Below are 42,935 nucleotides of genomic sequence, written 5' to 3' on the forward strand. Positions count from 1 at the left end.
GCTGCGCTCCGGACCACGCGCCGGCACCTCCGCAAGCTCCGGCACCAGCACGACAAAACTGTGCCTCTGGTGAGCGGCCCCTCCGCTGCGCTCCGGACCGCTCACGGCATCCGCTCCAAGGTCTGGCGCAGCGCGGCCATGCCGCGGGACGCGTGGCTCTTGACGGCGCCGCGGCTGACCCCCATGGCGTCGGCGATCTCGGCCTCGGACAGCTCGGCGTAGTACCGCAGCACGATCGCCTCCCGCTGCCGGGTGGGCAGCCGGCGTACCGCGTCCAGGACCTCCCGGTGCGCGAGCAGGCTCAGCGCGCCCGTCTCGGCGCTGGCCACGACCTGCGGGCCGTCGGGGCCCCGGGCGACGTGCCGCTCGGCCACGCCCCGCCGGCGCAGCGCCGACCGGGCCCCGTTGAGCACGCTCGTGCGCAGGTACGCCAGCGCCTTGTCCGCGTCCCGCAGGCGCCACCAGCGGCGGTGCAGCGCGACGTACGCGTCCTGGACCACGTCCTCTGCGACCCCCTCGTCGTGCAGCAGCAGGACCGCGAGGCGCACGAGGCCGCGGTAGTGCGCGGCGAAGAGGGCCCCGATCGCCTCGTCGGCGCTCCAGCCGCGCGCGCCCTCCTCCGGCGTGTCGCGCAGCAACTCGCGGCCCGGGTCGCGCGCCGGGTTGCCGGGGGTCGCTGCCTGCACCGGCCTACGGTCCCACGCCGCGGCCGCGGCTTCCGCCATCACACCCAGACGACGCGCGGGTCCGCCCATCGGTTTACCGGCCTGATCACCTGGTTACCCTGTGCCTCGTGGATACGGAGCCGAAGTACACCGACGAAGAGTGGGGCCTGCTCGTCGGCCTCCCGCAGTCCGTCCTGATCGCCGCGTCCCAGGCCGAGGCCGACGGCGCCCGGCGCACCCGCGAGGAGTGGACGGCGGGGATGACCGCCATCGCCGACGGCCGCGGCTCGTCCAGCGAGCTCGTGAAGACCGTCGCCGCCGAGGTGGTCAGCCGCCAGGGTGACATCACCGACGGCGACGAGCCCCCGGTCATCGAGTTTCCCGACCGCGAGGCCGGGCTGGCCGACGTGATCTCCCGGGCCCGGGCCGCGCACGAGCTGCTGGCGGCGAAGGCCGAGACGGCCGACGCCGAGGCGTACCGCTACTGGGTCGTCACGCTGGCCGACGTGGTCGTGGGCGCGGCGAGCACCGGCGGGGTGCTGGGCATCGGCGGCGAGCAGGTCACCCCGGCCGAGCGCGGCTTCCGCGACGAGCTGGCCGCGGCCCTCGAGGTCTGAGCGCGGGTGGGGGGCCCATGCGGCCTCCCACCCACGTGACGGCTCAGGACTTGGCGACCAGCCGCAGCGCCACGGCCGCGTCCAGGGCGGCCAGCGCGGCCGAGTAGCCCTTGTCCTCCGCGGAGTCGGGGAAGCCCGCCCGGGCCCGCGCCTGCTCGTAGTTGTCGACGGTGAGCACCCCGTGGGCGACCGGCGTCGAGTTGTCCAGGGCGACCCGGGTGAGGCCGTCGGTGACGGACTGGCAGACGTACTCGAAGTGCGCCGTGTCGCCCCGGATGACCACGCCGAGCGCGACCACCGCGTCGAAGCGGTGGGCCAGGCCCTGCGCCAGCACCGGCAGCTCGACCGCGCCCTCGACCCGGGCCACCGTGATGTGGTCGACGTTTGACGCCTCCGCGGCCTCGATCGCCCGGTTGAGCATGTGGTCCACGAGGTCGGCGTGCCACCGCGTGGCCACGATCCCGAACGTCAGCCCGGTGCCGTCCACCCGTTGCAGGACGGGTGCCCCACTACCAGCCATTACGCAAGTCCCTCCGCAACCTCGTCGAGCTCGTCCAGCAGATGCCCCATGCGGTCCCGCTTGGTGCGCAGGTAGCGCACGTTCTCGGGGTGCGGCCGGGTCGGCAGGGGCACGCGACCCAGTACGGACAGACCGTACCCTTCCAGGCCCGCCCGCTTTGCCGGATTGTTCGTGAGCAGCCGCATCGTTTTGATGCCGAGATCCACCAGGATCTGCGCGCCGGTGCCGTAGTCGCGCGCGTCCGCGGGCAGGCCCAGGTCCAGGTTCGCGTCGACGGTGTCGCGGCCGAGGTCCTGCAGCTGGTACGCCTGCAGCTTGTGCATGAGCCCGATGCCCCGGCCCTCGTGCCCGCGCATGTAGAGCACCACGCCGCGGCCCTCGGCGGCGACCATGTTCATCGACGCCTCCAACTGGGGGCCGCAGTCGCAGCGCACCGAGCTGAACACGTCGCCGGTCAGGCACTCGGAGTGCACGCGCACGAGCACGTCCTCGCCGTCGCCGAGGTCGCCGTAGACCAGGGCGATGTGCTCGCCGTTGCCGTACCGCTGGGTGTACCCGACCGCCCGGAACACCCCGTGCTCGGTCGGCAGCCGCGTCTCGGCGACCCGCTCGATCTGCTGCTCGGTGTGGCGGCGGTACGCGATCAGGTCCGCGATGCTGATCAGCGCCAGGTCGTGCTCGGCGGCGAACGCGCGCAGGTCGGGCAGGCGCATCATGGTGCCGTCGTCGTTGACCATCTCGCAGAGCACGCCGGCCGGGCGCAGGCCGGCCATGGTGGCCAGGTCCACGGCCGCCTCGGTGTGCCCGGCCCGGCGCAGCACCCCGCCGTCCTTGGCCCGCAGCGGCACGATGTGCCCGGGCCGGGTCAGGTCGTGCGGCTGGGTCTCGGGCGAGGAGAGCAGGTTGATCGTGCGGGCCCGGTCGGCGGCGGAGATGCCGGTGGTGCCGCCGAAGCGGGCGTCGACCGTGACGGTGTAGGCGGTGCCGCGGCGGTCCTGGTTGGTGCGGTACATCGGCGGCAGGTCGAGGCGGTCGGCCTCGGCCTCGGTGATCGGCACGCAGATGTAGCCCGACGTGTAGCGCACCATGAACGCGACCAGCTCCGGCGTGGCGAACTCGGCCGCGAAGATCAGGTCGCCCTCGTTCTCGCGGTCCTCGTCGTCCACCACGATCACCGCGCGCCCGGCCGCGATCTCCTTGACCGCCCGCTCGATCGTGTCCAGGCTCGAAGCCGGCTCGCTCATGACTGGGCCGCCTTGCCGAGCAGCTTCTCCACGTACTTGGCCATGATGTCGACCTCCAGGTTGACCCGCTCGCCGGCGCCCTTGGCGCCGAGCGTCGTGAGCTTGAGCGTGGTCGGGATGAGCCCGACCGAGAATGTGTCGTCGGTGACGGCCATGACGGTCAGCGAGATCCCGTCGACGGTGATGGAGCCCTTCTCCACGACGTAGCGCCCCAGCCCCTCGGGCAGCGCGAACGTCACCGTCTCCCACTGGTCGCCGGCCTCCCGCGACAGGACCTGCCCGACCCCGTCGACGTGGCCCTGCACGATGTGCCCGCCGAGGCGGGTGGCGACCGTCGCGGCGCGCTCGAGGTTCACGGCCGAGCCCGGGCGCAGCGCGCCGAGCGTCGAGCGCCGCAGCGACTCCCCCATCACGTCGGCGGTGAACACCCCGTCGGCGTTGTCCACGACGGTGAGACAGACCCCGTTGACCGAGATCGAGTCGCCGTGGGCGGCGTCGGAGGTGACGGTCGTCCCGCGGATCGCCAGCCGGGCGGAGTCGCCCAGCTCGTCGATCGCGACGACGGTCCCGAGCTCTTCGATGATGCCGGTGAACACTGCTCACGCACCTTTCACTGTTGCCGTCAGGCGCACGTCGGGCCCGATCCTGGCAAGGTCGACAACGTCGAGCGTCAATGCCTCGGCGATGCTGGAGATTCCGGCGAAGCCCAGGGCGGCCGGGCCGGCCCCGAGCAGCTTGGGGGCGAGGTAGGCCACCACCCGGTCCACGAGCCCCGCGGCGAGGAAGGCGCCCGCGAGGGTCGGCCCGCCCTCGAGCAGCGCCACCCGTACGCCGCGGGCGTACAGCTCGCGCAGCAGGGCCGGGAGGTCCGAGCCCTCCGCGCGCCAGGTGGGGGCCGAGCGGTCCGTGATCCGGAAGCTGCCGTCGTCGAGCTCGGCGCCGCGCGCGCCGGTGACGACGACCCGCAGCGGCTGGCGCGGGGCGAGGACGCCCTGGCGCGAGCGGACCGTGAGCTGGGGATCGTCGGCGAGCACGGTGCCGATGCCGGCGATGATCGCGTCGACCCCGGCCCGCAGCCGGTGCACGTCCGCCCGGGCGTCCGGGGACGTGATCCACTTGCTGGTCCCGTCGGCCGCGGCCGAGCGCCCGTCGAGCGTGGCCGCGAACTTCCAGATGACGTAAGGGGTGCCCCGGGAAACGGCGGTGAGCCAGCCCTCCATGGCCTCGTGGGCGGGCTCGTGCAGTACCGAACCCATTTCCACGACGACCCCGGCGGCGCGCAACGTCTCGGCGCCCCCCGCGGCGACCGGGTTGGGGTCGGCGACCCCGACCACGACCCGGGCCACCCCCGCCGCGACGAGCGCGCGCGAGCACGGCCCGGTGCGACCGGTGTGGTCGCAGGGCTCGAGGGTGACGTAGGCGGTGGCGCCGCGGGCCCGCTCGCCCGCCGCCAGCAGCGCCCGGACCTCGGCGTGCGGCCCGCCGGCCGGGGCCGTGCGCCCCTCGCCGACGATCTCGCCGCCGGGCGCGACGAGCACGCAGCCGACGTTGGGGTTGGGGCTGGTCTCGCCGAGGCTCAGGCGCGCCAGTTCGATGGCGCGTCGCATGAACGTCTCGTCGTCTGCCATGGCCCTCTCCCGCGTGGTCAAGTGATCACACGCGGGGGGACGCCTATGGCACCCCGATGTTTCGACCAGGGAGCGCGCGGCGACCCACCGGAATCGCCCCAAATGGGTCGACACCGGATCCCGCGCGCTGAACTCCCATCCGGACTTTGACCGTCGGCCCTGGACTCACACCAGGTCCACCGGCCGATGGCTTCGACCGGGTCGCGGGCTCCCGCTCCCCGTGGAGGAGCGATTACCGCCGGTTCGGAATTTCACCGAGCCCCGCCAGCGCGTGGTGGGTACGTAACCTGAGTCTGACACACAACCGCCGGTCCTTACCTTCCAGGTTGCGGGATGTGCGTCACAGCAACCGGGTCAGCTCAGGTCCACCACGCTGCGGCGGTCGACGGCGACGTAGTTGCCGTTGTGCTTCTTGGCCACCTTCTTCATCTCGGTGGCGATGGAGATGACCTCGCGCGGGTCGGTGAACTTGCCGCTCTCGGGCGTCGCGACGGCCACCCCGATCGACAGGGTGACCAGGTTGGGCTGCTGGACCTCGCCGGTGCGGGAGACGACCTCGATGTAGCCGCGCTCGGCGTCGACCGGGTCGTACAGCGCGTCGGCGGCGCCCTGGAACGCCAGGATCGCGTTTGTCGTGAGGTCCTTGAGCTGGTCGGGGGTGCAGACGATCAGGAAGTCGTCGCCGCCGATGTGGCCGAGGAACGCGGGCGGCAGGCCGACGTCGACGACGGCCCGGTGCAGCGCGCGGGCGAGGGCGATGATGAACTCGTCGCCGCGCTGGAAGCCGTACACGTCGTTGACCGGCTTGAACCGGTCGATGTCCACGTGCGAGACCGCGAAGTCGGTGCCGGCCCGCGCCCGGTCGGTGATCTCGCGCAGGATGCGCGTGTTGCCGGGCAGGCCGGTCAGCGGCGACACCTCGCGGTTCTCCTGGTTGCGCCGCAGCGTGGAGCGCACCCGGGCGACGAGCTCCATGGTGTCGAACGGCTTGACCAGGTAGTCGTCGGCCCCGGCCTGCAGGCCGATGACCTTGTCGGCGGTCTGCCCGCGCGCGGTCAGCAGGATCACCGGCATCGAGGCGGTCATCGGGTCGGCCCGCAGCCGGCGGGTCAGCTCGAGCCCGTCGAGCTGCGGCATCATCCAGTCGACCACGGCCAGCGCGGGCTTGTGCTCCTGGATGAGGTTGAGCGCGGTGGACCCGTCGTGGGCCATCAGCACCTCGAACCCCTCCAGGTCGAGGTTCACCTTGATGAACCGGGCGATGTCGACGTCGTCGTCGACCACGAGGATCAGGTCGCGTTCGCCCACTGTCGTCCCGTCTGTTCGTTTCCGGCCGGCGCCGGTCTCAGTTGTCCGCGGCGATGCCGCGCAGCTTGCGCACGGCCGCGGCCGGGTCCTGCGCGCCGTAGACGGCGGTCCCGGCCACGAAGGTGTCGGCCCCGGCCGCCGCACACGCCGCGATCGTATCTTCGGCCACGCCGCCGTCGACTTCAATGCGCAACTCGAGATGACCAGTGTCAATGTGGCGACGCGCCGTGCGGACCTTGTCCAGCAGCTCGGGGAGGAAGGCCTGGCCGCCGAAGCCGGCCTTGATGGTCATGATGAGCAGCAGGTCGAAGTGGGGCAGCAGGTCGAGGTACCCGTCGACGGGCGTGTCCCGGTCGATGGCGAGCCCGGCCCGGCTCCCCGCCGCGTGCAGGTCCTTCGCGATGGCCACCGGGTCGGTGGCCGCCTCGGCGTGGAAGGTCACGTTGTACGCCCCGGCCTCGGCGTAGTCAGTAGCCCAGCGCGCCGGGTCGGCGATCATGAGGTGGCAGTCGAACGGCAGGGTCGTCGCCCGGCGCAGGCTCTGCACCACCGGCAGCCCGATCGTGAGGTTGGGCACGAAGTGGTAGTCCATGACGTCCACGTGCAGCCAGTCCGCGGCCCCTTCGACGGCCCGCGCCGAGTCGGCGAGGCGGGAGAAGTCCGCGGCGAGAATCGAGGGCGCGATCACCAGGTTGTCCGACACAGCGTGATGCTATCCGCGATCCCGGGCGGCGCTCACCCCAACGCATGACCCGCCGCGACGCATCGCGACGACGCGCGTTCGATGCGTGATCTGCCGTGGGCGGCTGCGAGAATGGCACCCATGGATGTCGTCGAGGCGATCGTCAGCGATCACGTGCGGTTCGAGTACCTGCTGCGCGTCCTGCGGACCCGCGACACCGACCCCGACACCCTGCGGGCCCGGCGCACGAGCGCGCGGGCCGAGCTCGCCGACCTGCTCATCGCGCACGCCACGGCCGAGGAGACCGAGGTGTACCCGAAGCTGCGCCAGCTGGCCGACGGCGGCGCCCACGTCGAGCACGGCGCCGACGAGCACATCGACGGGCACCGCAAGCTCCTGGCGCTGCTCGAGGTGCGCGACGTGCTCGCGCCCGACTTCGACCGGGCCGTGGGCCGGCTCGCCAACTCCCTCGCGCACCACCTCGACGAGGAGGAGCGCACGCTGCTCAACGACGCCCGCCTCCAGCTCGACGCCGCGGCCCGCGAGGCGCTCGGCATCGCCTGGGCGGCCGAGCGCGACCGGCTCATCAACGCCGGGTGCGGGGCCTGGGACGCGGTCGCGGCGCTCATTCCGGAGGTACCGCAGCAGCGCGACCCGATGGCCCACGACTCGATCAGTTAGCCCGTCGCAGCAGCGCCACGAACATCGCGTCGGTGCCGTGCCGGTGCGGCCACAGCTGCACCGTCGGGCCCGTGCCCACCTCGGGCAGGGCCGCGGGCAGGTACGGCCGCGCGTCCACCAGCTCCACCTCGATCGACGAGCGCCGTGCCGCCTCCGTCACCGAGACTTCCGTCTCGGCCTGGTGCGGCGAGCACGTGACGTACGCCACGATGCCGCCCGGCCGGACCGCCCGGAAGGCCGCCTGGAGCAGCTCCCGCTGCAGCCGGGTGAGCGGCGGCAGGTCCGACGGCTGACGGCGCCAGCGCGCCTCGGGCCGGCGGCGCAGGGCGCCCAGGCCGGTGCAGGGCGCGTCGACCAGCACGCGGTCGAAGGCGCCCTCGGGCAGGTCCGGGTCCTTGCCGATGTCGCGGCCGTCGGCGTTGATGGTGTACACCGGCAGCCCCGGCGTCGCCTTGGCCACGAGCTCCGCGCGGTGGTGGGTGATCTCGACCGCCGTCACGTGCGCGTCGCGCTGCGCGGCGAGCGCGCCGAGCAGGCCCGCCTTGCCGCCCGGGCCGGCGCACAGGTCGAGCCAGCGCTCGTCCGGGCCCTCCACCGGGGCGTCGGCGAGCACGGCCGCGACCAGCTGGCTGCCCTCGTCCTGCACGTGGGCGCGCCCGTCGCGCACCGCCGCGATCGCGGCCGGGTCGCCGCCGCCGGCGAGCACGACCGCGTAGGGCGAGTACCGCCCGACGGTCGCCCCGCGCAGCCCGGCCGCCAGGTCCGCCGCCGTGACCAGGCCCGGGCGGGCGCACAGGTGCACGGCCGGCGGCAGGTTGTCGGCGTCCAGGGCGAGCTCGGCCTCGTCGAGGGAGCCCAGCGCGTCGGCGAACGCGTTGACGATCCACGCCGGGTGGGCGTGGGCCAGCGCGGCGCGGGCGATCGGGTCCTCGGGCGCGAGGCGCTCGACCCAGGCCGCGCGGTCGGCCTCGGCGACACGGCGCAGCACGGCGTTGGCGAAGCCGGCGGCCCCCGGCACCAGCGAGCGCACGAGGTCCACGGTGGTGGCCACGGCGGCGTGGGCGCCGACGCGCATGTGCAGCAGCTGGTACGCCCCGATCCGCAGCGCGTCGCGCACCGGCGGGTCGATGCGCTCCATCGCCCGGTCGGCCGCGGCGGCGACGATCGCGTCGAGGGTGCCGGTCTGGCGCAGCGTGCCGTACGTCACCTCGGTCGCGAAGGCCGCGTCGCGCCCCGACACGCCCATCTCGCGCAGGATGCCGGGCAGCACCAGGTTGGCGTAGGCGTCGTCGCGGTGCACGGCCGCCACGGCCTCGTAGGCCGCCTCGCGGGCCGGGTCGATCGCCGGCCGGCCGCCGCGCGGGGGCCGGGCCAGCCGGTCGTCGCGCCCACCGGCGGGCCGCTGGCCCGGGCCGCGACGAGGAACCGGGCGCGTCAAGATACGAGCTCCCCGGACTCGACCCGGGCGCCGCGGGCCCACGCGTCGGCGGGCATCGCCTTCTTGCCGGGCGCGGTCACGGTGCCCAGCACGACGGGCACGGTGCCGGTGCCGACGAGCACGCGGTTGCGCTCGACGGCGATCTGGCCGGGGCCGGGCGAGGCCGGGCCGCCCGCGATCACGGTCGCCGCCGTGAGCGGGGTGACCGGGCCGAGCTTGAGCCGCTCGCCGCGGAACGTGGTCCACGCGCCCGGGGCCGGGGTGCAGGCCCGGACCCGCCGGTCGACCGCGAAGGCGGGGTCGCCCCAGCGCACCTGAGCATCCTCCACGGTCAGCTTCGGAGCGGTCGTCACCCCTTCGTGCGGCTGCGGTACCGCCGAAAGGGCCCCCGCCCCGATGCCGTCCAGGACCTGCACGAGCAGCTCGGCGCCGGATTTGGCCAGCCGCTCGAGCAGGTCGCCCGAGGTGTCGCGCGGTCCGACGGGCTCCGTGAGCGTGCCGTAGACCGGCCCGGTGTCGAGGCCCTCCTCCAGCAGGAACACGCTCGCGCCGGTGACCTCGTCGCCGTGCAGCACCGCGTGCTGCACGGGCGCGGCGCCGCGCCAGGCGGGCAGCAGCGAGAAGTGCAGGTTGACCCAGCCGTGCCGCGGGATGTCCAGGGCGCTGCGCGGCACCAGGGCACCGTAGGCGACCACGGGCGCGCAGTCGGGCTCCAGGGCGCGCAGCTGTTCCTGGAACTCCGGGTCGCGCGGCTTGGCCGGCGTCAGCACCGGAATGCCGCGCTCGCTCGCCCACGCGCTGACCGGCGACGGGACGAGCTGCCGCCCACGCCCGGCGGGCGCGTCCGGCCGGGTGACGACCGCCACGAGCTCGTGCTGCGACGCGGCGATGGCGTCGAGGGCGGGCAGCGCCACGACCGGGGTGCCCGCGAAAACCAGCCTCACCGGAGCCTCACCGAATCCCGAAGAGCCCGTGCGGGCTCGCCTTGACGACCGGGGGCGCAGCGGGGCTGTACCACTCGGCCGCCCGGATCTCCTTCATCGCCTGCTTGCGCCGCTCGGGGTCGAGCCGGTCGACGAACAGGACGCCGTCGAGGTGGTCGGTCTCGTGCTGCGCGCAGCGGGCCATCAGCCCGGTGCCGACGATCTGGATCGGGTCGCCGTGCTCGTTGAAGCCCTTGGCGATCACGTTCTGGCGCCGCTTGGTGTCGACGTACACCCCGGGGATCGACAGGCAGCCCTCGGGCCCGTCCTGTTCCTCCTCGTCGGGGAACTCCAGCACCGGGTTGACCAGGTGCCCGACGACCTCGTCGACGTCGAAGGAGAACACCCGCAGCCCGACCCCGATCTGCGGGGCGGCCAGGCCGGTGCCGTTCTGCTGGTGCATCGTGTCCAGCAGGTCGCTCACCAGCTTGCGCAGCTCCTTGTCGAAGTCGACGACCGGGTCGGCTGCGGTGCGCAGCACCGGGTCGCCGAACAGGCGGACGGACTGGACGGTCAAGCGGCACCTCATCTGGCTTCGGCTGAATTCGGGCTCGTCAAGTCTAAGCTAGCTTTGATTCGTGTCCGACTCGCCTCGCGTCTCGCTGCGGTCGCTGCTGCCTTACCTCCGTGATCATCGGGCCACCCTCGTCGTCGTCGGGGTCCTCTCCCTCCTCGGTTCCGTCACCACGCTCGCCCAGCCCCTGCTCACCCGCCGAGTGCTCGACGGGCTTCAGGCCTCGCGCACGGTGTGGGGCACGGTCGCCCTGCTCGTCGTGGTGCTCGCGGCGGTCGCCGTCATCACCGCGGTCCGTGACTACCTGCTGCAGCGCACGGCCGAGGGGCTGGTGCTCACCTCGCGCCGCCGGCTCACGCGGCACCTGCTGCGGCTGCCCATCAGCGAGTACGACTCGCGGCGCACCGGTGACCTGCTCTCCCGCGTCGGCGCGGACTCGACGCTACTGCGCGCGGTGGTCACGTCGGGGCTGTTCGAGACCGTCACCGGCGCGGTGATGGTGGTCGGGGCGGCGGTGGCGATGCTGCTGCTCGACCCGATCCTGTTCCTGACCGCCGGGCTCGGGCTCGCGCTGGGGCTGTCGATCGCGCTGGTCTTCTCGCGCCGGGTGCGGCCCGCGTCGGAGGCGGCCCAGGAGCGCATCGGCGAGATGACCAGCGCCGTGGAGCGGGCGCTGTCGGCCGCGCGCACGATCCGGGCCAGCAACGCCGAGGACCGGGAGATCGCGGCCGTCGAGGTCAGCGCCGAGGGGGCGTACCACGCGGGCGTGCGCATCGCCCGCCTGCAGGCGCTCGTCGGGCCGGCGAGCATCGCCGCGATCCAGGGCGCCTTCCTGCTCCTGCTCGGGGTCGGGGGCGCGCGGGTCGCGGCCGGCACGATCTCCGTCGGGGACCTGGTGGCGTTCGTACTGTACCTGTTCTTCCTGGTCATGCCGCTGGGGCAGGCGTTGCACGCGTACACCCAGCTGCAGACCGGCCTCGGCGCACTGCAGCGCATGGAGGACATCCTCGCCGTGCCGCTGGAGGCCGACACCGGCACCACGCGCCCGGCGATCGGGCCCTCGGCGGTCGTCTTCGAGCGCGTCACGTTCGGCTACGCGGCCGCGCCCGAGCCCGTTGTGCGCGACGTGTCGTTCACGGTGCCGTACGGCACGCGCACCGCCCTCGTCGGGCCGTCCGGCGCCGGCAAGTCGACGCTGCTGCAGCTCGTCGAGCGCTTCTACGACGTCACCGGCGGCACGGTCCGCGTGGCCGGGGCGGACGTGCGCGACCTGCCGCGCCGGGCCTTGCGCGCGCAGCTCGGGTACGTCGAGCAGGAGGCCCCGGTGCTGGCCGGCACGCTGCGGGAGAACCTGCGCCTGACCGTGCCGGGCGCGACCGAGGCGCAGATGCTGGAGGTACTCGCGGCGGTCAACCTCACCGAGATCGTCGGACGGACCGCGAACGGGCTCGACGCCCAGGTCGGCGAGGGCGGCGTGCTGCTGTCCGGAGGCGAGCGGCAGCGGCTGGCGATCGCCCGTACCCTGCTCGCCGCGCCCCCGATCCTGCTGCTGGACGAGCCGACCTCGAACCTGGACGCGCGCAACGAGGTCGCGCTGCGCGAGGCGATCGACACCGTCGCCCGCAACCGCACCATGATCGTGGTGGCGCACCGGCTGTCCACCGTGGTCGACGCCGACCAGATCGTGGTGCTGGAGGCCGGGCGGGTCGCGGCGGTCGGGCGCCACGAGGAGCTGCTGGAGATCAGCCCGCTGTACCGGGAGCTGGCCACGAACCAGCTGCTGGTGGCATGACGGCGCCGGCCTGGGTGGTGGCCGGCCCGCCGGGGGCGGGCAAGTCCACGGTCGCCAACCTGCTGCTGCGGCTGCTCTCCCCCACGCCCGCACTGCTCGACAAGGACACCCTCTACGGCGACTTCGTGGCCGCGACCCTGGAGGCGGCCGGGCGCCCCCCGGGCGAGCGCGAGGGTCCCTGGTACGACACGAACATCAAGATCCACGAGTACGCGGGCCTGGCCGCGACCGCGCGCGAGATCCGTGCCCACGGCTGCCCGGTGCTGCTGTCGGGCCCGTTCACCGGCCAGATCTCGGACCCGGCCCGCTGGCACGCGTTCGTCGCCGCACTGGGCGGCGACCCGGTGTCGCTGGTCTGGGTCCGCTCCGACGAGCAGACCCTGCGGCAGCGGCTGCTGGCGCGCGGCTCACACCGCGACGGCCAGAAGCTGGCGCGCTGGCCGGAGTTCCTGGCCGCGATACCCCCGGACCGCCCACCGGCCGTGCCGCACCTGGAGATCGACAACCGGGCCGGCGCCCCGCCGCTGCTGCAGGCCCTCGAATCCGTGCTGCAGCGCTAGGCCGGCCGGTCACCGGGATGTCATCGGGCCGGCCGCTCGTCGCCGCAGGGCAACGCTCGTGATGCCGAGGGCAAGCGCGATGAGCGCGCCGAGGAACATGAGCGCGACGTAGGGGTCCTGCAGTTCGGAGCGGCTCTGGGCAAGATCGTCGGCCGGCGTCAGCGCGGCCGGCGCGAGGTCGGGGATCATGCGGGCGGGCGCGTAGCTGGACAGCAGCACCACCTCGATCAGCACCAGCAGGGTCAGGCCCGCGCCGGCGGTGAGGGCGCCGACGACTCGGCGGGACGGCTGCCCGCGGGTGAGGAACGCGGCGATGCCCATGGCGCAGACGAGAAGCGCCGCCGCGAACCCGGCCGACGCGGGAATCGGCGGGGCCAGCACCGCGCGGGCCAGCCACAACAGCGCCCCGCCGACCGCGGCGCCGCCGGCTGCCCACAGTGTCCTCGCGGTCGCGGGTGACCGGTCGGCGGTGACCGCGACGAAGCCGGCGAGGTAGCCGACCAGAATCGCGCCGAGCACCGGGACCACCTGCTCGGCCTCCTGATTCTGCCCGATCTGGTTCATGCCGGCGACGACGCCGAGTGCGGCCACCGCCACCGCCAGGGAACCGAATCCGCGCACGGTGCGGGCGGATCCGGCGGCGCCGACCGGACCGAGCGGGCCGGCGACCCGGCCGAGCCAGGAGACCGCGACCAGCCCGGCCACCAGCATGACGGCGTCCCACCGCAGCGCCGGGTTGACGATGCCCGCGCTCCACACCACGACACCGGCGAGGGCGCCCACCATCACGATCGAATACACCAGGGACCGCAGCACGACCGGCTGGCGCAGCACGGCGCCCGTGCAGCCGGCGGCGAACGTCCAGCGGTCGCGGCGGGCCGTCACCGCGACCAGCTCGGCCCGCATCGCGCGGCCCCAGTCGCGCCGCGCGGGCGGCAGCAGCCAGACCGCCGCCGACAGCAGCCGGGCCGCGCCGTCCCGGGCGCTCACCAGGCCCCTCGCAGTTCGGTGGCGGGGCCGGCCTTGCGCGGGGTGGCCCGCGTCTCGGCGGCGACCTCGGCCGCGAGCGTGGCCCCGGCGCCGGTCAGCCGGTACAGGTGCCGGGGCGGCCGGCCGGTCGGTGGATCGGTCTCCCAGGTCGCCTCGAGCAGCCCGCGATCGGCGAGACGGATGAGGATGGGGTAGAGGGAACCGGCCTTGAGGCCGACCTCCTGCCCGAGCTCGTAGCCGTGCCGCCAGGTGCCGGGCTGCTCGGCGAGGGCGGTCAGGACGGCCGCGGTCTGCGGCGACGGACGTCGGGTGCGGGCCATGCGCTAATTCTATCTAGATAGACAATGCCCGGACCAGAGGCCGCCCGGCCCGGCTCTACAGCAGGTCGAGCGGGTCGACCTGGATCTTCACCGGATCGGCGGCCTTGCGCACCGACCGTGCGCCCGCCGCCGCCTTGAGCGACAGCGCCAGCGCCTTCCCCGCCGCCCGCGAGGTGCGCACCAGCATCCGCTCCTGCCCCTCCGCGGCCGGCACCGGCCCGAGCACCTCCGCGCCCGGCGGGAGCTCGGCCAGCGCCAGCAGCTCCGCGACCGCCGCGGGCGTCCCGGTCAGCGCCGCGATCCGCGCCGCCGGCGGGAAGCCGAGCTCGCGCCGGTCGGCCAGCTCGCGGGCGGCGAGCCAGGCCGGGTCGAAGCGCAGCAGCGCCTGCACGGCCGCGAGCCCGCCGTCGGCGACGACGACCACCGGCGCGCCGGGCCGGGCCAGGGCCGCCGCCGTGAACCAGCGCCGCAGCGCCTCCTCGGTGCCGCGCAGGTCGGCGCGGGTGAGGAAGGCCCAGGTGTCGAGCAGGAGCACCGCGCCGTAGCCGCCGTCGGCGAGCGGCTCGGCGCCGGGGGTGGAGACGACGAGCGTGGCCTCGTGCGGCACGGTGGTCAGGATCCCGTCGCGGCCCGAGGTGCGCACCGGGGCGCCGGGAAAGGCCCGGGCCAGTTCTTCGGCGGTACGGCGGGCGCCGACGACGGCGGCGCGCAGGCGCCGGCCGCCGCACTCGGGGCAGGCGTGGCCGGCGGCGGGGCGGCCGCACCAGCGGCAGGCGGGCACGCCGTCGGCGGCCGGGAGGGCGAGCGGGCCGGAGCAGTGGCTGCAGCGGGCCGGGGTGTAGCAGTCGGCGCAGGCGACGGCGGGCAGGTACCCGCGGCGCGGCACCTGGATGAGCACCGGCCGGCCGCCGGTGAGGGCCTCGCGGGCGGCGCGCCAGGCGACCGAGGGCAGGCGCGCGGCCGCGGCCTCCGGGTCGCGGGCGCGCTCGTGCTCGCCGACGGTGAGCACGCGCGGCATGGCGCGGCGCAGCTCCTCGCGGGTGGCGCCGACCTCGATCGCCCAGCCGGTCTCGACGAGCTGCTGGGCCTCGGCGGTGCGCCCGAAGCCGCCGACGATCGCGGCGCAGTGCTCCTGCTCGGCGCGGGCCAGCAGCACCTGGCGGGCGTGCGGGTAGGGGGCGCGCTGCTCGGCGTGCAGGTCATCGCCGTCGTCCCAGATGGCCACCAGGCCGAGGCCGGCGACCGGGGCGAACGCGGCGGCGCGGGTGCCGATGACGATGCGGGCGGTGCCGCGGGCGGCGGCGAGGAAGCGGCGGTACCGCTCGGCGGGCCCGATCGCGGCGGAGAGCGCGACGTGGTGGCCCGGGCCGCCCAGGACCCGCAGCAGCGCGGCGTCGAGGCGTTCGAGGTCGCGGGCGTCGGCCACGACGACGAGCGCGCCCCGGCCGGCGGCGAGGCTTGCCGCGGCGGCCTCGGCCAGGCGGGCCGGCCAGTCCTCGCCGGGCAGGGCCGTCCAGACCGCGCGGGGCGCCCGGTCGTCGGCGAGGGCTCGCAGCAGCGCGGCGCCGGCGGTGTACCGCTCCCAGGCCGCCCCGGCAGTCGAGCCGGACGGCGGCGGCGGGTCGGCCGGGGGCGGGTCGGCCTCGGCCCGGGCGTGCCGGGGCGGGATGGCCAGGCGGAGCACGTCGGAGAGGGTGCCCGCGTACCGGTCCGCGATCTCCCGGGCCAGCCGCGCGACCTCGGGCGTGAGCACCCGCTCGGGCGAGACGACCTTGTCCAGGAACGAAAGCCGCCCGTCGTGGTCGCTCTGCGCGGCGCGTTCGAGCACGAAGCCGTCCACGACCTGGCCGCCGAAGCGGACCTTCACGCGCGTGCCGGGGCGAGCGGTCTCGGCGGCCTCGGCCGGCACCAGGTAGTCGAAGGGGCGGTCGAGATGCGGCAGCGGGCTGTCTACGCAGACGCGCGCGATCGGCGAATCGTCGGTCGCGCGTTTCGGCGGGGCGGCCTTGCGGGCGGCGCGCGCCTTCCCGCCGGCGTTTCCGGCAATGCGCTCGGCGGCGGCCCGCGGCTTCAGTTCCGACTCGGGGAACAACGCCGGCTCAATAGGCTCCGATCGATCGGTTGAGCGCGCCGCAATGCGAGATGAAGCTGAATGAATAGACTCCGGCGGATTTTCGCCAGGTGGCGAAAATGACGTTGGCCGATCAATCCGGGGTTCGGGCTGATCGGCCAACGTCGGAGCGGAGCGAATCGCGTCAGGCGCCGGCGGCGGACTTCAGCTCGGCCGTGCGGGAGGCCTGCTCCCACGTGAAGCCGGGAAGCTCGCGGCCGAAGTGCCCGTAGGCGGCGGTCTGCTGGTAGACCGGCTTGAGCAGGTCCAGGTCGCGGATGATGGCGGCCGGGCGCAGGTCGAAGACCTCGTTGATGGCCTTCTCGATCCGCTCGACCGGCACGACCTCGGTGCCGAAGGTCTCCACGAACAGCGAGACCGGGTGCGCCTTGCCGATGGCGTAGGCGATCTGCACCTCGCAGCGCTCGGCCAGGCCCGCGGCCACGACGTTCTTGGCCACCCAGCGCATCGCGTAGGCGGCGGAGCGGTCGACCTTGGACGGGTCCTTGCCGGAGAAGGCGCCGCCGCCGTGGCGGGCGTAGCCGCCGTAGGTGTCGACGATGATCTTGCGGCCGGTCAGGCCGGCGTCGCCCATCGGGCCGCCGATCTCGAAGCGGCCGGTCGGGTTGACCAGCAGGCGGTAGCCCTCGGTCTCCAGGCCCAGGCCCTCGAGCTCGGGGGCGATGACGTGCTCGCGCACGTCGGGCGTGAGCAGCGAGTCGAGCGAGATGTCCGGGGCGTGCTGGCTGGACACCACGACGGTGTGCAGGCGCACCGGGCGCAGGCCGTCGTACTCGATGGTGACCTGGGTCTTGCCGTCCGGGCGCAGGTAGGGGATCGTGCCGTCCTTGCGCACCGCGGAGAGGCGGCGGGCCAGGCGGTGGGCCAGCGCGATCGGCAGCGGCATGAGCTCCGGCGTCTCGCTGCACGCGAAGCCGAACATCATGCCCTGGTCGCCGGCGCCCTGCAGGTCGAGCGCGTCGCCGCCGCTGCCCTCACGGATCTCGATGGCCGAGTCGACGCCCTGGGCGATGTCGGGCGACTGGGAGCCGATCGACACGCTCACGCCGCAGGACGCGCCGTCGAAGCCCTTCTTCGACGAGTCGTACCCGATGCCCAGGATCGTCTCGCGGACGATCTTCGCGATGTCGGCATAGGCGGTCGTGGTCACCTCACCGGCGACGTGGACCTGGCCGGTCGTGATGAGCGTCTCGACGGCCACGCGGCTGCGCGCGTCCTGGGTGAGGAGCGCATCGAGGACGCCGTCACTGATCTGATCGGCGATCTTGTCCGGGTGGCCTTCGGTGACCGACTCCGACGTGAAAAGGCGGCGTGCCAATGGTGCTCCTCAGGGGGAAACGACGGACGAGAGATGAGTTTCGCCAGAGTGTACGACCTCGGGCTGGTGCCGCGGTCGACGCACCGGCGGGAAGCGTGGCGCCTCATTGCGCCCCGCACCTCGGCGATCAGGCAAAACAGGCGGCCACGCGGTCTAAAATCCTATCCGCTAGCTCGTCTTTGGGCAGCTCGGGCAGCGCATCGCGCGAACCGTCGGCACTCAGGATGACCGCCTGGTTGCGCTCGGCGCCGAAGGTCTTGTCCACCCCGACCTCGTTGACCACGATCAGGTCGGCCCGCTTGCGCAGCAGCTTCTCGTGGCCGGCGACGACGGCCTGCTCGAGGTCGGCGGTCTCGGCCGCGAACGCGACGAGCACCTGCCCCTCGGGCTTGGCCGCGCCCAGCTCGGCGGCGATGTCGGGGTTTGTCACCAGCTCCAGGGCCGGCGCCGCCCCGTCCACCTTCTTGATCTTCGTCGCGGACAGGCTCGCGGGCCGGAAGTCGGCCGGCGCGGCCGCCATGACCACGGCGTCGGCGGCCTTGGCGGCGGTGACGGCGGCCACCCGCAGCTGCTCGGTGGTCTCGACCCGCACCACGTCGGCCCCCGCCGGGTCCGGCAGTGTGACGTTCGCCGCGATCAGCGTCACGCGGGCGCCGCGGGCGACGGCGGCGCGGGCGATCGCGTACCCCTGCTTGCCCGACGACCGGTTGCCGATGAACCGCACCGGGTCGATCGGCTCGCGGGTGCCGCCGGCGGTGACCACGATGTGCCGCCCGGCCAGGTCGGACCCGTCCGGGCCGCGGCGCCGCAGCCGGATCGCGACGGCGAAGATCTCGGCCGGCTCGGGCAGGCGGCCCTTGCCGGTGTCGGCTCCGGTGAGCCGCCCGACGGCGGGCTCGAGCACCACGGCGCCGCGGGCGCGCAGGGTGGCCACGTTGGCCTGGGTGGCGGGGTGCTCCCACATCTCGGTGTGCATCGCCGGCGCGAAGAGCACCGGGCACCGGGCGGTGAGCAGCGTGTTGGTGAGCAGGTCGTCGGCCAGGCCGTGAGCGGCCTTGGCGAGCAGGTCGGCGGTGGCCGGGGCGACGACTAGCAGGTCGGCCTCGCGGCCGAGGCGGACGTGCGGCACCTCGTGGGCACCGGCCCAGACGTCGGTGTGGACTGGTGCGCCGGACAGCGCGGCCCAGGTGGCCTCGCCGACGAAGGTGAGCGCGGCGGCGGTGGGGACGACCCGCACCCGGTGACCGGACTCGGTCAGCAGCCGCAGCAGCTCACAGGCCTTGTACGCGGCAATGCCGCCGGCCACGCCGAGGACGACCCGAGGATGTGCCTCGGCGGGCTGGTCGGACATGGGTCAGCTCAGACGACTTCTTCGATGCGCTCGGCGGTCAGCAGCCCGCTGTTGATCTCGCGCAGCGCGATCGAGAGCGGCTTCTCCTGCGGCGTGGTCTCCACCAGGGGGCCGACGTACTCGAGGAGGCCCTCACCCAGCTGGCTGTAGTAGGCGTTGACCTGGCGGGCACGCTTCGCCGCGAAAATCACCAGGGCGTACTTCGACGTCGTCTTTTCCAGCAGCTCGTCGATCGGCGGGTTGGTGATCCCCTGCGGGTCTGCCACGGTTCCGGCCACGGATCTAACCTCAACACTCTCGGAATTGACGGCTCTTGCGAGCGAACCCTACGACCTTACCAGAGGTGCACAAACGCCGACGCGCCCGGACCGAAGTCCGAGCGCGTCGGGGTGATTGCACCGGTCCGGGGGACCGCCGGGGGCATCACTTGCCGCCGGCGAACTCCCCGAGCAGGGCCTTGCGCTGCTGGTCGCCCAGGCCGCGCAGGCGGCGGCTCTCGGCGATCTTCAGCTTCTCCATGATCTGCGTTGCCCGGATCTTGCCGATGCCGGGCATCGCCTGGAGCACGGCCGAGACCTTCAGCTTGCCGACGACATCGTCGGACTCCGCGCGATCGATCACCGCGGCAAGCGTCGTCTTGCCCTGCTTGAGTTGCTCCTTCAGCTCAGCGCGAGCCTTACGGATCTCAGCCGCCTTTTCCAAAGCGGCAGCGCGCTGTTCCGGGCTCAGTGACGGGAGCGGCACCAGGTCTCCTCAGGTCCCTTGAAAAAAGTGTTGATGGTCTAGCGCCGGGAAAACTAGCGGTCAGAAGCCATTTCGGCAACGTCAGAAGGCAAGATCGACGCCTTGTGAAGATTCGATGATCACGCAGTGACCGCAATTGCGGACGCACAGGAATCACGCGCGCGGTCCGCCGCGGCCCGCAACGCGGCCTGATCCGGGCCCGCCGAGAGGACCTCGCGGGACCACGACGGCAGAACGAGATCGAGCGCGTTCCCGAATACGGCGCGCAGATCCTCGGCCTTTCCGCCCTGCGCGCCGAGGCCCGGCGCGAGGATCGGTCCATTGAGATCGATCAGCCTGTGCCCCGTCGGCCCGACGGTCGCCCCGACCACCACGCCGATGTCGCCCATGGGGCTCACACCCGCGTTGACCTGGGAAATCTCGTCGATGATGGTCTGCGCGACGGTCCGCCCGTCGGCCGCGACGGCCCGCTGGACCGCCGCGCCCTCGGGGTTGGAGGTGAGGGCCAGGACGAACGCGCCGAGCCCGTTGGCGCGGGCCTTGTCGACGATCGGGCGCAGCGAGCCGAAGCCGAGGTAGGGACTGACGGTGACCGCGTCGGCGCACAGCGGGGAGGCCGGATCGAGGTACGCGTCGGCGTACGCGGCCGCGGTCGAGCCGATGTCGCCCCGCTTGACGTCGAGAATCACCAGGCTGCCCGAGCCGCGCAACTGTCGGATAACCGACTCAAGGACGGCTATGCCTCTGGAGCCGAAACGCTCAAAAAAGGCGGACTGGGGCTTGATGGCCGCGACCCGTCCGGCCAGGGCCTCCCCCACCGTCCGACCGAACGCTTCCAGGCCCTTGACATCGTCGGAGAGGCCCCAGGAGGCCAGGAGGGAGGGGTGAGGGTCGATCCCTACGCACAGGGGCCCCAGCGTGTCCATGGCGGCCCTCAAACGGGCCCCGAAAGCGTCGGTCACACGTTCCGCGCGGTGCACGCTCACGTAGCGCTCCTCGTCGATGCGACGGCCCCGCGCACGAGAGCGGGGCCGTGGTAGATGAACCCGGTGTACAGCTGCACCAGCGCGGCGCCGGCGTCGAGCATCCGCTGGGCGTCGTCGGGGCGGGTGATGCCGCCCACGCCGATGACCGGCAGCCCGCTCTCCTTGGCCACGAACCGCACGACCTCCAGGGCCCGCGGGGCGAGCGGCCGCCCGGAGAGCCCACCGGCCTCGGTGGTCGTCACGCCGGGGCGCTCGATCGTCGTGTTGGTCGCGATGAGCCCGGCCACGTCCAGCCCGAGGCAGACGTCGAGCAGGTCGCCCAGGGCCGCGTCGGTCAGGTCGGGGGCGACCTTGACCAGGACCGGCACCGGACCGCCGAGCCCCTGAGCCTCCGTGCGCAGGGCGCCGAGCAGGGCCGAGAGGTGCGCCTTGTCCTGCAGCTCGCGCAGGCCCGGGGTGTTGGGCGAGCTGACGTTGACGGCGAAGTAGGAGCCCAGGCCGTACAGCTGCCGGAAACTGTGCACGTAGTCCTCGACGGCGCCCGTCAGCGGGGTGATCTTCGACTTGCCCAGGCTGATGCCCAGCGGCACGGGCAGGGGCCCCAGCGCCCGCAGCCGGGCCGCGAGCGCCTCGGCCCCGGCGTTGTTGAAGCCCATCCGGTTGACGATCGCCTCCTGCTCCGGGAGGCGGAACAGCCGCGGCCGCTCGTTGCCCGGCTGGGCGTGCCGGGTGACGGTGCCGACCTCGACGAAGCCGAAGCCCAGCCGCGGCCAGGCGCCCAGCGCGCGGCCGTCCTTGTCCATGCCCGCGGCGAGCCCGACCGGGTTGGGGAAGTCGATCCCGAACACCGTCCGGCGGGCCCCGGGCGGGCTGTAGGCCCGCCGCGCCCGGGGCAGCCGCGCGAGCATGCGCAGGGTCCGCTCGTGCACCGACTCGGCGTCACCGCCGTTGAGCCGGAAAAGCGCCGGGCGGACCGCCCGCTCGTAGAGCCTCACCGCGCTTCCCGCAGGGCCGCGTGCAGCTCCTGCAGCGGCCGGACCGTCATCTCACCGCGGATGAGCGCCTCCACGCCCATCACCGCGGCCGCCGCGCCCGGCAGGGTCGTGATGCACGGGATGTCGGAGACAACCGCGGCACTGCGGATCTCGTACCCGTCCAGCCGCCCGCTGGAGCCCTGCGGCGTGTTGATCACCAGGTCGACCTCGCCGGCCGCGATGAGCGAGACGGCGTTGCGGCCGCCGCCCTCCTCGTAGTGCTTCGGCACGATCTCGCACGCCACGCCGTAGCGGCGCAGCACCTCCCCGGTGCCGGAGGTCGCCACGATCGCGAAGCCGAGGTCGGCGAGGCGCTTGACCGGGAAGACGATCCCGCGCTTGTCCCGGTTGGCCACGGTGACGAGCACGGTGCCGGAGGTGGGCAGCGAACCGTACGCGGCCGCCTGCGACTTGGCGAAGGCGTGCCCGAAGGACGGGTCGATGCCCATCACCTCGCCGGTGGACTTCATCTCGGGGCCGAGCAGGTTGTCCACGCCCTTGCCCTCGACGGTGCGGAACCGCTTGAACGGCAGCACCGCCTCCTTGACCGCGATCGGGGCGTGCTCGGGCAGCGCCCCGCCGTCGCCCGCGGCCGGCAGCAGCCCCTCCGCGCGCAGCTCGGCGACGGTGGCCCCGAGCGCGATGCGGGCGGCCGCCTTGGCCAGCGGCACCGCGGTCGCCTTGGACACGAACGGCACCGTGCGCGAGGCGCGCGGGTTGGCCTCCAGCACGTACAGGACGTCGTCCTTGAGCGCGTACTGCACGTTGAGCAGCCCCCGCACGCCGATCCCGCGCGCGATGGCGACGGTGTACCGGCGCACCTCGGCCAGGTGCACGGCGGCGAGCGTGATCGGCGGCAGCGCGCACGACGAGTCGCCGGAGTGGATGCCGGCCTCCTCGATGTGCTCCATCACGCCGCCGAGGTACACCTCACCGGTCGCGTCGCACAGCGCGTCGACGTCGATCTCGATGGCGTCGTCCAGGAAGCGGTCGACGAGCACCGGGTGCGCGGGCGAGATCTCGGTGGCCCGGCCGATGTAGTCGCGCAGGGTCGGCTCGTCGTAGACGATCTCCATGCCCCGCCCGCCGAGGACGTACGACGGGCGCACCAGCACCGGGTACCCGATCTCGTCGGCGATCCGCTTGGCCTCCGGGAACGTGGTCGCGGTGCCGTGCGCGGGCGAGCGCAGCCCGGACTCGGTCAGCAGCTTCCCGAACAGTCCGCGGTCCTCGGCGAGGTCGATCGCCGCCGGTGACGTGCCCACGATCGGCACCCCGGCCCGCTCCAGGCGCTCGGCCAGCCCGAGCGGGGTCTGGCCGCCCAGCTGCACGATGACGCCGACGACGCCGGGTCCACCGGCCGCCCGGCCCGAGCTGTCCTCGGCGTGCACGACCTCGAGGACGTCCTCGAAGGTGAGCGGCTCGAAGTACAGCCGGTCGGCGGTGTCGTAGTCGGTCGACACGGTCTCCGGGTTGCAGTTGACCATGACGGTCTCGTAGCCCTTGGCCCGCAGCGCCATGACCGCGTGCACGCACGAGTAGTCGAACTCGATGCCCTGGCCGATGCGGTTCGGGCCGGAGCCGAGGATGAGCACCTTCGGCCGGTCCGACGGCGTGACCTCGGTCTCGTCCTCGTACGTGCTGTAGTGGTACGGCGTGCCCGCGGCGAACTCGGCGGCGCAGGTGTCGACCGTCTTGTACACCGGGCGCAGCCCGAGGCGGTGGCGCAGCGAGCGCACGCCGTCCTCGCCCGCGAACTCGGGCCGCAGCGCCGCGACCTGCCGGTCCGACAGCCCGGCCCGCTTGGCCCGGCGCAGCAGCGGCAGGTCGAGCACGGCCGCGTCGACGATCTCGGCCCGCAGCTCCACGAGCGCGGCCAGCTGGTCGACGAACCACGGGTCGTAGCCGGACGCCGCGGCGACCTCGGCGACCGTCCGCCCCCGGCGCAGGGCCAGCTCGGCGGTGTACAGGCGCCCGTCGTGCGGCACCCGCAGTTCCCCGAGCAGCGATTCGTCCGGCAGTGGCGATTTGTCAGGCAGTGTCCAGAAGCCCGCGGCCTTGGTCTCCAGCGAGCGCATGGCCTTGCCCAGGGCCTCGGCGAACGTCCGCCCGAGGGACATCGCCTCGCCCACCGACTTCATCGTGGTGGTGAGCTCGGCGTCGGCGCCCGGGAACTTCTCGAACGCGAAGCGCGGGATCTTCACCACGACGTAGTCCAGCGACGGCTCGAACGCGGCCGGCGTCTTGAGGGTGATGTCGTTGGGGATCTCGTCGAGGGTGTACCCGATGGCGAGCTTGGCGGCGATCTTCGCGATCGGGAAGCCCGTCGCCTTGGAGGCCAGGGCGCTGGAGCGCGACACCCGCGGGTTCATCTCGATGACCACGAGACGCCCGTTCTCCGGGTTCACGGCGAACTGGATGTTGCAGCCGCCGGTGTCGACCCCGACCTCGCGCAGCACGGCGATGCCGAGATCGCGCAGCCGTTGGTACTCCACGTCGGTCAGCGTCATCGCCGGCGCCACGGTCACCGAGTCGCCGGTGTGCACGCCCATCGCGTCGACGTTCTCGATCGAGCACACGACCACGACGTTGTCGTGCTTGTCGCGCATGAGCTCGAGCTCGTACTCCTTCCAGCCCAGCACGCTCTCCTCGATGAGCACCTCGTGCACGGGCGAGGCGTTCAGGCCCCCGCCGGCGAGGCGCTCGAGGTCGGCGGTGTTGTGCGCCATGCCGGAGCCGAGCCCGCCCATGGTGAACGAGGGCCGGATGACGACGGGCAGGCCGAGCTCGGCGACGGTCGCGTGTACCTCGTCCATGGAGTGGCACACCCGCGAGCGGGGCGTCTCGCCACCGGCGCGGGCGACGATGTCCTTGAACAGCTGCCGGTCCTCGCCGCGGCGGATGGCGTCGATGTCGGCGCCGATGAGCTCGACGCCGTACTTCTCGAGCACCCCCGCCTCGTGCAGCGCCACGGCGGTGTTGAGCGCGGTCTGCCCGCCGAGCGTGGCCAGCAGCGCGTCGGGGCGCTCGCGGGCGATCACCTGCTCGACGAACTCGGGGGTGATCGGCTCGACGTATGTCGCGTCGGCGAACTCGGGGTCGGTCATGATGGTCGCCGGGTTGCTGTTGACCAGGCTGACCCGCAGGCCCTCGGCCCGCAGCACGCGGCAGGCCTGGGTGCCGGAGTAGTCGAACTCGCACGCCTGCCCGATGACGATCGGACCCGAGCCGATGACGAGGACGTGCCGGAGATCGGTGCGCTTAGGCATTGGTCTGCATCAGCTCCGCGAATCGATCGAACAGGTAATCCGCGTCGTGCGGCCCCGCTGCCGCCTCCGGGTGGTACTGCACGGTGAAGGCCGGCGTGTCCAGGCAGCGCAGGCCCTCGACCACGTTGTCGTTGAGGCAGACGTGGCTGACCTCGACGGCGCCGAACTCGGTCTCGACCCGCTCGTCGAGGGGCGCGTCGACCGCGAAACCGTGGTTGTGGCTGGTCACCTCGACCTTGCCGGTGGTGCGGTCGAGCACCGGCTGGTTGATGCCGCGGTGGCCGTACCCGAGCTTGTAGGTGCCGAAACCGAGCGCACGGCCCAGAATCTGGCTGCCGAAGCAGATGCCGAAGAGCGGGATCTTCGCCCCCAGGACCGCTTTGGCCAGGTTCACCGGGCCGTCGGCGGTGGCCGGGTCGCCCGGGCCGGGCGAGAAGAACACCGCGTCGGCGCCGAGGGCCCGGATGTCCTCCAGGGTCGCCGAGGCCGGCAGGACATGCGTGGTGACCCCGCGGGCGGCGAGCCGGCGCGGCACGTTGCGCTTGATCCCGAGGTCGATCGCGGCGACCGTGAGCCGGTGCTCGCCCTCGGCTTCCACGGTGTACCGCTGCGGCGTGCTGACCTCGGCGGAGAGGTCGGCGCCGAGCATCTGCGGCTGCCGCCGGACCCGATCGAGCAGCGCCTCCGGGTCGTCCTCGACGCTGGAGACGCCGACCCGCATGGCGCCGCGCTCGCGCAGGTGCCGGGTGAGCGCCCGGGTGTCGATGCCGCTGATGCCCACGACGTTCTCGGCGGCGAGCCGGTCCTCGAGGCTGCCGGTGGCGCGCCAGTTGGAGTAGGAGCGGGACGGGTCGCGCAGCACGTAGCCGGCCACCCAGATCCGGCCGGACTCGTCGTCCTCGCCGTTGACGCCGGTGTTGCCGATCTGCGGCGCGGTCTGCACGACCACCTGGCGGTGGTACGAGGGGTCGGTGAGCGTCTCCTGGTAGCCGGTCATGCCGGTGTTGAAGACGGCCTCGCCGAACGTCTCCCCGATGCCACCGAACGCCTCACCCCGGAAGGTGCGCCCGTCCTCCAGGACGAGCAGGGCCTCTCTGCGCCTCACCGTGTTGCCTTTCCGTTCAGCACCGTCGGCTCGCCGCGCAGGTAGGTCGCCTCGATGCGGCCGCGCAGCTCCATTCCGGCGTAAGGGGTGTTGCGGGAGCGGCTGGCCAGGGCCGTCGGGTCGACGGTCCAGCGCACGCCCGGGTCGAAGATCGCGATGTTGGCCGGCTGCCCCACCTCGAGCGGGGTGCCGTGCCCGGACAGCGCGGCGATGCGGGCGGGGGCGGCCGACATCCACTCGGCGATGCGGTCCCAGCGCGGGCCCATGGTCTGCACCACGATGGCGAGCGCCGTCTCCAGCCCCAGCATGCCGGGCCGGGCGTACGCCCACTCGCACTCCTTGTCCTCCACGCTGTGCGGGGCGTGGTCGGTGGCGACGCAGTCGATGGTGCCGTCCAGCAGCCCCTCGCGCAGGGCCAGCACGTCGGTCTCGGTACGCAGCGGCGGGTTGACCTTGAAGACCGGGTCGTACTGGGTGGCGCGGTCCTCGGTGAGCAGCAGGTGGTGCGGGGTGACCTCGGCGGTGACCCGCCAGCCCTTGGACTTGGCCCAGCGGATCAGCTCGACGCTGCCGGCGGTGGAGACGTGGCAGATGTGCAGCCGCGCGCCGACGTGCCCGGCCAGCAGCACGTCGCGGGCGATGATCGCCTCCTCGGCGACGGCCGGCCAGCCGGTGAGCCCGAGCCGCGCGGCGACCGCGCCCTCGTTCATCTGCGCGCCGGTGGTCAGCCGCGGCTCCTCGGCGTGCTGGGCGATCACCCCGTCGAAGGCCTTCACGTACTCCAGCGCCCGGCGCATGAGCCGCGGGTCGTGCACGCAGTGCCCGTCGTCGGAGAACACCCGGACGCGGGCGGCGGAGTCGGCCATCGCGCCGAGCTCGGCGAGCTGCTCGCCGGCCAGGCCGACGGTGACGGCGCCGATCGGCTGGACGTCGACCAGGCCGGCCTCGCGCCCGAGCCGCCACACCTGCTCGACCACGCCGGCGGTGTCGGCGACCGGCGAGGTGTTGGCCATCGCGCAGACCGCGGTGAAGCCGCCCAGGGCCGCGGCGCGGGAGCCGGACTCGACGGTCTCGGCGTCCTCGCGGCCCGGCTCGCGCAGGTGGGTGTGCAGGTCGACGAGGCCCGGAAGGGCGATGTTCGGCCCGGTCTTCGCCGGATCGACGGCGGTGATGACGCCGTTTTCGACGGTGATCTCGCCGAGCTGCGTCTTGGTGATGATCACGACTTGCCTCCGAGCAGCAGGTAGAGGACGGCCATCCGCACGGAGACGCCGTTGGCGACCTGTTCGACGATCGTGGAGCGGGCGGAGTCGGCGACCTCGGGCGCGATCTCCATGCCGCGGTTCATCGGGCCGGGGTGCATGACGATCGCGTGCTCCGGCAGGCGGCGCATGCGCGGGACGTCGAAGCCGTACCGGCGGGAGTACTCGCGCTCGGAGGGGAAGTACGCCTGGTTCATGCGCTCGCGCTGGACGCGCAGCATCATGACCACGTCGGAGCCGGGCACCACCGCGTCGAGGTCGTAGGAGGTGCTCGCCGGCCACGTCGCCACGCCCACCGGCAGCAGCGTCGGCGGCGCGACGAGCGTCACCTTGGCCCCCAGCGTGTGCAGCAGCTGCACGTTGGAGCGCGCGACCCGCGAGTGCAGCACGTCGCCGACGATCGTGACGTTGAGCCCGGCCAGGCGGCCGAGGCGGCTGCGCATGGTGTACGCGTCCAGCAGCGCCTGCGTCGGATGTTCGTGGGTGCCGTCGCCGGCGTTGACCACGCTGCCCTCGACCCAGTTGGCGAGCCGGTGCGGCGCCCCGCTGGCCGGGTGGCGCACCACCACGGCGTCGGCGCCCATCGCCTGCAGCGTCAGCGCCGTGTCCTTGAGACTTTCACCCTTGGAGACGCTGGAGCCCTTGGCGGAGAAGTTGATGACGTCGGCGGACAGCCGCTTGGCCGCGGCCTCGAACGAGATCCGGGTGCGGGTGGAGTCCTCGTAGAAGAGGTTCACCACGGTGCGCCCGCGCAGCGTGGGCAGCTTCTTGACCTCGCGCGCGGCCAGGCTCGCCATCTCCTCGGCGGTGTCGAGGACCAGGGTGGCGGTGGGCGCGTCGAGGTCGGCCGCGCTCAGCAGGTGCTTGATCATGCCCGGTCCCCCTTGCTCTTGATCAGGACGGCGTCGCTGCCGTCGATCTCGGCCGTCAGCACCCGCACGCTCTCGTCCATCGCGGTCGGGATGTTCTTGCCCACGTAGTCGGCCCGGATGGGCAGCTCGCGGTGGCCGCGGTCGACCAGGACGGCCAGCTGGACCGCGCGGGGGCGGCCGAGATCCTTGAGCGCGTCGAGCGCGGCGCGGACGGTACGCCCGGAGAAGAGGACGTCGTCGACGAGGATCACGCGGCGCCCGTCGAGGCCGCCGGCAGGGATCTCGGTGTGACCCACAGCACGCGTCGCGTGCAGTCGCAGATCGTCCCGATACAGCGTGATGTCCAACACACCCACGGGAACGTCAAAGCCCTCGAATGCGGCGATCCGGGCGGCCAGTCGGCGAGCCAGCGGAACGCCCCGGGTAGGTATGCCCAGCAGCACCGTTTCGGCCGCGCCGGACGTCTTTTCCAGAATCTGATGGGCAATCCGGTCCACCACACGGGCGACATCCGTCGCCGTTAGGATGGTTTTACCCAGCTCAGTGCCGGTTGTCGGGGACGACAAAACAGGACCTCCTTCCCCGCCTCTCCGGACGGGTCGTTAAAGGACGTCGAACGTCAACTACCCTAACAACCGCCCTGACCAGGGCAACGGAAGGGTCTCGACCACTTGACCACGCGTCGCGAGCCAGTTACGGTCACGCTCCGTAGCGATCGCTGGGGTAACCCCTCAGGCCAGTGACTGGGAGTGTCCGTATGCCGTCTGAGTACGCCAAGTCTCTTGGTGCTCGCCTGCGCTCCATCCGACAGCAGCAGGGGCTGTCTCTGCAGGGTGTCGAGGAGAAGTCGGCCGGGCGCTGGAAGGCCGTCGTCGTCGGGTCGTATGAGCGTGGCGACCGTGCCGTCACCGTCTCTCGCCTGGCCGAGCTGGCCGAGTTCTACCGCGTGCCCGTGGCCGAGCTGCTGCCCGAGGGCAGCGGAGTGCGTCACGAGCCCACCAACAAGATCGTCCTCGACCTGGAGCGCCTTTACGACGCCGGTGCCGAGGACCTCGCCTACGTCGCCCGCTACGCCCGGGCCATCCAGCAGCAGCGGGGCGACTACAACGGCCGCGTGCTGTCGATCCGCGCGGACGACCTGCGCGCGCTGGCGATCGTGTACGACGCCTCGCCGTCGGGCCTGGTCGAGCGCCTCAACGAGCACGGCGTGCTGGTGACCGACCCGCGGAGCCTGTTCCAGAGCTGAGACGCAAGGAGGGGCCGCGCCTACCGGCGCGGCCCCTTTCTGCATGTCCTGGCCGTCAGGTCGCGTAGTCGGCGATGCGGCCCAGGATGCCGTTGAGGAAGCGGGGCGAGTCGTCCGTGGAGAGCGTCTCGGCCAGCTCCACGGCCTCGGTGATCGCCACCGGGTTGTCGATCTCGTCGTTGTACAGCAGCTCGTACACGGCGATGCGGGCCAGGTTGCGGTCGATCACCGGCATCCGCTCCAGCGTCCAGCCCTCGGCGTAGCTGGCCAGCAGCTCGTCGATGCGCGCCGCGTGGTCCTCGACGCCCTCGACCAGGCGGACGGTGTACGGCAGGTACCCGGGCCGCGGCTCCTCGAGGTTGGCCACGTAGGCGGTCAGCACCGACCCGCGCGGCTCACCGCGAAGGTCGGCCTGGTAGAGCACGTCGAGGGCCCGCTTGCGCGCCTTGCGCCGCGCGGTCATCTGGGCGGTGACGTCACCACCCAGAAACGAGTCCTTGGAACTTGTCACGCCGCCTCCGCTTCGCTCCGGCGCCGCGACAGGGGACTGTGCTTATGGTGCCCGGCCCCTTCGCTGCGCTCCGGACCGGTCACGCCCGGCCCAGGTAACGGCTGTCGCGGGTGTCGACCTTGATCTTCTCGCCGGTCGAGATGAACAGCGGCACGTTGACGGTCGCGCCGGTCTCGACGGTGGCGGGCTTGGTGCCGCCGGTGGAGCGGTCGCCCTGCAGGCCCGGCTCGGTGTACGTGATCTCGAGGATCACCGAGGTCGGCAGCTCGACGTAGAGCGGCGCCTCCTCGTGCGTGGCCACGGTCACCTCGGCCTCGGGGAGCAGGAACTTGCTCGCCTCGCCGACGATGCCGCCGGGGACGGTGATCTGGTCGTACGTGTCCAGGTCCATGAACACGAAGTCGGGGCCGTCGGCGTACAGGTACTGCATCGTGCGCTTGTCGACGGTGGCGGTCTCGACCTTGGTGCCGGCGTTGAACGTACGGTCGACCACCTTGCCGGAGAGCACGTTCTTGAGGGTGGTCCGCACGAACGCGCCGCCCTTGCCCGGCTTGACATGCTGGAACTCAACGACGGTCCACAGGTCGCCGTCGAGGTTGAGCACCAGGCCGTTCTTCAGGTCGTTCGTGGATGCCATGTGATTCGACGTCACTTTCGTCACTGCCGGCCCAGCGGACCGGGAAGAGTTGATCCCGAGCGGTACGCGGGAAAAAGGCCCGGTGAAGTGTACCGGGAAGGCAGTTGGGGCCCGACGCAGTGTACCGGCCTCAGAGGTCCGTGTTCATCTTTCCTTATCCATCGAGACACCTGACTCTGCCAGCGTGCCGGGGTGGGAAGACCGGACCTCCTCAACCGTACCCTGGGCTTCGCCGGATCCGTCGCCATCGCGCTGGGGGGTCTGGCGGCCGGGGCTCTTCCCGAGCGCGGCGATCCGCTGGCCCACTGGCCGGTGATCCGCGAGCTTCGCTCCTTCCCACTCGTGGCGATCGCCGGGGCGTACGTCGGGCTGGCCCTGCTGTGCGGCGCCTGGCTCCGGCTGCGGCGCACCCTGGACGAGCAGAGCCCGTCCGACCTCGTGCGCACCCTGCTGTGCTGGGCGGCCCCGCTGGTGCTCGTGCCGCCGATGTTCTCCCAGGACGTGTACAGCTACCTGGCCCAGGGCGCGATGGTGCACGAGGGGCTCGACGCGTACAAACACGGGCCCGCTTATCTGGGTGGGCCGTTCGCCGCGGAGGTGCCGGCGATCTGGCAGAACACCCCGGCGCCCTACGGACCGCTGTTCCTGCGCGCGGCCGCGGCCGTGGTGAACGTCACCGGCGCGCACGTGACGCTGGGCGTCCTGGCCTTCCGGCTGATCTCGCTGGCGGGCGTGGTCATGATCGTGCTGTGCCTGCCCGGCATCGCAACGCGCTTCGGCGTCCCGCCCCAGCGCGCCATCTGGTTCGGCGCGCTCAACCCGCTGCTCCTGCTGCACCTGATCGCCGGCATGCACAACGACGCGATAATGGTCGGCCTGATGACGGCGGGCATCTACGCCGCGGTACGCCACCACCCCGCCCTGGGCGCCGCCCTCATCACGGCCGCCGCCCTGATCAAGGCCCCGGCCGCGCTGGCCCTGCTCACCATCCTGATGATCGCCCCGCGCGCCTGGCTGCGCATCGGAGCCGCCGCGACCGCGTCGGCGGCCGGCCTGCAACTGGCATCGGGCCTGGGCACCGGCTGGATCGGCGCGATGCACACCCCCACGACCGTGCGCAACGGCCTGTCCTTCAGCACCGACCTGGGGCTGCTGCTGGGCGCGCTGGGCTGGCCGGGGCCGATGGACATCATCCGCACCGCGGCGGGGGTGGTGGGCTGCCTGCTCGCGGGCTGGGCGCTGTTGCGGGCCCCGAACCCGGTGGCCGGGCTCGGACTGGCGCTGAGCTCGATCATTCTGCTCGGGCCGGTGGTGCATCCGTGGTACCTGCTGTGGGCGTTCGTTCCGCTCGCGGCGGGCCTGCGGCGGGTTCCGCAGGCGGCGGTCTGGGGGTCGGTGGGGCTCTCGCTCTTCCTGCTGCCGACGGGGGCGCCGGGGTATCCGGAGGCGGTGGTGGCGGCGACGGTCGGCACCGTGGCGGGGCTGCTGTACCTGCGCATGAGGCCGCCGGTCCCAGCACCTCTGGCGGCGGCCGCGACCTCGTAGTTGCCGGCTCGGCCCGGACCGCGGGTTCACGACACCCTCGAACGCCGCTCCGACCGCGCGGTAAGCCGCTTTCCCGACATGCCGGATTTATACCCCGTCAGGCGATAAAAGAGATAAGTCGCGGCGCGGAGCGCCCGACTTATCGGGCGCTTACCCGGCCACTGCCCCGTATGCCGCTTTCAGCAGCTCGTCGGAGGGACCCTCCAGGGTGCCGGGCACCGCCAGGCCGTCGAGGACCACGAACCGCAGCGTCGCGCCGCGGGCCTTCTTGTCGACCCGCATCGCCGCGTGGAGCTCCGCCCAGGCATCGGCCGGGTACGACACCGGGAGGCCGAGCCGCTCGAGGATCGCGCGGTGCCGGTCCGCCACCTCCGGGGCCAGGCGGCCCGAGAGGCGGCCGAGCTCGGCGGCGTAGATGAGGCCGACGCTGATGGCGTGGCCGTGCTTCCAGCGGTACCGCTCCCGCCGCTCGATCGCGTGGCCCAGTGTGTGGCCGTAGTTGAGGATCTCGCGCAGGCCGCTTTCGCGGAGGTCCGCGGAGACCACACGCGCCTTGACGGCCACCGAGCGCTCGATCAGCTCGGCGAGCACGGGGCCGCGCGGGTCGAGGGCCGCGTCCGGGCCGGCCTCGATGAGGTCCAGGATGGCCGGGTCGGCGATGAAGCCGCACTTCACGACCTCGGCCAGGCCCGCGAGCAGGTCGTCGGCCGGGAGCGTGTCGAGCGCGGCGAGGTCGCACAGGACGCCCGCGGGCGGGTAGAACGCGCCCACGAGGTTCTTCCCGGCGGCGGTGTTGATCCCGGTCTTGCCCCCCACCGCGGCGTCCACCATGCCGAGCAGACTCGTCGGTACCGTCACCACCCGCACCCCCCGCAACCAGCACGCGGCGACGAAGCCCGCCAGGTCGGTGACCGCACCACCGCCGACGCCGACGACCGCGTCGGTGCGCGTGAACGCGGCCGCGCCGAGCTCGTCCCAGCAGCGGGCGGCGACCGAGATGTCCTTGCCGGCCTCGGCGTCGGGGACCTCGATGGGCAGCACCTTGGCGCCCGCGGCGGTCAGGGCGGCCTCGACCCGGGCCGCGTGCGCGCGCACCGGGCCGGCGAAGATCACGGCGACCTGGTTGGCCCCCTTGACCAGGTCGGCGACGGCGTCGGTCGCGCCGCGGCCGATCTGCACGGCGTACCCGGAGACGTCGACGATCGTCATACGACACCCGCCAGGTGCTCGGCGATCTCCTCGGGCGTGCGGCCGTCGGTCGGAACCGTCACGCTCGCCACCTCCTCGTAGAGCGGGCGGCGCTGGTCGAGCAGGTGCTTGAGCGTGGCCCGCGGGTTGAGGGCGAGCAGCGGGCGGCCGGCGCCGAGGCCGACGCGGGACATGGCGTCGGCGAACTCGACGGAGAGGTACACGACGGTGTGTCCGGCCAGCGCCTTGCGCGTCTCCTCGGCGAGGATCGCGCCGCCGCCGAGGGCCAGGACGCCGTCGAAGGACTCGAGGGCGGTACCGATGGTGGCCCGCTCCAAGGCGCGGAAGTGATCCTCGCCCTCGTCGAAGAAGATCTCGGGGATGGGCTTGCCGGCCGCGGCCTCGATGAGGGCGTCGGCGTCGCGGAAATCGACGCCGAGGCGCTCGGCGAGCAGCTCCCCCACGGTGGTCTTCCCGGCCCCGGGCGCCCCCACGAGCACGGCGCGGGGCCTCACCTGATCACCAGGTTGTCGAGGTAGCCGGTCACGTTGCGGCGGATCTCCGGCACCGAGTCGCCGCCGAACTTCTCCAGGGCCGCCTCGGCCAGTACCAGCGCCACCATCGCCTCGGCCACGACCGCCGCCGCCGGCACCGCGCACACGTCGGAGCGCTGGTTGATCGCCGTCGCCGGCTCGCCCGTGGTCACGTCGACGGTCTGCAGGGCGCGGTTGAGCGACGAGATCGGCTTCATCGCGGCGCGTACCCGCAGGGGCTCGCCGGTGGTCATGCCGCCCTCGAGGCCGCCGGCGCGGTCGGTGACGCGCTTGACGCCATCGGGGGTGTTGATGATCTCGTCGTGGGCCACCGAGCCGCGCGAACGGGCCTGCGTGAACGCGTCGCCGATCTCCACGCCCTTGATCGCCTGGATCGACATGAGCGCGGTGGCCAGGCGGGCGTCGAGCTTGCGGTCCCACTGGACGTGGCTGCCGAGACCCGGCGGCACCCCGTACGCCAGGACCTCGACGATCCCGCCCAGCGTGTCGGCGTCCTTCTTGGCCGCGTCGACCTCCTCGACCATGCGGGCGCTCGCGTCCGGGTCGAGGCAGCGCAGCGGGTCCGCGTCGATGCGCTCGAAGTCGTCCGGGGTGGGCAGCAGGCCGGGCTTGGCCGCGACCGAGCCGAGCTCGATGACGTGCGAGACGATCTCGATGCCGAGCGCCTGACGCAGGATGGCCTTGGCGACGGTACCGACGGCGACTCGAGCCGCGGTCTCCCGTGCGCTGGCGCGTTCGAGGATCGGGCGGGCGTCCGTGTGGCCGTACTTCTGCATGCCCGCCAGGTCGGCGTGCCCGGGCCGGGGCCGGGTCAGCGGGGCGTTGCGGGCCTGGGCGGCGAGCAGCTCGGGGTCGACCGGGTCGGCGGCCATGACCGTCTCCCACTTGGGCCACTCGCTGTTGCCGACCCGGATCGCGACCGGGCTGCCGATGGTCAGCCCGTGCCGGAGGCCGCCGATGAACTCGACGACGTCCTGCTCGAAGCTCATCCGGGCGCCGCGGCCGTAGCCGAGGCGTCGGCGGGCGAGCTCAGCCGCCACGGACGCGCTCGTCAGCTCAACTCCGGCGGGCACGCCCTCGAGGATCGCGACGAGCGCCGGGCCATGGGATTCCCCAGCAGTCAACCAGCGCAGCACGCTCGCCAGTTTGTCACGCGCGCATTACCCGACGGACCGCCGGGCCGCGTGCATCTCACCTGATGGCGGCCCGCATCGCCGCGACCGGAGCCTTCGTCGAGGTGAAGAGCTCGAACTGGTCCACCGCCTGCCACAGCAACAGGTCGAGGCCCGACACGATCGGGCAACCCGCGTCCTGGGCCGCCGCGGCCAGCGGCGTCGGCCACGGGTCGTAGATGGCGTCGAACACGACCGGGCGGCCCGAGAAGTCCGCCATGGCCAGGTGGTCGGCCGCGCCCTTCGGGACCGTGGAGATCACGACCGGGGCCGCGGTCGCCTCGGACGCCGCGCTCCACGGCGCCGCCGTCAGCTCCACGTCGAGGGCCTCCGCCACCGGGCGCAGCTCGTCGGCCGCCTCCGGGCGCCGGGTGTACACGGTGACGTCGGCGGCGAGGCTGGCCGCGGCCGCGATCGCCGCTCTGGCCGTGCCGCCCGCGCCGAGCAGGGACAGCCGGGGCGTGCGGGACACGCCGGCCTCGAGCAGGGCGCGGACCATGCCCGGGGCGTCGGTGTTGTACGCGTGCCAGCCGTACGGCCGCCGCACGAGCGTGTTCGCGGCGCCGATCGCCGCCGCGAACGGGTCGACCAACGTCGCGACCGCGAGCGCGGCCTCCTTGAGCGGCATGGTCAGGGAGAGCCCGGCCCACTCCGGGCCGAGCCCGTCCACCAGCGCCGGGAGGCTCTCCTCGTCGCACTCGACGGCGGTGTACTGCCAATCTTCAAGCCCCGCCGCGACGTAGCCGGCACGGTGGATCGCCGGTGAGCGCGAGTGGCCCACCGGCTTGCCGAGCACCGCGGCGCGCACCTACTTGACGCCGTTCTTCTGGGCCTGGGTCCAGAGGTTCTGGAACTCCGTGTACGTCTTGGCGTACGCGGTGTTGCCCTGGGTGTCGATGGCCAGGAAGTAGTAGTAGTCGGACTTCGGCGGGTTCATGGCCGCGCTCAGCGCGCTGGTGCCCGGGTTGCTGATCGGGCCGCGCGGCATGCCGGGGAAGTCGTGCGTGTTGTACGGGTTGTTCTTGTTGTGGATCTCGCTGTTGAGCAGCTCGGTCGAGGGCTTGGCGCCCTGGTGCGTGATGCGCAGGTAGTAGTTGACCGTGCTGTCGACCTGCAGGCAGTTGCATTGGAACTTGCCGCTGTAGACGCGGTTGTACAGCACCCGCACGATGCCGGCCTGGTCCTTGTCGAGCCCCTCGACCTGCGCGATCGACGACGCGACGAGCGCCTCGAACGGCGAGATGTGCAGCGAGCTCTGCACCGTGTCGATGAAGCTGATCTTCTCGACCTCCTGGTTGAACCGCGCCACGATGAGCTTCAGGATGGCCGTCGCGTCGACGTTCGGCGGGAAGTCGTAGGTCGCCGGGAAGAGGAAGCCCTCGATGCCCGGGTCGCGCTCCTTCTTGTCCTGCCGCGTGTACCAGACGTCGCCGACGCCGAGCGCCTTCGGGTCCTTGGCGGCGTTCTCGAAGTCCGCGTAGGGGATCTTGGTGACCTCGGAGAGCTTCTTGAACGTGTCCTGCCAGGTCAGGCCCTCGGGCAGGGTCACCTTGTTGACCAGGCGGCTGCGCGGGTCGAGCAGCAGCGTCAGGGCGGCCGAGGCCTTCATCTCCTTGCGCAGGTTGTAGAAGCCCGGCTGCAGCTTGCGGCTGCGCTCGTCCTTCTTGGCCGCCTCGACGAACGCCTTGGCGCTCTTGACGACGCCCTTCTCCTGCAGGGTGGTGCCGATGTCCGCGGCGAGCTGACCGGAGATGATCTCGACCGTCACCTCGCCGGTGCCGCCGCCGTTGTAATCGGGGGCGCTGAACATGCCCTTGACCTTGTCGATCCCGACGTACGCGCCGAGGGCGAGGCCACCCACGACCAGCAGGCTGATGAAGAAGGCGAGGAAGGTCTTGCCGCCGCGGCCTTTCTTGCGTTTCTTGGCCGGGGCGGAGCTGGAGCGATGCCGGTGACGCGGCCGCTCCTCGTCCTCCCACGCCAGATCCAGCTCGTTCATCTGCACTCTGCCTCCTGGGCGCTCAGCCACGAACGATTCCGGCACGTCTGGCATCGAGCCAACCCTGCAGGATCTCCACCGCAGCCGCTTGATCGACCACCGCGCGCTGGCGTCTGCCTCGGACGCCGCGCTCCGACAGCCTACGTGCTGCCGTCACGGTGGACATCCTCTCGTCCGTCAGCACGACGGGCACCGGAGCGGCCGCCGTGGCCAGCCGGTCCGCGTACTGCCTGATCAGGGTCGCCGCCGGCCCTTCGCGGCCGGCCAGGTTGATCGGCAGGCCGACGACGAGCTCGACCGCCTCGTACTCGGCGGCGTAACCGAGAATTTCCGAAATGTCGGACGGTACCGTGTCCGGCTCGGTCTTCTGGTCGCGCGCGACGGTGGCCACGGGGCTGGCGAGGATGCCGTCCGGGTCGCACACGGCCACGCCGACGCGCACCGACCCCACGTCGATGCCGAGGCGTCGTCCCCGGGTCCACTGCTCCACACGCGCACGATAACCGTTTCGCGCACTTCCGCGCGCTACCCGCGGCCCGTCCGGGGTCCGCCAAGGCAAGACTTAAGGCGGTCTTGAACCGCTGTCCCGCCGGGGTTTCCCGGCCTGTGCGCACCGCGTCACCGTCCGACACGCCGGATGCGAACCCTGTACCCCACTCGGGTGACGAGTCCGTTATTTCCGACTTGGGGAAATCGGCGCGTCGCGCGGAAACGAACCGGGCGGCCCCTTCCGGGACCGCCCAGTCGAACAAACAGCGCTGCTACAAGGCCTTTTCCACAGCGATCAGCAGGTTCGGGGCCTCGGCGGCCGGCACGCCGCCGCCCTGGGCCAGGTCGGCGTTGCCGCCGCCACGGCCGGACAGGGCGCCCTTGACCAGGTCGCCCGCCTTGAGGCCGCGACCCTTGCCGGCCGCGTTGACGCCCACGACCAGCGACGCCTTGCCGCCCGCGCGGGACGTCACGGCGACCACCGCCGGGCGGTCGGCCGGGATGCGGCCGCGGATCTCCTGCACCAGCGTGCGCACCTCGTTGGCCGAGGTGCCCTCCGGCGCCTCGGTGCCGACGAAGGCGACGCCGCGCACGTCGCGGGCGGCCTCGGCCAGCGCGCCCGCGCCGGCCAGGACGACCTGCGTGCGCAGCTTCTCCAGCTCGCGCTCGGCGTCGCGCAGCTGGGCGACCGTCTGCTCGACGCGGTCGGCGACCTGGTCGCCCGGCACGCGGAAGAGCTCGGCCAGCCGGGACACGAGCACGTGCTCGCGGGCCAGGTGGCTGAACGCGTCCAGGCCGACGAGGGCCTCGACGCGGCGCACGCCCGAGCCGACCGACGCCTCGGACAGGATCTTGACCAGGCCGAGCTGCGAGGAGCGCTCGACGTGGGTACCGCCGCACAGCTCGCGGGCGTAGTCGCCGACCTCGACGACGCGGACCTCGTCGCCGTACTTCTCGCCGAACAGCGCCATGGCGCCGATCTTGCGCGCCTCCTCCTGCGAGGTGATGAACGCGTGCACGAGCAGGTCGCGCAGGAGTACCTCGTTGACCTGCTGCTCCACGTCGTGCAGCACGCTCGCCGGGACCGCCGAGGGCGTGTTGAAGTCGAAGCGCAGCCGGCCCGGGGCGTTGAGCGAGCCCGCCTGGGTCGCCGACTCGCCGAGGAAGTTGCGCATCGTCTGGTGGATCAGGTGCGTCGCGGTGTGGGCGCGCGAGACCGCCCGGCGCCGGTCGACGTCGATCTCGGCGAACGCGGTGTCGCCGGGGTGGACCTCGCCGGCCACCACGCGCGCGCGGTGCACGATGAGACCGGGCAGCGGCGACTGTACGTCGAGCACCTCGACCTTGCCGCCGCCGAGCGTGATGAAGCCGGAGTCGGCGAGCTGGCCGCCGCTCTCGGCGTAGAACGGGGTCGCGTCGAGGACCAGCGAGACCTCCTCGCCCTCCCCCGCGACCTTGGCCCCGAGCAGCGAGCGGACCCGGGACTCGCGGGTGATCTCGCGGTACCCGGTGAACTCGACCGGGCCGCCCTCCTCCAGCGCGGCGCGGTACACCGACAGGTCGGCGTGGCCGGTCTTGCGCGCCTGGGCGTCCGCCTTGGCGTTGGCCTTCTGCTCGGCCATCAGCCGGCGGAAGCCGTCCTCGTCGACGCTCAGGCCCTGCTCGGCCGCGATCTCCAGGGTCAGGTCGATCGGGAAGCCGTAGGTGTCGTGCAGCTGGAAGGCCTTGTCGCCGGCCAGCAGGCGGCCGCCCGTCGCCTTGGTCTCGGTCACGGCCAGGTCGAGGATCGTGGTGCCGGCGTTGAGGGTCTGCAGGAAGCGCTCCTCCTCGCCGTACGCGTACTGCGAGATCCGGTCGTACTCCGCGGCGACCTCGGGGTAGGACGGGGCCATGCAGTCGCGGGCGATCGGCAGCAGCAGCGGCAGCGCCGGGCCCTCCTGCCAGCCGAGCAGGCGCATCGAGCGGATCGCACGGCGCAGGATGCGGCGCAGCACGTAGCCACGGCCCTCGTTGCTCGGGATCACGCCGTCGGAGATGACCATCAGCGCGGTGCGCACGTGGTCGGCGATGACGCGCAGGCGTACGTCGTCGGGGTGGCTCTCGGCGGCGATGTGGGACACGGCCTGGCCGTAGCGCTTGCCGGTCAGCTCCGCGGCCTTGGCCAGGATCGGCCGGACCTCGTCGATCTCGTACAGGTTGTCGACGCCCTGCAGCATCGAGGCGATGCGCTCCAGGCCCATGCCGGTGTCGATGTTCTTCTTCGGCAGGTCACCGACGATGTCGAAGGTCTCCTTCGACTTCACGTTGGCGATCTCGTGCTGCATGAAGACGAGGTTCCAGTACTCCAGGTACCGGTCCTCGTCGACCTCCGGGCCGCCGGACTTGCCGTAGGCGTCGCCGCGGTCGTAGTACAGCTCCGAGCAGGGGCCGGCCGGGCCCGGGATACCCATCGACCAGAAGTTGTCCTTCTTGCCGCGGCGCACGATGCGGTCGGCCGGCAGGCCGGTGCGCCTCCAGATGTCGATGGCCTCGTCGTCGTCGAGGTACACGGTCGCCCAGATGCGCTCGGGGTCCAGCCCGAACCCGCCGTCCGCGACGGAGTTCGTGGACAGCTCCCAGGCCAGCTTGATGGCGCCTTCCTTGAAGTAGTCGCCGAAGCTGAAGTTGCCGTTCATCTGGAAGAACGTGCCGTGCCGGCTGGTCTTGCCGACCTCTTCGATGTCGGGCGTACGGATGCACTTCTGCACGCTCGTGGCCCGCGAGTAGGACGGGGTGCGCTGGCCGAGGAAGAACGGCACGAACTGGACCATGCCCGCGTTGATGAACAGCAGGTTGGGGTCCGCGATCGCCGGCAGCGGGGCGGAGGGCACCACCGTGTGCCCGTTGGCCTCGAAGTGGGCCAGGAAACGTCGCTTGATCTCGGCGGTTCTCATCGGTGCTGCGGGCCTTCCGGGTAAAGATCCTCGTCCAGGGGCAGGCCTTCGGCGAAGGCGGCATGGATCTCGGCCTCGCGCTCGGCCATGCCGTCACGCACGTCGCCGACGAAGTTGCGCACTCCGGCGGCGATTCCCGTCGCGGAGTCGCGCGCCGAGGCCGCGATCCCCTGCGGGCTGAAGGCGTTCACCTTCTTGGTGACCGCCCGGACCACCAGTGCCCCGACGGCGAGTCCGATACCGAGCCACAGCAGACGCCGCATGGCTCAACCCTTCCCTTGTTGTGTTTGGTTGTACCTTCGGTGCTTGCTCAGCCGCGCCGGCGCCGCTGCTTGACCTGCTCGCGGACCTCGGCCTCGTCCGCGGCGTGGCGACGGTTGGCGGCGGCCTTGCGCACGCCGTAACCGAACGCGGCGACCTTCACCAGCGGGTTGGCCGCGGCGGCACTGACCACCGTTGACAGGTTCGCAACGTTCGCGCTCACGTGCGACACGTTTTCGGTGATCGTGTCGATCCGGGCGAGCTGCATGTTGACCCCGTCGAGGGTGGTGTGCACCTGCGTCAGCGCGGTGTTCACATTGTCGATGGTGGTGTTGACCCGCTCCAGCATGGGCGTGGTCTGGTTGGCGGCGTCGCGCAGGGCGCCGGTGGCCGCGTCGATTGTGTGGCGAGTTCGCAGGATCGGCACCGCGAGCACAAGCACGAGCACGAAGAATCCACCCGACGCTACGAGCGCCGCGATTCCGCCCAGGGACACGGTCACGCCGTTCCTCCTCAACCCGCATGAATGGGTGATTCCAACGGAGGAACCCTACCCTCCGTGAGGCATTGCCGCGCTTCGACCGGCGCAGTTGTGTGCGCATTCGCGCACGGCGCTCACGGTCCCGGTGGTCCGCCGCCGCCCGGGTCGTAGCTGATGCGGTTGAACACCTTGATCGTTGTCACTGCCAGTGGGCAGATCGCCGTCGGGGCCGCGCCCGGGCTGTCGCCCTCCGCGGGCGGCTCGGACGCGGGCGGCTTCGACGCCGGCGGCTTGGCCGTCGGGGTCTTCGCGCCGCCGGTCGAGGCCGGGGCGGGGCTGATGGTCGGGCGGGCGCCCTTCACGTCGCACACGGCCGCGCGGACCCACAGGTCGAGCACGTACTCGTCGCGCTGCCAGCACGTCTCGATGCCGTCGACGCCCTCGGCCTGGCAGTCCGGGATGCTCCACTCGACCCAGCCGGCGTCGCGCAGCTTGCCGACGAAGGCCCGGTTGGTCTCCTCGGGCCCGCGTGCGGACTCCCAGGTGCGCTGGCGCGACCGGCACTCGTCGATGCACCATCGGCTGCCGACGGCGCCGTCGGTCGGGTTCCGCGCGGCCCACTCGGGCAGGTCGAGGTCGTCGAGCTCGGCGAACACGGGGTCGCGCGAGAGCTCCCGGATCACGAAGAACGCGGCCGGGGCGCTGACGATGGCGAGCACGAGAAAAATGATCGTGGCGTACCGCAGCTGCCGAACCCGCTTCACCTGAGCGTGCTGGAGCAGCCCGAACGGCGCGATCTGCGTCGTGGACTCCCAGTCGATGCCCGAAGGCGAGCTGGCCGTGCCCCGGTACGTCACCGGGTTCGTGTCGAAGCGCGCGAGGTCGACGAAGGGCTTGGGCGGGGGGCCCTCGCCCTGGAACCGGCCGCCGGGGGCGCGCCCGTTGCCGAACGGGCCCGGTCCGGCGGGGCCGCCGCCACCCTGGCCCGGTCCGCGGCCGCCGTGGTTCGGGCCGCGCTGGCCGGGGCCGCGTCCGCCGCCCTGGCCACCGGGGCCGCCCTGGCCGGGTCCGCGCCCGCCTTGTCCGTCGCGGCCGCCCTGGCCGTCGCGGCCGCCCTGACCGTCGCGGCCGCCCTGACCATCGCGCCCGCCCTGACCATCACGGCCACCGGGGCCGCCGCCCGGTCCACGTCGGTTGGGGGCCTCGGCGGGCATGCCGGAACGCGCGTCGGCCGTACGCGGGTCGCCACCGCCGCGGACATCGCCGCTACGGGGGTCGCCACCACGTACGTCACCGTTCCGCGGGTCGCCTCCAGCCCGCGGATCGCCGCCGCGCACATCACCCGTGCGTGGTCCGCCACCGCGAACGTCGCCGGTACGCGGATCGCCGCCGGTCCGCTGGCCGCCTCCGCGGACATCTCCGGTTCGCGGGTCGGGGGCGCGCGGGTCGGCCGGCGGGCCGGGGTGGAAGGCGGCCGGTTCGTCGGGCTCGGCCGCATGACGGCGACCGCCGCCGCCAGGCCCGGACGGGCGCCGCGAGTCGGGGGGTTCGGTCTCGCCGCGGCGGGGCTCGGGCAGCGCGTGCGCGGCCTTCCGCCCGGCGTTCGGCGGTTCCTGCTCGGCCTCGGGCGCGCGCCGGCGACCACCCGCCGGCGGGCCGGCCGGAGGCGCGGACCCCGATGGCGCCAGCGTGGCGGCCGCGGTGGCCTCCCAGGCCGCGGCCATCTCGCGCGCGGTACGCCGCCCCTGCGACTTCGACTCCCGCCGCGGATCGGCCTCGTGCCCACCCCGGCCCGCCGCGGCCCGCGACTCCTCGGCCGCGCGACTGTCCATGGTGGACTCCCGCCATGGCTCGGACGGGTTCGCCGGCCGCGAGCCGGACGTCGACTCACGGCGCGGATCCGGC

At 72.8% G+C, this 42,935-nt stretch carries 43 protein-coding genes and 1 riboswitch; of the genes, 7 read left to right on the forward strand and 36 right to left on the reverse strand.

Annotation, left to right across the window (positions count from 1 at the left end; translation table 11 throughout):
- Positions 1 to 101: 101 nt before the first annotated feature.
- The gene (locus tag AB0B76_RS17020) at positions 102 to 686 is read right to left on the reverse strand and encodes a SigE family RNA polymerase sigma factor (protein ID WP_360375590.1); all 585 of its coding nucleotides are present in this window, start codon (positions 684 to 686) and stop codon (positions 102 to 104) included.
- 107 nt (positions 687 to 793) lie between these two features.
- Here AB0B76_RS17020 and AB0B76_RS17025 point away from each other — a divergent pair, with 107 nt between their 5' ends.
- Positions 794 to 1,282: a hypothetical protein gene (locus AB0B76_RS17025; protein WP_360375592.1), complete on the forward strand. Its 489-nt coding sequence runs from the start codon at positions 794 to 796 to the stop codon at positions 1,280 to 1,282.
- Positions 1,283 to 1,325: 43 nt separating this feature from the next.
- Here the strand turns inward: AB0B76_RS17025 and ribH are convergent, their stop codons facing one another.
- The 6 genes from ribH to rpe all read right to left on the reverse strand — a co-directional run bounded on the left by ribH (position 1,326) and on the right by rpe (position 6,685).
- Positions 1,326 to 1,802 carry a 6,7-dimethyl-8-ribityllumazine synthase gene (gene ribH, locus AB0B76_RS17030; RefSeq protein ID WP_360375594.1) on the reverse strand — a complete coding sequence of 159 codons (477 nt, stop codon included), beginning with the start codon at positions 1,800 to 1,802 and terminating at the stop codon, positions 1,326 to 1,328.
- Entirely contained in the window at positions 1,802 to 3,046 is a 1,245-nt protein-coding gene (locus tag AB0B76_RS17035; protein WP_360375596.1) for a bifunctional 3,4-dihydroxy-2-butanone-4-phosphate synthase/GTP cyclohydrolase II, read from the reverse strand. Before AB0B76_RS17035 ends, ribH begins: the two co-directional genes overlap by 1 nt.
- Positions 3,043 to 3,642: a riboflavin synthase gene (locus tag AB0B76_RS17040; protein ID WP_360375598.1), complete on the reverse strand. Its 600-nt coding sequence runs from the start codon at positions 3,640 to 3,642 to the stop codon at positions 3,043 to 3,045. Before AB0B76_RS17040 ends, AB0B76_RS17035 begins: the two co-directional genes overlap by 4 nt.
- Positions 3,643 to 3,645: 3 nt before the next feature.
- On the reverse strand, positions 3,646 to 4,674 hold the full coding sequence (ribD, locus tag AB0B76_RS17045) for a bifunctional diaminohydroxyphosphoribosylaminopyrimidine deaminase/5-amino-6-(5-phosphoribosylamino)uracil reductase RibD (protein ID WP_360375600.1): 1,029 nt from the start codon (positions 4,672 to 4,674) through the stop codon (positions 3,646 to 3,648).
- A 122-nt stretch (positions 4,675 to 4,796) separates the two neighbouring features.
- Positions 4,797 to 4,947, reverse strand: a riboswitch (FMN riboswitch).
- An 81-nt stretch (positions 4,948 to 5,028) separates the two neighbouring features.
- Positions 5,029 to 5,982, reverse strand: coding sequence for a response regulator (locus AB0B76_RS17050; protein ID WP_360375602.1), 954 nt, complete (start codon positions 5,980 to 5,982; stop codon positions 5,029 to 5,031).
- A 37-nt stretch (positions 5,983 to 6,019) separates the two neighbouring features.
- Entirely contained in the window at positions 6,020 to 6,685 is a 666-nt protein-coding gene (rpe, locus tag AB0B76_RS17055; protein ID WP_360375604.1) for a ribulose-phosphate 3-epimerase, read from the reverse strand.
- 120 nt (positions 6,686 to 6,805) lie between these two features.
- Between rpe and AB0B76_RS17060 the strand changes: the two genes are divergently transcribed.
- The gene (locus AB0B76_RS17060; RefSeq protein ID WP_360375606.1) at positions 6,806 to 7,345 is read left to right on the forward strand and encodes a hemerythrin domain-containing protein; all 540 of its coding nucleotides are present in this window, start codon (positions 6,806 to 6,808) and stop codon (positions 7,343 to 7,345) included.
- Here the strand turns inward: AB0B76_RS17060 and AB0B76_RS17065 are convergent.
- Genes AB0B76_RS17065 through def form a run of 3 tightly spaced genes read right to left on the reverse strand, consistent with a single transcriptional unit; the run spans position 7,338 to position 10,283 of the window.
- Positions 7,338 to 8,783, reverse strand: coding sequence for an RsmB/NOP family class I SAM-dependent RNA methyltransferase (locus AB0B76_RS17065; RefSeq protein WP_360375608.1), 1,446 nt, complete (start codon positions 8,781 to 8,783; stop codon positions 7,338 to 7,340). The genes AB0B76_RS17060 and AB0B76_RS17065 overlap by 8 nt on opposite strands.
- On the reverse strand, positions 8,780 to 9,727 hold the full coding sequence (gene fmt, locus AB0B76_RS17070) for a methionyl-tRNA formyltransferase (protein ID WP_360375610.1): 948 nt from the start codon (positions 9,725 to 9,727) through the stop codon (positions 8,780 to 8,782). The genes AB0B76_RS17065 and fmt overlap by 4 nt, the downstream gene beginning before the upstream one ends.
- Before the next feature lie 7 nt (positions 9,728 to 9,734).
- Positions 9,735 to 10,283, reverse strand: coding sequence for a peptide deformylase (def, locus tag AB0B76_RS17075; RefSeq protein WP_360375612.1), 549 nt, complete (start codon positions 10,281 to 10,283; stop codon positions 9,735 to 9,737).
- 61 nt (positions 10,284 to 10,344) lie between these two features.
- On the opposite strand from def, the gene AB0B76_RS17080 reads away from it, so the two are divergent.
- Positions 10,345 to 12,072 (forward strand): ABC transporter ATP-binding protein, encoded by a 1,728-nt coding sequence (locus AB0B76_RS17080; protein WP_360375614.1) that lies wholly within the window; start codon positions 10,345 to 10,347, stop codon positions 12,070 to 12,072.
- Entirely contained in the window at positions 12,069 to 12,632 is a 564-nt protein-coding gene (locus AB0B76_RS17085) for an AAA family ATPase (RefSeq protein ID WP_360375616.1), read from the forward strand. Before AB0B76_RS17080 ends, AB0B76_RS17085 begins: the two co-directional genes overlap by 4 nt.
- Before the next feature lie 9 nt (positions 12,633 to 12,641).
- Here AB0B76_RS17085 and AB0B76_RS17090 read toward each other — a convergent pair whose 3' ends face one another.
- The 14 genes from AB0B76_RS17090 to pyrR all read right to left on the reverse strand — a co-directional run bounded on the left by AB0B76_RS17090 (position 12,642) and on the right by pyrR (position 28,580).
- Positions 12,642 to 13,622, reverse strand: a complete 981-nt coding sequence (locus AB0B76_RS17090) for a hypothetical protein (RefSeq protein ID WP_360375618.1) — start codon at positions 13,620 to 13,622, stop codon at positions 12,642 to 12,644.
- Entirely contained in the window at positions 13,619 to 13,942 is a 324-nt protein-coding gene (locus AB0B76_RS17095) for a PadR family transcriptional regulator (RefSeq protein WP_360375620.1), read from the reverse strand. Before AB0B76_RS17095 ends, AB0B76_RS17090 begins: the two co-directional genes overlap by 4 nt.
- 55 nt (positions 13,943 to 13,997) lie before the next feature.
- Entirely contained in the window at positions 13,998 to 15,911 is a 1,914-nt protein-coding gene (locus AB0B76_RS17100) for a primosomal protein N' (protein WP_360376060.1), read from the reverse strand.
- 286 nt (positions 15,912 to 16,197) lie between these two features.
- A complete protein-coding gene (gene metK, locus AB0B76_RS17105) occupies positions 16,198 to 17,391 on the reverse strand; it encodes a methionine adenosyltransferase (protein ID WP_360375622.1) in 1,194 nt (397 codons plus the stop codon).
- Positions 17,392 to 17,518: 127 nt separating this feature from the next.
- A complete protein-coding gene (gene coaBC, locus AB0B76_RS17110; RefSeq protein ID WP_360375624.1) occupies positions 17,519 to 18,742 on the reverse strand; it encodes a bifunctional phosphopantothenoylcysteine decarboxylase/phosphopantothenate--cysteine ligase CoaBC in 1,224 nt (407 codons plus the stop codon).
- Between the two features lie 8 nt (positions 18,743 to 18,750).
- Positions 18,751 to 19,020, reverse strand: coding sequence for a DNA-directed RNA polymerase subunit omega (gene rpoZ / locus AB0B76_RS17115; RefSeq protein ID WP_350612578.1), 270 nt, complete (start codon positions 19,018 to 19,020; stop codon positions 18,751 to 18,753).
- A 145-nt stretch (positions 19,021 to 19,165) separates the two neighbouring features.
- Complete coding sequence (mihF, locus tag AB0B76_RS17120; protein ID WP_190253177.1) at positions 19,166 to 19,486, reverse strand: integration host factor, actinobacterial type; 321 nt, start codon at positions 19,484 to 19,486, stop codon at positions 19,166 to 19,168.
- A gap of 119 nt (positions 19,487 to 19,605) precedes the next feature.
- The gene (gene pyrF / locus AB0B76_RS17125; RefSeq protein ID WP_360376062.1) at positions 19,606 to 20,466 is read right to left on the reverse strand and encodes an orotidine-5'-phosphate decarboxylase; all 861 of its coding nucleotides are present in this window, start codon (positions 20,464 to 20,466) and stop codon (positions 19,606 to 19,608) included.
- Between the two features lie 2 nt (positions 20,467 to 20,468).
- The gene (locus AB0B76_RS17130; protein ID WP_360375627.1) at positions 20,469 to 21,467 is read right to left on the reverse strand and encodes a quinone-dependent dihydroorotate dehydrogenase; all 999 of its coding nucleotides are present in this window, start codon (positions 21,465 to 21,467) and stop codon (positions 20,469 to 20,471) included.
- Positions 21,464 to 24,775, reverse strand: coding sequence for a carbamoyl-phosphate synthase large subunit (carB, locus tag AB0B76_RS17135; protein ID WP_360375629.1), 3,312 nt, complete (start codon positions 24,773 to 24,775; stop codon positions 21,464 to 21,466). The genes AB0B76_RS17130 and carB overlap by 4 nt, the downstream gene beginning before the upstream one ends.
- Complete coding sequence (carA, locus tag AB0B76_RS17140; protein WP_360375631.1) at positions 24,768 to 25,880, reverse strand: glutamine-hydrolyzing carbamoyl-phosphate synthase small subunit; 1,113 nt, start codon at positions 25,878 to 25,880, stop codon at positions 24,768 to 24,770. The genes carB and carA overlap by 8 nt, the downstream gene beginning before the upstream one ends.
- Positions 25,877 to 27,103 (reverse strand): dihydroorotase, encoded by a 1,227-nt coding sequence (locus AB0B76_RS17145; protein WP_360375633.1) that lies wholly within the window; start codon positions 27,101 to 27,103, stop codon positions 25,877 to 25,879. The genes carA and AB0B76_RS17145 overlap by 4 nt, the downstream gene beginning before the upstream one ends.
- Positions 27,100 to 28,014, reverse strand: coding sequence for an aspartate carbamoyltransferase catalytic subunit (locus AB0B76_RS17150; protein WP_360375635.1), 915 nt, complete (start codon positions 28,012 to 28,014; stop codon positions 27,100 to 27,102). Before AB0B76_RS17150 ends, AB0B76_RS17145 begins: the two co-directional genes overlap by 4 nt.
- Positions 28,011 to 28,580 (reverse strand): bifunctional pyr operon transcriptional regulator/uracil phosphoribosyltransferase PyrR, encoded by a 570-nt coding sequence (pyrR, locus tag AB0B76_RS17155; protein ID WP_360375637.1) that lies wholly within the window; start codon positions 28,578 to 28,580, stop codon positions 28,011 to 28,013. The genes AB0B76_RS17150 and pyrR overlap by 4 nt, the downstream gene beginning before the upstream one ends.
- A 191-nt stretch (positions 28,581 to 28,771) precedes the next feature.
- Between pyrR and AB0B76_RS17160 the strand changes: the two genes are divergently transcribed.
- The gene (locus tag AB0B76_RS17160; RefSeq protein ID WP_033356835.1) at positions 28,772 to 29,260 is read left to right on the forward strand and encodes a transcriptional regulator; all 489 of its coding nucleotides are present in this window, start codon (positions 28,772 to 28,774) and stop codon (positions 29,258 to 29,260) included.
- 55 nt (positions 29,261 to 29,315) lie between these two features.
- Here AB0B76_RS17160 and nusB read toward each other — a convergent pair whose 3' ends face one another.
- Entirely contained in the window at positions 29,316 to 29,723 is a 408-nt protein-coding gene (gene nusB / locus AB0B76_RS17165; RefSeq protein WP_360376064.1) for a transcription antitermination factor NusB, read from the reverse strand.
- Between the two features lie 127 nt (positions 29,724 to 29,850).
- A complete protein-coding gene (gene efp / locus AB0B76_RS17170) occupies positions 29,851 to 30,408 on the reverse strand; it encodes an elongation factor P (protein WP_360375639.1) in 558 nt (185 codons plus the stop codon).
- 192 nt (positions 30,409 to 30,600) lie between these two features.
- Here efp and mptB point away from each other — a divergent pair, with 192 nt between their 5' ends.
- On the forward strand, positions 30,601 to 31,953 hold the full coding sequence (mptB, locus tag AB0B76_RS17175) for a polyprenol phosphomannose-dependent alpha 1,6 mannosyltransferase MptB (RefSeq protein ID WP_360375641.1): 1,353 nt from the start codon (positions 30,601 to 30,603) through the stop codon (positions 31,951 to 31,953).
- 150 nt (positions 31,954 to 32,103) lie between these two features.
- Here mptB and aroB read toward each other — a convergent pair whose 3' ends face one another.
- The 10 genes from aroB to AB0B76_RS17225 all read right to left on the reverse strand — a co-directional run bounded on the left by aroB (position 32,104) and on the right by AB0B76_RS17225 (position 41,887).
- Complete coding sequence (aroB, locus tag AB0B76_RS17180; RefSeq protein ID WP_360375643.1) at positions 32,104 to 33,162, reverse strand: 3-dehydroquinate synthase; 1,059 nt, start codon at positions 33,160 to 33,162, stop codon at positions 32,104 to 32,106.
- A complete protein-coding gene (locus AB0B76_RS17185) occupies positions 33,159 to 33,656 on the reverse strand; it encodes a shikimate kinase (protein WP_360375645.1) in 498 nt (165 codons plus the stop codon). The genes aroB and AB0B76_RS17185 overlap by 4 nt, the downstream gene beginning before the upstream one ends.
- Positions 33,653 to 34,831 carry a chorismate synthase gene (aroC, locus tag AB0B76_RS17190; RefSeq protein WP_360375647.1) on the reverse strand — a complete coding sequence of 393 codons (1,179 nt, stop codon included), beginning with the start codon at positions 34,829 to 34,831 and terminating at the stop codon, positions 33,653 to 33,655. Before aroC ends, AB0B76_RS17185 begins: the two co-directional genes overlap by 4 nt.
- 55 nt (positions 34,832 to 34,886) lie before the next feature.
- Complete coding sequence (locus AB0B76_RS17195; protein ID WP_360375649.1) at positions 34,887 to 35,675, reverse strand: shikimate dehydrogenase; 789 nt, start codon at positions 35,673 to 35,675, stop codon at positions 34,887 to 34,889.
- Positions 35,676 to 36,866 carry an endolytic transglycosylase MltG gene (gene mltG / locus AB0B76_RS17200; RefSeq protein ID WP_360375651.1) on the reverse strand — a complete coding sequence of 397 codons (1,191 nt, stop codon included), beginning with the start codon at positions 36,864 to 36,866 and terminating at the stop codon, positions 35,676 to 35,678.
- A gap of 22 nt (positions 36,867 to 36,888) precedes the next feature.
- On the reverse strand, positions 36,889 to 37,356 hold the full coding sequence (gene ruvX, locus AB0B76_RS17205; RefSeq protein WP_360375653.1) for a Holliday junction resolvase RuvX: 468 nt from the start codon (positions 37,354 to 37,356) through the stop codon (positions 36,889 to 36,891).
- 271 nt (positions 37,357 to 37,627) lie between these two features.
- Positions 37,628 to 40,288 (reverse strand): alanine--tRNA ligase, encoded by a 2,661-nt coding sequence (alaS, locus tag AB0B76_RS17210; RefSeq protein ID WP_360375655.1) that lies wholly within the window; start codon positions 40,286 to 40,288, stop codon positions 37,628 to 37,630.
- Positions 40,285 to 40,551, reverse strand: coding sequence for a hypothetical protein (locus tag AB0B76_RS17215; RefSeq protein WP_360375657.1), 267 nt, complete (start codon positions 40,549 to 40,551; stop codon positions 40,285 to 40,287). Before AB0B76_RS17215 ends, alaS begins: the two co-directional genes overlap by 4 nt.
- A 47-nt stretch (positions 40,552 to 40,598) precedes the next feature.
- Positions 40,599 to 41,045, reverse strand: coding sequence for a DUF948 domain-containing protein (locus tag AB0B76_RS17220; RefSeq protein WP_360376067.1), 447 nt, complete (start codon positions 41,043 to 41,045; stop codon positions 40,599 to 40,601).
- Between the two features lie 119 nt (positions 41,046 to 41,164).
- Positions 41,165 to 41,887, reverse strand: coding sequence for a hypothetical protein (locus tag AB0B76_RS17225; RefSeq protein WP_360375659.1), 723 nt, complete (start codon positions 41,885 to 41,887; stop codon positions 41,165 to 41,167).
- 144 nt (positions 41,888 to 42,031) lie between these two features.
- On the opposite strand from AB0B76_RS17225, the gene AB0B76_RS17230 reads away from it, so the two are divergent.
- On the forward strand, positions 42,032 to 42,935 hold a 904-nt coding region (locus AB0B76_RS17230), incomplete at its 3' end, for a hypothetical protein (RefSeq protein WP_360375661.1).

The organism is Dactylosporangium sp. NPDC049140 (assembly GCF_040648435.1).

Bases quoted from the DNA above. Each gene is read 5' to 3' on its own strand.
- ribH (WP_360375594.1), bottom strand. From the start codon at position 1,802: ATGGCTGGTAGTGGGGCACCCGTCCTGCAACGGGTGGACGGCACCGGG.
- AB0B76_RS17035 (WP_360375596.1), bottom strand. From the start codon at position 3,046: ATGAGCGAGCCGGCTTCGAGCCTGGACACGATCGAGCGGGCGGTCAAG.
- ribD (WP_360375600.1), bottom strand. From the start codon at position 4,674: ATGGCAGACGACGAGACGTTCATGCGACGCGCCATCGAACTGGCGCGC.
- AB0B76_RS17060 (WP_360375606.1), top strand. From the start codon at position 6,806: ATGGATGTCGTCGAGGCGATCGTCAGCGATCACGTGCGGTTCGAGTAC.
- AB0B76_RS17085 (WP_360375616.1), top strand. From the start codon at position 12,069: ATGACGGCGCCGGCCTGGGTGGTGGCCGGCCCGCCGGGGGCGGGCAAG.
- AB0B76_RS17095 (WP_360375620.1), bottom strand. From the start codon at position 13,942: ATGGCCCGCACCCGACGTCCGTCGCCGCAGACCGCGGCCGTCCTGACC.
- coaBC (WP_360375624.1), bottom strand. From the start codon at position 18,742: ATGTCCGACCAGCCCGCCGAGGCACATCCTCGGGTCGTCCTCGGCGTG.
- carB (WP_360375629.1), bottom strand. From the start codon at position 24,775: ATGCCTAAGCGCACCGATCTCCGGCACGTCCTCGTCATCGGCTCGGGT.
- AB0B76_RS17150 (WP_360375635.1), bottom strand. From the start codon at position 28,014: ATGATCAAGCACCTGCTGAGCGCGGCCGACCTCGACGCGCCCACCGCC.
- AB0B76_RS17160 (WP_033356835.1), top strand. From the start codon at position 28,772: ATGCCGTCTGAGTACGCCAAGTCTCTTGGTGCTCGCCTGCGCTCCATC.
- nusB (WP_360376064.1), bottom strand. From the start codon at position 29,723: ATGACCGCGCGGCGCAAGGCGCGCAAGCGGGCCCTCGACGTGCTCTAC.
- efp (WP_360375639.1), bottom strand. From the start codon at position 30,408: ATGGCATCCACGAACGACCTGAAGAACGGCCTGGTGCTCAACCTCGAC.
- aroB (WP_360375643.1), bottom strand. From the start codon at position 33,162: ATGACGATCGTCGACGTCTCCGGGTACGCCGTGCAGATCGGCCGCGGC.
- mltG (WP_360375651.1), bottom strand. From the start codon at position 36,866: ATGAACGAGCTGGATCTGGCGTGGGAGGACGAGGAGCGGCCGCGTCAC.
- alaS (WP_360375655.1), bottom strand. From the start codon at position 40,288: ATGAGAACCGCCGAGATCAAGCGACGTTTCCTGGCCCACTTCGAGGCC.
- AB0B76_RS17215 (WP_360375657.1), bottom strand. From the start codon at position 40,551: ATGCGGCGTCTGCTGTGGCTCGGTATCGGACTCGCCGTCGGGGCACTG.